39 protein-coding genes are annotated in these 45,814 nt (G+C 69.3%); 12 read left to right on the top strand and 27 right to left on the bottom strand.

The window, feature by feature from the left end; all coding sequences use genetic code 11:
• Positions 1–410: 410 nt before the first annotated feature.
• The 12 genes from K2Z83_RS15350 to K2Z83_RS15405 form a co-directional block, all read right to left on the bottom strand.
• Positions 411–1,709, bottom strand: a complete 1,299-nt coding sequence (locus K2Z83_RS15350) for a TIGR03111 family XrtG-associated glycosyltransferase (protein WP_220596072.1) — start codon at positions 1,707–1,709, stop codon at positions 411–413.
• Between the two features lie 21 nt (positions 1,710–1,730).
• Positions 1,731–2,330, bottom strand: a complete 600-nt coding sequence (locus tag K2Z83_RS15355) for an exosortase/archaeosortase family protein (protein ID WP_220596073.1) — start codon at positions 2,328–2,330, stop codon at positions 1,731–1,733.
• Positions 2,327–3,052 (bottom strand): hypothetical protein, encoded by a 726-nt coding sequence (locus K2Z83_RS15360; protein WP_220596074.1) that lies wholly within the window; start codon positions 3,050–3,052, stop codon positions 2,327–2,329. The genes K2Z83_RS15355 and K2Z83_RS15360 overlap by 4 nt, the downstream gene beginning before the upstream one ends.
• On the bottom strand, positions 3,049–5,565 hold the full coding sequence (locus K2Z83_RS15365) for a 6-pyruvoyl-tetrahydropterin synthase-related protein (protein ID WP_220596075.1): 2,517 nt from the start codon (positions 5,563–5,565) through the stop codon (positions 3,049–3,051). Before K2Z83_RS15365 ends, K2Z83_RS15360 begins: the two co-directional genes overlap by 4 nt.
• Positions 5,566–5,615: 50 nt before the next feature.
• A complete protein-coding gene (locus K2Z83_RS15370; protein ID WP_220596076.1) occupies positions 5,616–5,984 on the bottom strand; it encodes a 6-carboxytetrahydropterin synthase in 369 nt (122 codons plus the stop codon).
• Positions 5,985–6,474: 490 nt separating this feature from the next.
• Positions 6,475–7,716, bottom strand: a complete 1,242-nt coding sequence (locus K2Z83_RS15375; RefSeq protein WP_220596077.1) for an aminopeptidase — start codon at positions 7,714–7,716, stop codon at positions 6,475–6,477.
• A gap of 181 nt (positions 7,717–7,897) precedes the next feature.
• Positions 7,898–9,088: an OpgC domain-containing protein gene (gene opgC, locus K2Z83_RS15380; protein ID WP_255604036.1), complete on the bottom strand. Its 1,191-nt coding sequence runs from the start codon at positions 9,086–9,088 to the stop codon at positions 7,898–7,900.
• Positions 9,089–9,769: 681 nt separating this feature from the next.
• Positions 9,770–10,942, bottom strand: coding sequence for a MalY/PatB family protein (locus K2Z83_RS15385; RefSeq protein WP_220596079.1), 1,173 nt, complete (start codon positions 10,940–10,942; stop codon positions 9,770–9,772).
• A gap of 68 nt (positions 10,943–11,010) precedes the next feature.
• Positions 11,011–13,725 carry a hypothetical protein gene (locus tag K2Z83_RS15390; RefSeq protein ID WP_220596080.1) on the bottom strand — a complete coding sequence of 905 codons (2,715 nt, stop codon included), beginning with the start codon at positions 13,723–13,725 and terminating at the stop codon, positions 11,011–11,013.
• 76 nt (positions 13,726–13,801) lie between these two features.
• A complete protein-coding gene (locus K2Z83_RS15395; protein WP_255604038.1) occupies positions 13,802–15,064 on the bottom strand; it encodes a sugar ABC transporter substrate-binding protein in 1,263 nt (420 codons plus the stop codon).
• Positions 15,065–15,066: 2 nt separating this feature from the next.
• A complete protein-coding gene (locus tag K2Z83_RS15400) occupies positions 15,067–15,897 on the bottom strand; it encodes a carbohydrate ABC transporter permease (protein ID WP_220596082.1) in 831 nt (276 codons plus the stop codon).
• Positions 15,887–16,819, bottom strand: a complete 933-nt coding sequence (locus tag K2Z83_RS15405; protein WP_220596083.1) for a carbohydrate ABC transporter permease — start codon at positions 16,817–16,819, stop codon at positions 15,887–15,889. Before K2Z83_RS15405 ends, K2Z83_RS15400 begins: the two co-directional genes overlap by 11 nt.
• 225 nt (positions 16,820–17,044) lie before the next feature.
• Here K2Z83_RS15405 and K2Z83_RS15410 point away from each other — a divergent pair, with 225 nt between their 5' ends.
• The 6 genes from K2Z83_RS15410 (at position 17,045) to K2Z83_RS15435 (ending at position 23,440) form a co-directional block, all read left to right on the top strand.
• Positions 17,045–17,914, top strand: a complete 870-nt coding sequence (locus tag K2Z83_RS15410) for a hypothetical protein (protein ID WP_220596084.1) — start codon at positions 17,045–17,047, stop codon at positions 17,912–17,914.
• A gap of 84 nt (positions 17,915–17,998) precedes the next feature.
• Positions 17,999–20,161 carry a hypothetical protein gene (locus K2Z83_RS15415; protein WP_220596085.1) on the top strand — a complete coding sequence of 721 codons (2,163 nt, stop codon included), beginning with the start codon at positions 17,999–18,001 and terminating at the stop codon, positions 20,159–20,161.
• 56 nt (positions 20,162–20,217) lie between these two features.
• Complete coding sequence (locus K2Z83_RS15420) at positions 20,218–20,997, top strand: hypothetical protein (protein WP_220596086.1); 780 nt, start codon at positions 20,218–20,220, stop codon at positions 20,995–20,997.
• 73 nt (positions 20,998–21,070) lie between these two features.
• The gene (locus K2Z83_RS15425) at positions 21,071–21,553 is read left to right on the top strand and encodes a PD-(D/E)XK nuclease superfamily protein (RefSeq protein WP_220596087.1); all 483 of its coding nucleotides are present in this window, start codon (positions 21,071–21,073) and stop codon (positions 21,551–21,553) included.
• A gap of 4 nt (positions 21,554–21,557) precedes the next feature.
• Positions 21,558–22,529 carry an alpha/beta hydrolase gene (locus tag K2Z83_RS15430; RefSeq protein WP_220596088.1) on the top strand — a complete coding sequence of 324 codons (972 nt, stop codon included), beginning with the start codon at positions 21,558–21,560 and terminating at the stop codon, positions 22,527–22,529.
• Positions 22,526–23,440 (top strand): DMT family transporter, encoded by a 915-nt coding sequence (locus K2Z83_RS15435; protein ID WP_220596089.1) that lies wholly within the window; start codon positions 22,526–22,528, stop codon positions 23,438–23,440. Before K2Z83_RS15430 ends, K2Z83_RS15435 begins: the two co-directional genes overlap by 4 nt.
• A 54-nt stretch (positions 23,441–23,494) precedes the next feature.
• On the opposite strand, the gene K2Z83_RS15440 is transcribed toward K2Z83_RS15435, so the two are convergent.
• From K2Z83_RS15440 to K2Z83_RS15475, 8 genes are all read right to left on the bottom strand, one after another.
• A complete protein-coding gene (locus K2Z83_RS15440) occupies positions 23,495–24,268 on the bottom strand; it encodes a ribokinase (protein WP_255604039.1) in 774 nt (257 codons plus the stop codon).
• 101 nt (positions 24,269–24,369) lie between these two features.
• The gene (locus K2Z83_RS15445; protein ID WP_220596090.1) at positions 24,370–25,011 is read right to left on the bottom strand and encodes a PAP2 family protein; all 642 of its coding nucleotides are present in this window, start codon (positions 25,009–25,011) and stop codon (positions 24,370–24,372) included.
• A gap of 10 nt (positions 25,012–25,021) precedes the next feature.
• Positions 25,022–26,176, bottom strand: coding sequence for a glycosyltransferase family 1 protein (locus K2Z83_RS15450; RefSeq protein WP_220596091.1), 1,155 nt, complete (start codon positions 26,174–26,176; stop codon positions 25,022–25,024).
• 73 nt (positions 26,177–26,249) lie between these two features.
• Entirely contained in the window at positions 26,250–27,323 is a 1,074-nt protein-coding gene (locus tag K2Z83_RS15455) for a lysylphosphatidylglycerol synthase transmembrane domain-containing protein (protein WP_220596092.1), read from the bottom strand.
• 142 nt (positions 27,324–27,465) lie between these two features.
• On the bottom strand, positions 27,466–28,425 hold the full coding sequence (locus tag K2Z83_RS15460) for an NAD-dependent epimerase/dehydratase family protein (protein ID WP_220596093.1): 960 nt from the start codon (positions 28,423–28,425) through the stop codon (positions 27,466–27,468).
• 13 nt (positions 28,426–28,438) lie between these two features.
• Positions 28,439–29,998: an O-antigen ligase family protein gene (locus K2Z83_RS15465; RefSeq protein ID WP_220596094.1), complete on the bottom strand. Its 1,560-nt coding sequence runs from the start codon at positions 29,996–29,998 to the stop codon at positions 28,439–28,441.
• Positions 29,985–31,496 (bottom strand): sugar transferase, encoded by a 1,512-nt coding sequence (locus K2Z83_RS15470; RefSeq protein WP_220596095.1) that lies wholly within the window; start codon positions 31,494–31,496, stop codon positions 29,985–29,987. The genes K2Z83_RS15465 and K2Z83_RS15470 overlap by 14 nt, the downstream gene beginning before the upstream one ends.
• 126 nt (positions 31,497–31,622) lie before the next feature.
• Positions 31,623–31,769 carry a hypothetical protein gene (locus tag K2Z83_RS15475; RefSeq protein WP_220596096.1) on the bottom strand — a complete coding sequence of 49 codons (147 nt, stop codon included), beginning with the start codon at positions 31,767–31,769 and terminating at the stop codon, positions 31,623–31,625.
• A gap of 335 nt (positions 31,770–32,104) precedes the next feature.
• On the opposite strand from K2Z83_RS15475, the gene K2Z83_RS15480 reads away from it, so the two are divergent.
• The 3 genes from K2Z83_RS15480 to K2Z83_RS15490 all read left to right on the top strand — a co-directional run bounded on the left by K2Z83_RS15480 (position 32,105) and on the right by K2Z83_RS15490 (position 35,165).
• Positions 32,105–32,596, top strand: coding sequence for a DUF1992 domain-containing protein (locus tag K2Z83_RS15480; protein WP_220596097.1), 492 nt, complete (start codon positions 32,105–32,107; stop codon positions 32,594–32,596).
• A gap of 81 nt (positions 32,597–32,677) precedes the next feature.
• Positions 32,678–34,762 carry an NAD(+) synthase gene (locus tag K2Z83_RS15485; protein ID WP_220596098.1) on the top strand — a complete coding sequence of 695 codons (2,085 nt, stop codon included), beginning with the start codon at positions 32,678–32,680 and terminating at the stop codon, positions 34,760–34,762.
• A gap of 49 nt (positions 34,763–34,811) precedes the next feature.
• Positions 34,812–35,165: a cytochrome c family protein gene (locus K2Z83_RS15490; RefSeq protein ID WP_220596099.1), complete on the top strand. Its 354-nt coding sequence runs from the start codon at positions 34,812–34,814 to the stop codon at positions 35,163–35,165.
• Positions 35,166–35,174: 9 nt separating this feature from the next.
• Here K2Z83_RS15490 and K2Z83_RS15495 read toward each other — a convergent pair whose 3' ends face one another.
• Together K2Z83_RS15495 and K2Z83_RS15500 are read right to left on the bottom strand one after the other, a co-directional pair.
• Complete coding sequence (locus K2Z83_RS15495) at positions 35,175–35,447, bottom strand: hypothetical protein (RefSeq protein WP_220596100.1); 273 nt, start codon at positions 35,445–35,447, stop codon at positions 35,175–35,177.
• A gap of 196 nt (positions 35,448–35,643) precedes the next feature.
• Complete coding sequence (locus tag K2Z83_RS15500; protein WP_220596101.1) at positions 35,644–36,603, bottom strand: ABC transporter permease; 960 nt, start codon at positions 36,601–36,603, stop codon at positions 35,644–35,646.
• 403 nt (positions 36,604–37,006) lie between these two features.
• Here K2Z83_RS15500 and K2Z83_RS15505 point away from each other — a divergent pair, with 403 nt between their 5' ends.
• Entirely contained in the window at positions 37,007–38,527 is a 1,521-nt protein-coding gene (locus K2Z83_RS15505; protein ID WP_220596102.1) for a YifB family Mg chelatase-like AAA ATPase, read from the top strand.
• Positions 38,528–38,626: 99 nt separating this feature from the next.
• On the opposite strand, the gene K2Z83_RS15510 is transcribed toward K2Z83_RS15505, so the two are convergent.
• The 5 genes from K2Z83_RS15510 to K2Z83_RS15530 all read right to left on the bottom strand — a co-directional run bounded on the left by K2Z83_RS15510 (position 38,627) and on the right by K2Z83_RS15530 (position 43,793).
• Entirely contained in the window at positions 38,627–39,325 is a 699-nt protein-coding gene (locus tag K2Z83_RS15510) for a hypothetical protein (protein ID WP_220596103.1), read from the bottom strand.
• 317 nt (positions 39,326–39,642) lie between these two features.
• Complete coding sequence (locus tag K2Z83_RS15515; RefSeq protein ID WP_255604040.1) at positions 39,643–41,124, bottom strand: peptidase; 1,482 nt, start codon at positions 41,122–41,124, stop codon at positions 39,643–39,645.
• Between the two features lie 160 nt (positions 41,125–41,284).
• A complete protein-coding gene (gene aroF, locus K2Z83_RS15520) occupies positions 41,285–42,301 on the bottom strand; it encodes a 3-deoxy-7-phosphoheptulonate synthase (protein WP_220596104.1) in 1,017 nt (338 codons plus the stop codon).
• 170 nt (positions 42,302–42,471) lie between these two features.
• Positions 42,472–42,885 carry a chorismate mutase gene (gene aroH, locus K2Z83_RS15525; protein ID WP_220596105.1) on the bottom strand — a complete coding sequence of 138 codons (414 nt, stop codon included), beginning with the start codon at positions 42,883–42,885 and terminating at the stop codon, positions 42,472–42,474.
• 323 nt (positions 42,886–43,208) lie between these two features.
• The gene (locus tag K2Z83_RS15530) at positions 43,209–43,793 is read right to left on the bottom strand and encodes a response regulator (protein ID WP_220596106.1); all 585 of its coding nucleotides are present in this window, start codon (positions 43,791–43,793) and stop codon (positions 43,209–43,211) included.
• A gap of 218 nt (positions 43,794–44,011) precedes the next feature.
• On the opposite strand from K2Z83_RS15530, the gene K2Z83_RS15535 reads away from it, so the two are divergent.
• On the top strand, positions 44,012–44,662 hold the full coding sequence (locus K2Z83_RS15535; protein ID WP_220596107.1) for an O-methyltransferase: 651 nt from the start codon (positions 44,012–44,014) through the stop codon (positions 44,660–44,662).
• An 88-nt stretch (positions 44,663–44,750) separates the two neighbouring features.
• Positions 44,751–45,814, top strand: a 1,064-nt coding sequence (locus K2Z83_RS15540; RefSeq protein ID WP_220596108.1) for a GAF domain-containing protein, incomplete at its 3' end; no start/stop codon positions are given.

Consider the following 45,814-nt stretch of genomic DNA (forward strand, 5'->3'; position numbering starts at 1 on the left):
TCATGCGCCAGGGCCAGGTGATCGAGCAGGGCGACCACGACGCCCTGCTGGCGGCGGGCGGCCACTACGCCGAGCTCTACTCGGCCTACTTCCGCCACCAGGATGCCGGCTACCGGCCGTGGTAATGCCGGCGGCGGGGGTTTGGGGGTGGCACTGCCACCCCCAAGAGATCTTTGTTAGCGCGAATAAGCCTTGGGTCAAGCCCCCGGCTGGCGACTGAAGTCGCGCCGGAGCGGCGCTGCGCGCCGGGCGTCGGCCTGCGCCGACGCCGGAACCGCCCGCGGAGGCGGGCGGTTGGCCGCAGGCCCCCGCGCTGCGACTTCAGTCGCCAGCGGGGGGCACGCCCAGCGTGGCACCGCTTGACCCAGCGCTTATTCGCGCCAACAGAAAGCTAGGTCTGGGCGGCAGCCCTAGCGTAGCCGCCGGCGCAGATCGGCGATCCCGTCGCGCACTTGGCTCAGCGGGTCGGTGACGCTCCAGGTGCCGGGCTCGGCCGTGGCGTGGATGAAGCCGCTCAGGCGGAACCAGAAGATGCCCATGCGGTAGAGCGGCATGATCGGCAGCAGCCACAGCGTGCGCAGCAGCCGCCGCTGGCTGGCGGCGTCAACCCCGATCAGCGCGACGGCGACCCAGCCGACCTCGACCAGCAGGTAGAACCCGTAGAGCACCAGCAGCGCGCTGACGATCAGCGCGGACGAGTAGCCGAAGCCGATCAGCACCGGCAGCAGCATCGTCCAGATCAGGCGCGGGAAGGCCAGGGTGTGGTCGACCAGCAGCACCCGGCTGGGCACGAAGCCGAACGGCTGCCAGAATGGCCGGCGCATCAGGCGCGTGTAGCGCGCGCTGACCTCGAGCTGGCCGCGCTGCCAGCGCACCCGCTGCGCGTAGAGCCGCGCGAGCGACTCGATCGGGTGGACGTAGGCGATCGCCTCGGTGATGCAGCTGATCCGCTCGTCGGTCAGCACCTCGTAGAGCTGGAAGGTCAGGTCGGTGTCCTCCGTCACCGTCTCCTGGCTGTAGAGCAGCGTGCGCAGCAGCACGCTGCGCCGAAAGAACGAGAAGGCCCCCGAGAGCGTGTAGAGGTTCTGCTGGAGGGTCTGGTAGGTGCGCCCGACGTTGAAGGCGGTCAGGTACTCCAGAAACTCGCACTCGCCGAGCAGGCGCGGGATGGGCGGCGCGCCCGGCTCCGGCTCCAGCACCTGGATGGCGCCCGTCCCCGCCGCCAGCTGCGGGTCGGCCTCCATCACCGTGACGATCTGCGCGATCGCGTCGGGCGCGAGGGCGGCGTCGCTGTCGAGGTTGCAGATATACTGCCCGCGCGCCATGTGGATGCCGGCGTTGAGCGCGCGCGACTTGCCGCGCCCGATCAGGGTGTGCCAGTGCATCGCCAGCCGCAGCTCGCCGTGTACGCGGGAGAAGATCGCAAACGAGTCGTCGCTGGTCCCGTTGTCGATCAGCAGCACATCGATCTGGCCGGTCGGGTAGGTCTGCGCCGCGATCGAGCGCAGGCATGTCTCAAGCGTGTCGGCGCTGTTGTAGACCGGCACGATGATCGTGACCAGCGGGAAGTGAGCGAGCGCAGGGTAGCGGCGGCGGCGCCGCTGCGCGAGCGTGCCGACCAGGCTGGCCAGGGTGGTCAGCCCATCGACCAGCATCGGCGCCAGCAGCCAGACGCCCCAGAAGATCAGGTTGGTGATGAGATCGCTCATATATCGGCTATCGGCTATCGGCTATTGGCTATTCTCCCGCCCCAGCATCCGCACGGTCGGGGCGGTGAGCAGGTACCAGTAGATGCTGATCGTGAGGATGAAGAAGACGCCCTTGCCGACCAGCGAGTGCGCAATCACCAGCGCCTCCTTGCCGAACAGCTGGAGCATGGCGATGATCAGCAGCACCCGCAGCACGTTGGCGATCCAGGTGAGGCCGCAGCCGATCAGGATCGCGCGGGCGCGCTGCGCGCGACTCTGCCCGGGGTAGAACAGCAGCAGGCTGATGAAGACGATCATCTCCAGCAGGCCCGATGACTCAACCCCGACCTTGAGCAGCGTCCAGCCCACATCCTGGCTCACGACCATCACCAGCAGAGATGTCGGCGCACCGGCGAAGATGCGGGTCGGCAGGTTGAGCGGCACAGAGAGCTGATGCACGCTCCATGCGATCGACTGGCCGAGCAGCAGGTCCAGGTTCAGCGGGTCGCGGGCCAGCATGGTCAGCCCATAGGCGCAGCCGATCGTCGCCACCACGTAGAAGAGGATCCATACGCGGTACACGCGCAGGAAGAGGACCACGCCGCCCCAGATCAGGGCGGTCGGGATGAGCCACAGGCTCACGCCTGCCTCGCCCGCATGCGCGCCGCCAGCCCGGCGACGCCCAGCACGATCACCAGCAGCAGCCCCAGCCCGAGCGCGTCGGCGGGGCTCCACTGCACCTCCTGGCTGCTGTCGCACCAGCCGCTGCCGCCGCCGTTGCCCTGCTTCGAGTCCAGAGTCATCCGCATGGTCTGCCCGGCCTGGATGCCGAGCTGCGCGAAGCTGACGCCCCACTCGACACGGTGGCCGCCATCCGCCTGCGACTCGCCCCAGTCTACGTCGCGGGAGATCTCCGCCACCTTCTCGCCCCGCCCGTCCAGCACATCGATGTCAACCTTCGAGCTGTTCTTGCCCGGCTTATAGCTCACCACCACGATCCGGTCGGCGGCCGAGCTGTAGCTCCCATCGTTGTTGGTGTCGATGCGCAGCTGCAGGCTCAGCGTCTGATTGCTGCCGCCGAAGGTCTCCGCCATAAAGTAGGCCGTCGGGTCATCTGCCACCGTCGCAAAGAAGAAGCCGGCCAGGTCGGCCCGGCTGCTGCTACAGTCGTCAGCGGGGTCGGGGATGCAGGACTGACCGCCCCAGTCGCCGAACTGCCCGTCGAGCACGATTGCGCCGCCCGAGGTGCCGGTGGCCCCGCACGAGCCAGCGCCCTGGGCGCGCGCCGGGGCCGGCGAGAGCAGCAGGGCCGCGCCGAGCGCGATCAGGAGGACGGCAGATGTCCAGGGCTGGGCATGGGTCATGGCGTGCTCCCTCCTGCGGCGGGGTATGGGTGCCTGATCGGGGCGGCGGCGTGCGCCATACCCCACCGGTCGAGCATGATTATTAGCGCAAGGGTCGCGGCGCTCAGCAGCCAGCCCGCTGCCTCGATCGGCGTGCGCCCGACGGTCATCGTCACCGTGTGGGTGCCGGCCGGCGCGTCGAAGGCCAGCAGCCGATCATACGAGGTGTTCGGCACGTTGGTGTCATCGACTCGCACCCGCGCGCCATCAAAGGCGGCGACCGGCACCAGCAGCCGCTGGGGGGCGTCGAGCGTGTAGGTAAAGATGTAGCCCTGGTCGTCGGCCCGATAGTCGGCGAGCGGGATGGCGCGGCGGGGCGGCGCGGCGTCCGGCGTCAGGCCCAGCAGCTCGGACAGCAGCTGCGCGGCGGCCGGGTCGCGGGTCAGGCTGGCGTGGTAGGGCAGGTTCATCCCGACAAACCAGACCTGCGCCGGCCCGATCTGGCGGTAGCCGACGGCGGCGGCCCGCTCGCCGAGGTAGTCGAAGCTCAGGGTGGCTTCGTCCAGCCCCTGCGGCACGCTGGCGTACCAGCGCTCGCCCGCGCTGCCGAGCGGGAGCAGCCGGTAGCTGGCCCCCGCGCCCTCCACCAGCGGCGGCTCAGCGCCAAGCTCAACCGGCTCGCCCCAGACCCCGAGGAAGCGCGGGATGTGGGCCAGCGGGTCGGGCGCCACCCCGGTCAGATCGACCACGACGCGCACGCCGGCGGCGGCGGCGGCGCGGGCCAGCTCCTCGGCGGCGGCCCGGTCGTGCCAGCGGAAGCCGGCGAGCACCACGCACTGGTAGCGCTCCAGCTCATCGAGCGTGTAGTCGTCGAGGTAGGGCGAGTCGCCGTGCATCAGGCCGGGGAATAGCAGCGACAGCCCCTGCGTGCCGCGGCCGATCCCGAGCGCCGGCCAGTCGGCCAGCGTCGCCCGCGGCCCGCCCCCCCGCGTGTAGAGTGTCGCCTCGGGGCCAGGGGTGTCGGCGCGGAAGCCGCGCTGCGCCAGCGCCGCCGCGATCTGCTGGCGGCGCGGCTGGCGGTTCAGCAGCACCACCGCATCGACGCCATAGAGGTCGAGCCGGTCGGCCAGGTAGCTGGGCGCGCCCGTGACGAGCGCCTCATTGAGCATGGCGACCGTGCTGGCGGTGTGGGCGCCCTGGTAGGCCCAGCCAAAGATCTGCTCGCGCCCGGCGTCGGCGCTGAAGGCGTAGGAGGCGCTGGAGCCGAGCCGGCTCTCGTCGAGGGTGGCCACCCGCCAGCCGTCCGTCGTCGCCAGGCGCTGGGCGATGCCGGCCACGTCGGGGGCGAGCGGGCGGGTGTGGATGAGCGGCAGCGAGCCGACGCCCTCGGCGGCGATCAGCAGGCCGATCACCACCCGGAAGCCGAGGGCCAGGGCGGGCAGTCGCCAGATGATCGCCAGCAGCAGCATGAAGCTGGCCGCGCCGAGGAAGCGCAGCGGCCAGAAGAGCTGGTGGAAGGGCAGGCTGCGCCACAGATCATTTACGCCCGGCGCGGTCATCAGGATCGCCCCGAGGCCGACGAGGCTGAGGGCGACCGGCTGGGCCCGGCGGCCGGCCCGCACGAAGAGCAGCGCCAGCGGCAGCACCACCAGGGTCAGGCCGACATAGATCGCCTCCGGGTCGCCGATCCGCCCGCGCGGGTTCAGGTACTGGAGCAGCGGGATGACCGCCAGCGCCTCGCTCATGGCGTCGGCGTTGAGCTCGGTGATCCCGCCGGTCAGGCTGGGCAGCAGCCACCAGCCGCAGAGCATAATGCCGAAGGCCGCCGCGGCCAGCGCGCGCGCCGCCCTGGCCGGCGTGCTCAGGCCGGAGGCCGCCCAGAGCGCGGCCAGGGCAAAGGCGCAGACGCCATAGATCGCGGCCATCATCGCGTGGCTCAGCACCAGCGCGGCGAAGATCGCCGTCAGCGCCAGCAGGTGTCGCCGGCGGCCGCCCGGCTCAAGCGCGCGGAGCAGCGCGTAGACGGCGGCCGGCAGCAGCGCCGTGGCCAGGGCGCGCGGCAGGTTGCCCTCGGCCAGCCCGACCCGCAGGTTGTCCGGCAGGATCATGAACAGCGCCCCGCCCAGCGTGGTCGCCCACAGCCCGACCCAGCGCCGGTAGAGCAGCCAGCTGAGGCCGCCGAGCAGCGCGCAGAGCATGACCATCCAGCCCGCCGCGGCCACGCTGTCGCCGAGGGGCAGCGTGATCGCGACGAGCAGGTAGTAGGGAAGGGGCGGGTAGTAGCGCAGCATCTGGGTGCCCATATACCAGCTGGGCAGCAGCGCGGGGTAGAGCGAGCCTGAGCGGATGCGCTCGCCAAGGTACTTGGCCTTCAGGACGTGGCCCAGGGTGTCGGAGCCCCAGGGGAAACGCGCAGCGCCGCCGGGCGCGAGCAGGGGGAGAAAGATCGCTAGGGCGAGGGCGGTAAGAATGGCCGACGCCACCAAGAGGCGTCGGCCATCGTCGCTGTGGGCTGATTGTTGATTGCTTTGCATGGGTACACAACATACGTGGTTGCGAATCAGGTTGTCACTGCGAGAAGGGGCTATCCTGCCTCCTCCGCCTCGCTATATGAGATAGAGACTGTCGGCGACTCCCAGAGGGTGATCTTGGTAAGCTTCACGCCCGCCGGCCGCAAGATGGCGCGCATCTGCAAGTAGAGCAGGTGGCTCAGCACCTCAGCCGTCGGCTGGATGCGCTGGAAGGGCGGGAGCTCGTTGAGCAGGCAGCCATCGTAGGCGCGCACCGTCTGGATCATCGCGGCGCGCACCTCGCGGTAGCCGATGGTCACATGCTCATCGGCGCTCAGGCTGCTGTGCGAGCAGTTGATCTGGAGCCGAAAGGTATGCTCGTGGATGGGGCCGTTCGACCCGGCGATGCGCACGTAGTGGCGGGCCTGAAAGTAGGTGTCCATCACCAGATCGTAGCGCGCGCCGGCGGGGGGGGCGATCAGCTCTTCTTCAAATTGCCAGAATACCTCTGGTAGCGGCGCTGGGCTGCGGGGGCTTTGGGGCGCAGGCGGCGACGCAGGCGCGGGGCGGTACTCAGTCGGGGATCGGAAGCCAAATATCTGTCCAAACGTCTTGATCATCGCCTTGCGCCTACTCGTCGCTGGTTCACCGACGGCCTCTATTGAGACCGGGGTATTAGCATACTGCGCGGCACACTACTCCACAATAGCTCTGATGGCAGGCATTGGTATGGGTGACAGGGGGATGATCATGCGTTACCTACGGGCCATGTAGTAGGTTGTGGCGAATGGCCATAGATCGCTCGTATCGCGCAGACGTGCCAGCAAAGCTGGCACGTCTGCGCGATACGAGCGATCATGAAATAGCGGTGGGCCGAACAGCTGAGCCCGCGTTGGTGCGCCTGATCGCGTTCTGATGCGATCTGGTTCTTCGCTATGCGGAGAACGCCCACTCGCCGGCGCGCATCAGCGGCTCGGCGTTGCCGTCGGCGTCGAGGCCGTCGATGTCGATCTCCGCCGAGCCGATCATGAAGTCCACGTGGATGGCGCTCTCGTTGCCGCCGGCGGCCGCGAACTGCGCGTTGTCCATGGCCACGCCGCCGTCGATGTTGAAGCGGTAGGCCCGGCCGAGGGCGATGTGGCTGGCCGCGTTCTCGTCGAACAGCGTGTTGTAGAAGATCCGGTTGGCGCGGGCGATCGGCGAGCTCTCGGGCACTAGGGCCACCTCACCCAGGCGGGCCGCGCTCTCGTCGGTGGCGATCAGGCGGCGCAGCACATCCTCGCCCGTGTCGGCGCGCACATCCACCACCCGGCCCTCGCGGAAGGCCAGGCTGAAGTCGTCGATCAAGCTGCCGCCCAGGTTCAGCGGCTTCGAGGCCCGCACGACCCCATCGACCCGGGCGCGGTGCGGCGCGGTGAAGACCTCTTCGGTGGGCAGGTTTGCCACGAACTCCACCCCGTTCTCGGCCCGCATCTTGCCGCTCACCCAGCGGTGGCCGTCGGCCAGGCCGAGGGTGAGGTCGGTGCCGGGGCCGCGGTAGCGCAGGGCGGCGTAGCGCTTGGCGTTGAGGTAGCCGCTGCGGGCGGCCAGGTCGGCGGTGTGCTGGAGCCAGGCGTCCACCGGGTCGGCCTCGCCGGTGCGGCAGGCCGCGAGGATGGCCTCCCAGAGCTTCGCCACCGCCTCGTCGGCCGGCAGGCCGGGGAAGACCTTGACGGCCCATCCCGGCGAGGGCGCGGCGATCACCAGCCAGTTCACGGCGGGGCGCGAGACGCGCTGGCCGATCGGCTGGCTCTTGTGGGCCGCCGTCTGCTGGACCATGCTGATCAGCTCCTGGTCCTGGCCGACCAGCAGGTCGGGGTCGCCCGAGGCGACGCTGATCAGGGCCGCGCCGGCGTCGATCAGCTCGACCTGGGCGCGCACCCGCCAGTCGGGGAACTCGCCGAACGAGTCGCGCGGGGCGTGCTGGAAGCGGGCCAGGGTCAGCGACTCATCATCGTAGAAGACGTGGACGTAGCGCGCGCCGGCCTGGTAGGCGCTGCGGGTGATCTCGCGCACCAGCGGGGCGACCCGCACATCGGCGCGCAGCAGCAGGTGCTGGCCGGGCTGGAGGTTCACGCCGACCTGCACGGCGATGTCGGCGTAGGCGGCCAGGGCAGAGTCTGCCGGGTTGCTCATCGAGGGGCTCCTTCGGATCCGTGCGAGTTCATTGTGACTATTGTAGCACCGGTGATCGGTGTGAGCGATCATGCTACGTCAGGTCTCAATCCCGCCTTATAGCTTCCCCGACAGCCCGACAGCCCGACCGATCCCTCATTGAGGATCGGTCGGGCTGTCGGGGGAGCCGTAAGGTCGGTCATTACGTCTGCTTTTGACGCACGCCAGCTACCTCACCGCTTGACACCTTGCCGGTTGAGCCGCTTGTGAGTAGGCTGCTTGTTAACATAATGATCAGCCAGGCCAGCAGCGGTGGGACAATCGGGAAGAATCGGTTGACCCAGACCTGGCCGAAGAATCCTGGCAGCATATTCACCAGGGCCTGGAAGACGACGATCAGCGGCAGATGGGCGATATAGGCGATCAGCGCGTGCTGGCCCAGGGGGAGGAAGAGCCATCCCGTCGCCCGGTACAGTGGCTGCCAGTAGCGCGTGGTGATCACCCAGGCGCCCGGGAAGGTGATGAGCGCCAGGAGCAGGCGCCCGGGCCGCACATCGAACTTGGAGAAGAAATCCCCGGAGTTTTCAATGGCGGGCGGGACGAAGTAGAGCAGGTTGGCCACGAACAGCACGCCGACAAGCATCACCCCAACCACGGCCATGCTGCCAATCATCGAGATACGCCGCCAGTTGAGCCAGTCGCGAATCCGCATCAGATAGTAGCCCAGCACGATCCCGTGGACATAGTAGATCTGCCAGCACGACGGGTGAAACTCGACATAGACCATCGAGCCGTCGAAGATCTGGGGGGCAAGCTGGTGGCCGAGCCATAGCCCCCATGATCCCGCCAGCAGCACCCACCACAGGTTACGTTTAAGGAGCCACAAAAATACGGGCGTGGCCAGCGTCAGGATGGTGTAGAGCAGCAGCACATCAGTCATGTAGTAGTGCGGAGAGTCGATCATGAGCACCTGCCAGATGAGCACAGCGGGCTGGATCTGGTCAATCGGCGGAGCCCACGCTAGCCCAGCCAGCCCGCCCAGCACCGCGACCATCCCGGTGAGCACAACCAGCAGCACATACATCTTGAATGCCCGCAGCAGATTCCGGCGTACCGCCAACCCAAAGTGCCCCTGCTCGATGTGGGCTAGCCCGCTCAGGCCGCTGAGCATGCCGGCAAGCAAAATGAATGCCTCGGCCCCAAGGATGTATTCTGATGCGATCCAGACAATCCGTAGCGGATAGAGCCCAGGGATATGCACCATAATCATCGCGAACACACAAAAACCGCGCAGCAGATCGATCCTGAGATCGCGCGGCCCTTCATTCTGATAGCGCCAGCTATGAAACAGCTCTCCCCAATGGATCGCGTCGCGTTGCTTGCTCGGGTTCATGCGCAGCCCCTCGCTGGATCATTGCTCACCCGGTACAGGTATTTGAGTCGTGAGCAACACCGGGGGAGGCAAAATAAGTACAAAATGATGTTGCCGCACCCCAAGCTTAGGGCGGGAGCGCATAGTTGAGATTAACACAGGCGGGGTTTGAGATGATTATTATGACATCTTACGCCCCGCCTAACCTCGACGGTATCCATTTTACACAGTAGCGTAGGAGGAACACTGTCACCCTGAGCGAGGCGAAGGGCACCGACCGGAATTCCTCGCTTCGACAAGGTTCAAACCAGCTTGACCGTCTGCCGCCGGACGGCCCTCACCCCTAGCCCATCTCCCTTTACGCATACCTTTACCACATCTTTCTTTACCGTATCACTGTATTACAATGCGATAAACGGAGCAGTGGGCCAGACCTGCGGAGCGCGGCTGGGGCGGCTCCGCCGATGAAAATCTGCCAATTATGTTGCCAGCAACAACACTGCGCATGGTGAGGGTGTGGGAGAGCGAAGCTCTCCCATAAAAAAACTAATGGTGCTGCGGCGCGACGTAGCCGCGCCGCAGCACCATCAGTGCAGCATGTCCCTGCTGGGCACAAAAATTCGCCAATGCGTATTCATGTTGGCGACGAAGTCGCCAACATGAATACGCAAACAGGTGGTCTTTATCTGAGAGGTCGTGCTGCTAGCTCGCCAGCCCCTCCAGGGCGGCGCGCATGCGGCCGAGTCCGTCGAGCAGCATAGGGCGCGGGCAGGCGAAGTTCAGTCGCACAAAGCCATTCCCATTCTCGCCGAAGGCCGCGCCGTCGGAGAGTGCCACCTTGGCCTGGTCTAGGAAGAACGTGCCGGGGGCACCCTCGATCCCGGCCTCGCGGCAGTCGATCCAGGCCAGATAGGTGGCGTTGGGCACCGTGGTGTGCAGCTGCGGCATATGCTCGGCGATATAGCGCACCAGCGTGTCGCGGTTCTCGGTCAGGTAGGCCAGCACGGCCTCCAGCCAGGGGCCGCCCTCGCTGTAGGCGGCGTAGGCGCCGATGTAGCCGAAGGCGTTCACGTGGGGCACGATCCCAGCCTCGGTCTGGGCGATCTTCTTGCGCAGCTCCTCGTTCTGCACGATCGCGATACCGCAGCCCAGCCCGGGCAGGTTGAAGGTCTTGCTGGGGGCCAGCAGCGTGACGGTGTTGGCGGCGATCTCCGGCGAGAGGGTGGCCGTCGGGGTATGGCGCGTGCCGCCGAGCATCAGGTCGCAGTGGATCTCGTCCGAGCAGATCACGATCCCGCGCTCGGTGCAGACCTCGGCCAGGCGGGCCAGGGTCTCGCGGTCGTACTCGATGCCGACCGGGTTGTGGGGCTGGCTGAGCAGGATGAGCCGCGTCTGCGGGTGCAGGCTGGCCGCGAAGGCGTCCACGTCCAGGCTGTAGCTGATCGTGCCGTCATCGCGGCGCTCGTAGGTCATATCGAAGGTGTCGCAGACCCGGCCCTGGTTTGCGGGGGCGCTGAGGAAGGGCATGTAGGCCGGGGTCATGGTGACGACGTGGTCGCCCGGCTCGCCGGTGGCCCGGCAGAGCACGTTGATCGCCGAGACCAGGCCGGGCAGGAACATGACCTGCTCGGGCGTCACCTGCCAGCCGTACAGGTCGGCCATGCGCCGGCAGATCAGCGGCACCAGGTCGGCGGGGGGCATGGCATAGCCGAAGAGGCCGTGCTCGGCGCGCTCGCGCAGGGCGCGGATCACCGGCTCGGGCGAGGCGAAGTCCATGTCGGCGACCCACATGGGTAGGACGCCATCGGGGTGAAGCTCCCACTTGGCGCTTCCGGTGCCGCGGCGGGGCGTGATCTGGTCGAAGTCGAAGGACATGGTGAGTCTCTACTCTCTCTGCTGGTGGGCGACGTGGCCCTATGTCGAATATCCAGGGGTATTGTATGTTATCCGTCCGCCGGGGTGGTTCTGTCAAGCTTGGCGAGCAGCGCCTCGGTGATCGCGATCTCGCTGGGGATCTCCATGCGTCGGAAGGCGGCGAGGGCGCTGAGGATATGCTCGCGGCCGGCCTCGGCGTCGGCGCCGGCGATCAGCGCCTCGCCGAGGGCGCGCTGGGCGTAGGCGGCCATATAGGCGTCGTCATTCTGCGCGGAGCTCTGCATCGAGGCCGAGAAGTGGGCCGCCGCCGCGATCAGGTTGTGGCGATCCATCTCGACCTGCCCGAGGGTGAAGCGGGCGTAGGGGATGCTGAAGGGCTGCGCGTAGGCCAGCACCTCGTTGGCGTAGCGGCTGGCCGCCTCAAGGTCGCCCAGATCGCGCGAGGCCACGGCCAGGTTGGCCGCCGTCGCCGAGGCGTAGTAGGGGTCGCGCACCACCTGGAAGAAGGCGTATGCCGGGACCCCGGCCTCCAGGGCGGCCTCGTTCTGGCGGTTCTGCACATAGATCGACGCCAGGTTGCTGCGCATCTTCTCCAGGTTCAGCCGGTCGCCCATGCGCTCGTAGATGCTGATCGAGTTGCTGGCGTGGGTTATCGCCGCGTCAAGCTGCTCAAGGCGGCCGTAGACCGTGGCCAGCCAGCGCTCGGCCTGGGCGCGCAGGCTGTCGTCCTCAAGCTGGTCGGCCAGGCTGCGGGCGCGCTGGAAGGCCTCCAGGGCGTCGCTGTAGAGCCCCTCCTCGTCGCGCAGCAGGCCGCGCAGCACCTCAAGCTCAAACTCGGCCCGCTCGACCTCGCGCCAGCTCAGCTTGAGGTCGCGCCGGCGGTTGAAGAGCATGCCGCTGCGCTGGTGCAGCGCGGTCAGCTGGCCGAGCAGCCGCGCCGTCACCCGCATGCCCTCGGTATAGCTGGCCACGGCCCGGTCGGGGTAGCCCAGGGCGTCCTCCAGCTCGCCGCGCAGCATCCACAGGCGGGCGGTGGCCTCGCTCTGCTCGCCCCAGTCGGCCTGCTCCAGATCGCGCAGGCCGACCTCGTGCTCGCCGGCGTACTGGCGCAGGGTGGCGCCGATCAGATCGAGGGCCTTGCGCTCGGCCTTGTCGAGCCCCTGGCGGGGCATGCCCAGGAAGATCGGGCCGGCCACATCGGCCTCGCCACGGGCCAGAGCCTGGGCCATCTGCGGGAACCAGACCTGCACCGCCCGGCCGCCCTGCCCGGCCTGGGCGAAGTGGTAGGCGGCGGCGGTGTGCTCGCCGCGCTCCAGGCGCACGATCGCCGCCTCGCCGTGCAGGGCCTGGCGCAGCTCGGGCGTGAGGTCATCGTGGACGACCGGGGCCAGGGCGGGCAGCAGGGCCGCGCCGCCCGCGCCGTCGACCTCGATCAGGCGCATCTGGGCCAGCGACGTGAGCACTGCCGCGGGCAGGATGTCCTCGGGGGCGTAGCCCCGGTAGACCGCCAGCCGCTGGAGCGCCCGCCGCTCCTCCGGGGTCAGCCGCCGCCACAGCCGCTGGAAGGCCGGCAGCAGCGAGCGGGCCGCCTCGCCGGTGTCGAGGTCGCCGGTCAGCTCCTCGCCCGAGCGCTGGAGGGCCAGCAGCAGCAGCAGCAGGCGCGGGTTGCCGCCGGTGTAGGTGTGGAGGCGCTGCGCCTCGCCGGGCGTGATCGGCAGCCCCGCATCGCCCCAGAGCATGGCCACCCCTGCCGCGTCCAGGCCGCCCAGCTCCAGGCGCAGGTCGGCGGCCGGCAGCGGGCGCTGGCTGATCAGCAGCATCACCGCGCTGCCGCGCAGCCCCTCGATCAGATCCGTCAGCTGGGTGTGGGCCGGCGGGGCTGGCTCCAGGCCGACGGGCGACAGGTGCTCCATGTCGTCGACGCAGAGGATCGGCGGGCGCGCGCCGAGGCCGGCCAGATCCTGGCGCAGCAGCCCGGCCGCCAGGTTCAGGTCGGCCACCATGCCGTTGGCGGCGGCCAGGTACTGCCAGAGGTTCGTCGCGCCCTGCTCGTGCAGGAAGGCGCCCAGGGCGAAGAGCAGGCTGCCCACGCTGTCGTTGAAGCCCGGGCGCAGGGTGTGCCAGAAGGCCGGCCGGTCGCCCAGCCGGCCCAGGGCCGTGGCCGCGAGGCTCGTCTTGCCCACGCCGCCGGGGCCAACCAGGGCCACGCTCTGGCCGCGCCCGAGCGCCTCGACCAGCTGGCCCAGGGCGCGCTCGTAGCCGTAGAGCGCCTCCGGCGGCTGCGGGCGCTCCGGGCGGATCGCCGGGCGCAGCTCGTCGAGCAGCACCCCCGCCACCCGCCTGACCGTCGCGTCGAAGTCGCGGTAGTGCTGCGACTTCGAGCCCGGCAGCAGGTGCGGCTGCTCCCAGATGTCGGAGGTGCGGTTCGGCGCGATATAGTCGTTAAAGCAGCGCAGCTCCAGCACCACATAGGCGAAGCGCGGGTCGTCGGGGTTGCGCCGGGCCTCGGTGATCGCGTCGAGCATCTCCTGGCGCGAGGCGGGCGGCGGGCCGCCCCAGAGCCGGCCGGCGGCCGTGCGGATGCGCGCGCAGAGCAGCTCGCCGCGGGCCTGCGGCGTGACGGGGCCGGACAGGTCGCGCAGCGCCCGGCCGAGCACGTAGGGGCTGGCCAGGGGCGACTCTAGCCCCAGCCGCTCGGGCTGGCCGAAGAGCCGCAGCGCCTGCTTGACGTGGCGATCAAAGAGCGAGAGGGCGAGGCTGTCGCTCGCCGGTGCGATGGTCATAGGCACCTCCTGCACCGGTTCTGCCGCGCTGCAGCAGAACCGGTTTTTTGTGCGAGCGCGAAGCGCTCCCGCACCCTCACCGTGCAAAGAACGGCGCGGTGCGCCGGGCCGCCTCGGCGATCACCTCGTCCACGCTGGCGTTCCCGTAGAAGGCCCGCTCGATCTCCTCGCCCACGGCGTCCTCAATATCGGCCCAGGACTCCATCACCGGCACGGCGCGGATCACCGGGATGGTGTCGATGAAGACGCGGCTGCGGCTCGGGGCGACCTGCGGGTCGAGGAAGGCCGGCGACTCGGCCACGGCCCGGATCGAGGGCACCGTGCGCCCGCTCCGCGCGATGATCGCCTGGCCCTCGCTGGCGTTGGCGAACTCGATCAGCGCCCATGCCAGCCCCTTCTGCCGGCTCGCCGAGGGCAGGCAGTAGGCGTCGGCGTGCAGGATGCCGGCCGCCTGGCGGCCCCTCGGCAGCGGGGCCACGTCCCACCCGAAGCCCGTGATCGTCCGGTAGGTCGGCACGCCGCGCCGGCTGTTCAGGTACATGCCCAGCCGGCCGCTCAGGAATCGGCTCTCGCTCGACTCGGCCTGCTCCTGCACGGCGTCGGGGGCCACGTGGTGCCGCACCTGAAGATCCACAAACCACTGCAGCGCCTCGCGGGCCTGCGGGCTATCGAGGGCGAGGCGCGTCGGCGCGGCCGGGTTGTCCACCAGGTCGCCGCCGTTCTGCCAGATGAAGGGCGCGACCCGGAACAGCGAGGCGTCGGTGCCGACGCCGTACTGGTCGACGCGCCCGTCGCCGTCGGTGTCGCGGGTGAGGGCCTGGGCCGCCCGCAGGAAGTCGTCCCAGGTCCAGTCATCGGCCGGCTCGGCCAGGCCGGCCTCGGCGAAGAGCGCCTGGTTATAGTAGACCACCAGGCTCGACAGGTTCTGCGGGATGCACATCAGCTCGCCGCCCCAGCGGAACGGCCCCAGCGCCTGCGGGTAGAAGTCGTCCTCCTGGATCAGCTCGCTGCGGGCCAGGTAGGGGCCGAGCGGCTCCAGGGCGCCGCCGGCCGCGAACCCCGCGTAGCGCCGGTAGTTGATCAGCACCACGTCGGCGGGCTTGCCGGCGGCCAGGTCCACCCCCAGCCGCTTGCGGTAGTCGCTCTGGCTGGGCACGTAGATCAGCTCGACGGCGATATCCGGGCGGCGCTCGCGGAACGCCGCGACGAGATCCGCGTAGGCCGCCCGCTCGGCCGGGTCGCCAAAGATCATAAACGAGACCGGCGCGGCCGGGGCGGCGCAGGCCCCCGCGAGCAGCGCGGCGGCGAGCAGGGCCAGCAAGAGACAGATCCGACGCATCATCATCCTCCCTGGGCGCGCGCGGGCGCCTCGGCGAGCCAGAACAGCCGCTGCAGCGACAGAAAGAGCGCGACCACCGGCAGCAGCATCACCACCGCGCCCGCCAGCAGCAGCGGCATGCCGGTCGGGTCGAGCTGCTGGAGCGCGCGCAGGCCGACCGCCAGCGTGTAGGTGCGGTCGGAGCGCAGGTAGAGCAGCGGGTTGATAAAGTCGCTCCAGTAGTGGACGAAGGAGAGAGCCGACACCGCCGCCGCCGTGGGCGCGGCCAGGGGCAGGGCCACCCTGGCCCAGGTCGCGAGCGCCCCGGCGCCATCCAGCCGCGCCGCGTCGAAGACCTCGGACGGGAGCCGCCGGAAGGACCAGTAGAACAGCAGCACATAGAACGGGCTGGTGCCCATCCAGGCCGGGGCCACCAGCGCCCAGAGCGTGTCGGTCAGCCCGACCTTGGCGAAGATCAGGAAGCGCGGCAGCCAGAGCGTCGTCAGCGGGACGAGGCGCAGGCCGACCGCCAGCAGCACCAGCCAGCCGCGCAGCGGGCTGGGCAGGAGCGCCATCGCGAAGCCGGCCCACGAGGCCACCACCACGGTGATCGGCACCGCCACCGCCGCCACCAGCAGCGAGTTGAGCAGGTAGCGCGCCATCGGCAGCAGCGTGAAGATGTCGCGGTAGTTCGACAGCGCGACGGCATCGGGCAGCCAGGCCACCGTGCGCGGCGGCGGCAGGCCCGCCGGGCGCAGCGACGCGACGACGGCCCAGAGCAGCGGCAGGGTGAAGATCGCCGCCGCCCCGCCCGCCAGGGCGTGGAAGCTCAGCCGACGGAGCTTAGACCTCATCGTCGTAGCCCCAGCCGCCGACGAGCCCATAGAGCAGCGCCAGGGTCGCGGCGAGCCCCAGCAGGCCCACCAGAGTCATCGCGGCGCCCTGGCCGAAGCGCAGCCGGTCGAAGCTCACCTCATAGATAAGCTGCGGCAGAAAGAGCGTCGCGTAGTACGGGCCGCCCCCGGTCATCAGCATGGCGGGCGTAAAGTTGCTCTGGGCGCTCGCGATCAGCTCGCGCATCGTCGTGAGCAGCAGCCAGGGGGCGAGCAGCGGCAGGGTGATCGCGGTGAGCCGCTGCCAGCGCCCCGCGCCGTCGATCTCCGCCGCCTGATCGTACTCCGCCGGGATGGCGTCGAGGCCGGCCAGCAGCACGACGAAGCTCTCGCCGAGCTGGAAGAGGCCGGCGAGCACCAGGGCCGGCAGCGCCGTCGCCGGGTCGGTGAGCCAGGCCGGCGCCGGCAGGCCGATGGCGGCCAGCAGCGCGTTGAGCGGCCCGTAGATCGGGTTGAGCACCCACAGCCAGATCAGGGCGTAGGCGACGCCGGGGATGATCGTCGGCACATAGATCGCCGTGCGGTAGAGGGCGACGCCGCGCCGCGCCCGGCGCAGCAGCAGCGCCAGGGCCAGGGCCGCCGTCACCCGCAGCGGCACCAGCAGGGCCGTGAAGAGCAGCGAGTTGCGCAGGGCCGTGGTGAAGAGCGGGTTCCCCGGCAGCGCGCGCAGGTTGCCCAGCCCCACCCAGCGCGGCGGCGAGAGCCCGTCGTACGATGTCAGCGCCAGCGGCGCGGTCAGCAGCAGCGGCAGGATGATCAGCACCACGCTCCCGATCAGATAGGGCGCGAGCAGCGCGCACAGGGCCAGCTGGTGGCGCAGCGAGATGCCGGGCACCAGCCGGCGGCGCGGGCGCAGGGCCGGGTGGTGTTGGGTGCGCGTCATAGGTGCCACATCCCCGCGCGGGTCGTCGTCAGGCCACTTCGCCGCACGCGGGATCCCAATCGAGAGGCGCGGTGCCTCATCTCCAATCGACAACCAGCTATCCTCCTGGGAACTTTGCCCCCGATCCTGGGAACTTCTCGCCCGCGCCGGAGGCTATAATCGATAGAGAAACTGTATGGATGTCATTCGTTTTAGGTAGACCCTATTATACCCGAGGAGGTCCCGGTGGACGTATCATCATACCATCGCTCCAAGCTGCTCGCTCTGATCGCAGCGATTATCGCCCTTACGCTCTGCGCCGCGCCCGCCCCGCAGGCCCAGGCCCAGCCGGCCCCGCCCGACTGGTACGCCTGGCACCTGAAGGTCGACTTCCCCGGCCCGAGCCCGCGGGTGATCATGACCAGCTACTGGGGCCTGAGCGCCCCCACGCTGAACCAGCCGGTGTCCGTCACCGGCTCGTCCCAGCTCGATATCTCGACCCGCTGCACGGTTGTCGGCAGCCTGCCGGTTGTCGCCGGGACGGCCACCTTCGACGGCAGCAGCTACATCCGCTGCAGGATACCGAGCAGCGCGGTCAGCGCGATGGACGAGCAGTGCGCTGGCTCCTCCGCGCCGTTCTTCTGGGGCGCGCTGCGCGGCACGATCGCGCCCGGCTCGATCAGCAACCCGATCTTCACCCTGAGCAACTCCGTAACCCACACCCCGGTGAGCGCGTTCAGCCTGCCGAGCAACGGCGTGACCGCACAGTCGAGCCTCAGGCTTCCGTCTACGACCTACACCTCGGCGGCGTGGAACCTGAACGCCGCCGAGAACCGCGTCCTGATGAGCAGCGACGGCGTCTCGATCGCCGAGATCACCAGCTACTTCGCCGCCGACAGCTGGCTGAGCTTCATGAACACGATCAGCAGCCCGAACCGCACCAAGGTGGGGAACTGGGCCGAGCCCTCGCTGATGTACTGGCAGACATCCCGCAAGCCTGAGGGATATCGGCTCAGCGACACCTTCGACATCGGCTACAACCCCGCCACCGGCAGCTACTTCGCCGGCACCATGTCGGACGGCGAGTTCGACCCGCCCGGCTGCACCGCCAAGTAGCTTCTTCTGATATGCCGAAGGGCGCCGGCCAAGCCGGCGCCCTTCGGCATGTCCTTCGCCCCCAACCCCTGCTATAATGCCCGAATGCCCCGCCGACTCACATACCTGGCCATGCTGGCCGCCATCCTGCTCGCCGGCTGCGCGCAGGATGCCCCCACCGCGCCCGCCGTCGGCCCCCACGGGATCGTCGAGCCCTTCCTGCGGGCCTGGCGCGACGCCGGGGGCGACTCGGCCCTGGGCGCGCCCCTCGGCCCGCCGCGCTGGGTCGATGACTACCAGGTGCAGTTCTTCCCCGCCGCCAGCGTCACCGCCGTGGACACGGCCCGCGCCGTGGTGCAGCCGCTCGACGCCGGCTGGCGGGCCGGCTACCCCGCCGACCTGCTTGACCTGCCGGCCGCGCCCCTGCGGGCATCGATCTCCCTTGCCGACGGCCACGACTCTGTGGCCCAGCCCCTCGCCCCGCTCACCGCCACCCTGCGCCTGGAGGGCTACAGCGGCCCGGCCGAGCTGCGCCTCTACGACGCCCAGCTGCGCCCCGCCGGCTCCGTCGCGCTGGAGGTGGCGGATGGCCGGGGCGAGGCGGCCGTCCTACCCAGGGGCCGGCTCGGCCCCCAGTGGGCGATCGCCCTGGTCGACGGGCAGGTCGCCGGCGCCCGCAGCCGGCTCTTCACCCTCGACGCGACAACCTCGATCACGACCGGCGACGCCGAGCTCGACGCGCTCTACCCGCGCATCCTCGGATTCATGCAGCAGGATGTGGTCAGCTACGAGCTGAACGGCCGCGCCGTGCGCGGCTACCGCTCGCCCGACAACCCGCTGCTCTGGCTGCGCGACCACGTCTACCAGGGGCGGGCCTTCCGCTACTTCGAGCCGGATATGACCAGCCTGCTCGACGCCTTCCGCGACGCCCAGCGCCCCGACGGCAGCTTCCCCGATGTGATCGACTACCCCGAGCGCTTCGTGACGGCCACCCGCAAGGAGGTCGAGTCCGACCTGGAGTTCCTCTTCGTCCAGGGCGTCTACGAGGCCTGGCAGGCCACCGGCGATGACGCCTGGCTGTCCCAGAATATGGCGGCGATGCGCAGGGCGCTGCGTTACATAACGAGCGACCCGCTGCGCTGGGACGCGGCGCGCGGCCTGGTGCGCCGCCCCTACACGATCGACATGTGGGACTTCGCCTACGGGCCGACGACGCTCAGCCCCGACGGCAAGCCCGCCCCGCGCCACTGGATCGCGCCCGACACGATCTGGGGCACCTTCCACGGCGATAACACCGGGCTGGCCCAGGCGCTGCGCCTGATGGGCGAGATGGAGCGCCGGGTCGGCGACCCGGCCCTGGCCGACGGCGACGACCAGCAGGCCGACGGGATCATGGCGCGGCTGAACGCCCTGAGCTGGAACGGGCGCTTCTTCACCCACTTTGTGCCCGAGGACCCGAGCTTCCAGCCGGCGGGGGTCGACGCCGGCAACCAGCTGAGCCTCTCCAACGCCTACGCGCTCAACCGGGGCGTGCTGAGCAAGCAGCAGGGCGAGCTGATCGTCAAGCGCTACTTCCAGCGGCGCGACTTTAGCAGAGCCTTCGCCGAGTGGTACAGCATCGACCCGCCCTTCCCGGCGGGCAGCTACGGCATGGCCGGCGGCAAGGGCGAGCTCCCCGGCGAGTACGTCAACGGCGGGATCATGCCCCTGGTGGGCGGCGAGCTGTCCCGCGGGTCCTTCCGCTACGGCGCCGAGGCCTACGGCTTCGACATCCTGCGCCGCTACGCCGACCTGACGCGGCTCACCGGGGCCAGCTACCTCTGGTACTACCCCGATGGCCGCCCCGGCATCTCCGGCCCCGACACCATCGGCACCGATGGCTGGGGCGCGGGCTCCATGCTTGCCGCCCTGATCGAGGGCGCCGCCGGGGTGAGCGACAAAGACCGTGGCCTCCGCGACCTTATCCTCAGCCCGCGCTGGGCCGCCGACCCGGCCTTCACCCAGGTGCGTGCCGTGGCCCGCTACGCCGCCTCCGACGGCTACGTGGCCTACACCTGGCGGCGCGATGGGCGCGCGATCAGGATCAGCCTGAGCAGCAGCTCCGACGTGGCCTTTGTGCGCGTCCTGCTGCCCGACGACGCCCCCCAGGACGTGCGCATCGCCCTCGATGGCGTCGAGCAGCCGGCGGCCTTTAGCACGAGCCAGCGGAGCCGCTATGCCACCATCTCGCTCTCCGGCGGCAGCGCCGAGATCGTCGTGAGCTGGTGAGCGCGCGGCGCCGCCGTGCTATACTTGAGCGAACAAGTGGAAAAGGAGCACCGCCCATGCCCCGCACAGGCTTTCAGGCCGAGGTGAACGGCTTCGCCTTCGTCAACTCGTGGCAGCTCGATAAGGGCGAGAGCGACCATATGCGCCAGACCCTCACCGGCTCAGCGGGCCAGGCCAGCAACTCGGCGGCCGGCGGGCTCGGCGGGCTCCTGAGCAACCGCATCGCCCCGCAGCTTGAGGAGTGGATCGACGCCGCCCTGCCCGACTACTACGGCATGTGCGGCGGCATGGCCTTCGCCGCCGCCGACCACTTCGCCGCAGGCGTGCCGCTGCCCCGCGGGCGCGGCTACGACGACATCCCCCAGGACAGCACGCCCCACGGGCGCGCCCTGCGCGACTACCTCTGGGAGCGGCAGATCCAGAGCCTCCAGCTGAATGCGCCGCAGCTGCTGCACTGGATGCTGATGCTCCACCTGCCCCTGCCCTTCGCCGGGCCGGGCTGGCTGCTCGACCGCGCCCGCGAGGAGTGGGCCGAGCTGAAGCGCCACATCGACACCGGCCACCCCTGGCCGCTCTGCCTGATCGGCAGCTCGATCTCGCCCTTCGACAACCACCAGGTGCTCGCCACCGGCTACGACGACCACGGCGACGGCACCGGCGTGATCTATGTCTACGACATGAATAGCCCCGGCAAGGAGCAGACGATCACCATCGACACCCGCTTCGGCCAGCTCGCCGCCGTCGAGAGCGTGCCCAACGCCGAGCGCGGCCCCCTGCGGGCCTTCTTCTGCGAGCGCTACGAGCCGGCCCCGCCACCCACGCTGCCTGACGCGTAGAGGCTGATTCTGTAAGGGCGCAGCAGCGCCGCGCTGCTGCGCCCTTACGCTACGCTATAGAGAAGAGCTACCTGTGACCCTGACAAGCAGCGCCTACGCGACCCTGATCGCGCGCTACATCCTCAACACCTACCAGAGCCGCGGCGTCGCGATCTACCGCGAGGTCTTCGCCGGCAAGTCGATCATCGGCAAGAACCGCCGCGTCGATATCATGCTCGTCTGCGAGGAGACGCGGCTGGCCTACGCTGTCGAGTGTAAGTTCCAGGCCACCCAGGGCACCGCCGACGAGAAGATACCCTACGCCCTGGACGATATCCAGGCCATGCGCATGCCCGGCTGCATCGTCTACGCCGGCGAGGGCTGGTCGGAGGGGGTGCTGCACATGCTGCGCGCCTCGGCCTTCGCCGCCTACTGCCTGCCCGGCGAGGCCCTGCGGCCATCCGAGGCCACCCGCGAGCTCGACCACCTGCTGGCCATGAACTTCGGCTGGTGGGACGTGCTCGTCGGCGGCAAGCAGCCCTTTGTGGACGCCACCCCTCATAAGCTCTCCTGGTGAGGCAATGACAGCGACGACACGCACCCCGCCCGCGGCGACATGGGCGCCCGACGCGCTCCTGCCCGGCTTCGAGGCCCTGACCCTGGCCTTCCCCGACGACTACGACGGCCCGGTGACGGCCACCCTGGTGCGCCGGCCCGCCCCCGCGCCGGCGGGCCGCGCCGTGCTCTACATCCACGGCTTCATCGACTACTTCTACCAGGCCCACATGGCCGACGCCTACAGCGCCCACGGCTTCAGCTTCTACGCCCTCGACCTGCGCAAGTCCGGGCGCTCGATGCTGCCCCACCAGCGCCCCTACTTCTGCCGCGACCTGCGCGAGCACTTCGCCGAGATCGACGCCGCGATCGACCTGATCCTCGCCGACGAGGGCGACGTCCGGCTGCTGCTGAACGGCCACTCGGCGGGCGGCCTGCTGGCGGCGCTCTACGCCAGCGAGGGCGCGCGGCGCGGCCAGATCGACGCGATCTTCCTGAACAGCCCCTTCTTCGACTTCAAGGTCGACCCGCTGACGAAGGCGATCAGCCCGCTGCTGGCCGCCCTCGGCGGGATGCTGCCCAACCTCAACGTGGGCGGGCTCTCGCCGCTCTACGGCCAGAGCATCCACCGCTCCGGGCGCGGCGCGTGGGACTTCGACCTGCGCCTCAAGCCGATCATGGGGCCGCGCCCGCGCCTGGGCTGGGTGCGCGCCACCTACCAGGCCCAGCGCACGGTGCGGGCCGGCCTGCGCATCCCGCAGCCCATCCTGCTCATGCACGCGGCCCGCTCGGGCGGCGGCGCCCAGTGGAACGAGAGCTTCACCAACAGCGACTGTGTGCTGGATGTGGACGACATGCGGCGCTACGGCCCCGGCCTGGGCGACAGAGTCACCATGATCAGCGTCGAGGGCGCCATGCACGACCTGGTGCTCTCGGCGCCCCCGGTGCGCGCGCGGGTGTTTGATGCGCTCTTCGCCTGGGCTGAGGCCACCCTATGATCGGCGGACAGGCCCGCCCGGCGGCCCGGCACATCTACGACCGGCCCTACGTCCTGCTGACGATCGCCGTGCTCTGCTGGGCCGGCAACTTCGTGCTGGGCCGCGCGGTGAGCGGCGCGGTGCCGCCGGTGGGCCTGGCCTTCTGGCGCTGGCTGGGCGGTGCCCTGGTGATCGCCGGCTTCGCCGCGCCCCACCTGCGCCGCGACTGGCCCGTGGTGCGCGCCCAGATCGGCGTCGTCCTGCTGCTCTCGCTGCTCGGCATCGCCATCTTCAACACCCTGATCTACACCGGGCTGCACTTCACCACCGCGATCAACGCCCTGCTCATGCAGTCGGCCCAGCCGGTGGTGATCATCATCTTCTCGTTCCTGCTCTTCCGCGACACGGTGACGCCCCGCCAGCTGCTGGCGGTGGCGATCTCGCTCTGCGGCGTGGTGACGATCATCGCCCGGGGCGACCCGGCGGTGCTGCGGGCGCTCTCGCTGAACGTGGGCGACATGATCGTGCTGGCGGCGGTGTTCGCCTACGCGGCCTACACCACCCTGCTGCGCCGCCGCCCGCGCATCCACCCGCTGAGCTTCCTCTTCGTCACCTTCAGCATCGGCGCGGCCATGCTGCTGCCGCTCTCCCTCTGGGAGGGACTCGCGGGCCAGCCCATGCGGCTGAACCCGGTGACGCTGGGCGCGGTGGGCTACGTGGTGCTCTTCCCGGCCATCCTGGCCTACCTCTGCTACAACCGGGGCGTCGAGCTGATCGGGGCCAACCGGGCCGGCCACTTCTTCCACCTGCAGCCGGTCTTCGGCACCGCCCTGGCCATGGCCTTTCTCGGCGAGCAGTTCCAGGCCTTCCACGCCGTCGGCATCGCGCTCATCCTGGGCGGGATCGCCCTGGCGACCTTGCGGCGGGCGTAGGGGCGGCGCGCGCGCCGCCCCTACGCCGAGTGCTCGGCGAGCAGCGCCAGCACCTCATCGCGGCGGGGCAGCGACGACTCCGGCGGCGGTCGAGTCCACGGCGCTCACCCGGAAGGCCGGGTGGTAGGCGGAGCCATCGACCCCGGACAGGACGGCGCCGAACTCGCCGAGGGTGATGATCGCGTTCGGCACGCCCGTCACGGCGGAGAGTGCGCGGGCCAGGATCTTCGGCGGCGCGCCGCTCGGCTCATCGAGGAAGGCCGCCGCCTCGCTCTCGTTTGGCACCAGGTAGTCCACATTCGCCAGGAGCTCGGCGGGGAGGCGTGTGACCGGGGCGGGGGCCGGGTTCAGGATGACGATCGCCCCGGCGGCGCGGGCGATGGCGGCGGCGCGGGTCACCACGGGCAGCGGCACCTCCAGCTGGAGCAGCAGCACGCGGGCCGAGGTGATCAGCGGCGCGGCCGCCTCCACATCCTCGGGCGTCAGGGCCGCGTTGGCCCCGTGGGCGATCACGATCGTGTTCTGTCCGCCATCCTCCACCGTGATCAGGGCCACCCCGGTGGACAGGCCCGGCGTGTCGATGACCCGCGCGATATTGACCCCATCGACCTCGGCGGCGATCCGCAGCATCTGGCCGAATCCGTCGGACCCCACCCGCCCGACCATCGCCGTGGGCGCGCCGAGGCGGGCGGCGGCCACCGCCTGGTTCGCGCCCTTGCCGCCGGGGTAGGTGGCGAACGGCCCGCCGCTCAGCGTCTCCCCCGGCTTCGGCAGCCTCGGCGAGCGCACCACCAGATCCATGTTCAGCGAGCCGACCACGACAATCATAGGTCTCCTCAGGCTAAGCCCGTCATTGGGCGCTGACGTAGCGCTTTGACAAAGGCTGCCAGCATCGCTGGCAGCCTTTGTCAAAGCGCTAAGATCTGATTCTACAGTAGTCCAAAGGCCATATACGACCCGACCACGCAGGCGCAGGCGAGGGCCAGGCCGGCCGCCACCTGCATCGGCGTGTGGTTGCGCGTGCGCACCCGCGCCCAGCCGAGGCTCAGGGCGCAGACCCAGAGCAGCAGGCCGAGCGGCTTGGAGTAGAGCGCGGCGATGGTGGCGCAGGAGCCAATCCCGGCCGAGTGGATGCTGATCTTCCAGAACAGGTTGATCAGCCAGGATGTGCCGTTGAGCAGGGCCGCGCTGGCGAGCAGGGCCACCAGCGGCGTCGGCGCGCCCAGGAAGCTCAGCAGGCCCACGCCCGCCAGCACCGTGGCCATGCCGAACAGGTAGAGCTCGTTGCGCTGCGAGCGCACCGAGACATCGTCGTCGGTGTAGGCTCCCTGGCGCAGCCGGATGCTGAAGAAGATCGTCGGCGGGAGCACCTGGATCAGCGTGCAGAGCGCGGCCCACCCCAGCCCGTGCATTGTCGGCGCGACGCCCATAAGCCCGACGATGAAGATGCTGATGATGCTCAGGATGACGGGGTGGAAGATCTGCGAGATCGTGCGGGCGATGGCGTAGCCCCTGCCGGGGACGGCGCCGCGCCGCAGCGCCTCGGCGGTCAGGTCGTTCTGCTGTGTCATGTCGTGTCCGTCAGTAGCGCGGGCCGGCCAGCGCGCGGTAGGTGTCGATCAGGTCGGCGGCGGCGGTCCCCCAGCTGAAGCGCCGGGCCTGTGCGGGGCCGGCGGCGCGCAGCCGCACGGCGTCGTCAAGCGCGCGCAGGATGCCGCCCGCGATTGCGCCGGGGTCGAGCGGGTCGACCAGCACGGCCGCGTCGCCGACCACCTCCGGCAGGCTCGACACGTCCGCCGTGACCACCGGGGTGCCGCAGGCCATCGCCTCCAGGGCCGGCAGGCCGAAGCCCTCGTAGAGCGATGGGTAGACGAAGGCCCTGGCCAGATTATACACCCCCGGCAGATGTGCATCGTCGATAAAGTCGACGAAACGCACGCGCTCGGTCAGCCCCAGGCGGCCCACGGCGGCGAAGATCTCCTCGTAGAGCCAGCCGCGCCGCCCGGCGATCACCAGGCTCAGCTCGGGCGGCCCGCCCATAGCGCTTAGACGATCGAATGCCTCGATCAGGCGCACCAGATTCTTGCGCGGCTCCAGGGTGCTCACGAAGAGCAGGAAGGAGTCGGGCAGGCCCAGCTGCGCCCGCAGCGGCTCGCACGCGGCGGCGGGCAGCGGGCGGAAGCGCGGGCTGACGCCGGGGTAGAGCACGCGCACGCGGCCCGCGCCCACGCCCAGCAGCCGGCCCAGGTCGGCGCGGGTGGCCTGCGAGTCGGCCAGCACCATGTCGGCGCGGCGCAGCGAGCGCGGCACGGCCGCCATCAGGTAGCGGCGCAGCCTGGCGTCGGCCGTCTCCGGCCGCACCATGAAGGTCAGGTCGTGGACGGTGAGCAGGGTGCGGGCGCGGGTGGGCGGCAGCACGAAGTCGGGGGCGTGCAGGATGTCGATCCTGCCGATCATGGCCTCGACGGGGATGGGCATGCGCAGGCGCTGCCAGATGATCGTCAGCAGGCGCGGGCTGATCGGGATGGGCCTGGCCCGCACGTTGGGGTTGGCCGCGCAGAGGGCGGCCAGATCGCGCAGGTAGGGGCTCTCGGGCGGCAGGCCGCCCGCCGCGTAGAACAGCACATAGCGCAGCGCCCGGTCGCGCGGGATGGCCGCCGCCAGCAGCTCGCGGGTGTAGCGGCCGATCCCGGCGCCCTGCCAGGCCGCCGCCGTGTAGTCGACTCCGATGATCATCAGGCTACAGGCGGCAGGCGGCAGGTGGCAGATGGCGCTCCTGCCGCCTGCCACCTGCCGCCTGCCACCCTACTCACTTTCGCTTACTGATCAAATACACCACAAACCCGCCGATCACGATGCTCCAGAAGTTGATCAGCCTATCCAGCAGGGTGACGGCGATGCCCAGGTGCTTATCGACGCCGAAGAAGGTCAGCACCACGGTGATCGTGCCCTCGACGACGCCGAGGCCGGCGGGGGTGATCGGCAGGGCGGTGAGCAGCGAGGAGGACAGGGCCACGAAGATCACCGCCGGCAGGTCGAGCGAGAGCCCCTCGTGGCCGAGGGCCAGGATCACGAAGTAGAGCCGGGCGCCCTCCAGCAGCCAGACGGCGCCGGTGAGCAGGACGAGGCGCGGCAGGATGGCCGGGCTGAACGAGCTCAGGGCGGCGTGCTCGAAGCGGCCGTAGAAGTCGTGCAGGCGGGCCGGCATAAACCGGCGGATCAGCGGGCTCAGCCAGCGCATGCCGGCCAGCCCGGCCAGGATGGCCACCACCAGCGCCGCCCCGAAGCCGAAGACGATCTGCGTGCCCTCGGGCATGTGCGCGCCGAAGGTGACCCAGCCCGAGATCAGCAGCATCGCGAACAGGCCGATCATGTCGAGCAGCCGCTCGGCGAAGATCGTCCCGAAGGCCGACGAGAACGACACCCTGCCGTTGTGCTTGAGCAGGTAGGCCCGGTAGGCGTCGCCCAGCTTGGCCGGCACGATGCAGTTGGCGAACCAGGAGAGGTAGAGGTACTCCATCAGCGCGGGCAGCGCGGCCCAGCTGCCGGGGCGCTCATCCAGCGGCACGTCGGCGTTGCGCAGCAGCATGCGCCAGCGCAGCGCCCGTAGCGGGAAGGTGGTGTAGAACACCGCCAGCCCCATCAGCATCAGCCAGGGGTTGGCCGCCCGCATGTACTCCCAGGTCTGCGCCACGTCGATGTTCAGCCCGCGGAAGGCGAAGACGACGAGGGCGAAGGCCAGCCCGAACGAGATCAGGGTGCGTGGGCTGCGCAGCCGCTGCCAGAGCGAGAAGCCCCCGCGCTCGACCTCGATGTCACTTGGCGAGCCCGCCGGGGCGTCCGACTCGCCCAATATCTGGCCCTCGGTCTCATCTAGCATCATCCTTGTGGTTCCCTCCATACGAAATTGCAGATTGCAGATTGCAGATTGCAGATTGCCTTTCATCGAGAGAAGAGATTGCTGCTGCCCTATCAGGTAAGAGCTTGCCAATCTGCAATCTGCAATCTGCAATCTACAATTGCTGCTACGCCGGCAGCACCTCGGCCTGGTACCACTCCCAGAAGCGGGCCAGCCCCGCCTCGACGCTGGTCGTCGGCGCGAAGCCGAGCAGGCGCTGGGCCTTCTCGGTGCTGGCGAAGGTGATCGGCGGCTCGGTGGCCGGCAGCGGCCGGCTCTCGATGGTCGCCGCGCGGCCGGTGATCTGCTCGAGTAGCCCCACGAAGTGTCGCATCTCCACCGGCTGGGCGTTGCCCAGGTTGAAGATCTCGTAGCCCAGCGGCCGGTCGACGGCGGCCATCACCCCGGCCACAATATCGTCCACGTAGGTGTAGTCGCGGAAGAGCTCCACGCCGCCGTTGAACAGGACGAACGGCTCGCCGCGCACCATTTTATCCACAAAGAGGTACGGTGTCATATCGGGGCGGCCCCGCGGCCCGTACACGGTGAAGAAGCGCACCACGTTCACCGGCATCCCGTACAGGCTGTGGAAGGTGTAGGCCAGCACCTCGGCGGCCTTCTTGGTGGCCGCGTAGGGCGAGAGCGGCCGGTCGGTGCGGTCCACCTCCTCAAACGGCAGACGCTCGGCCTTTCCGTATACCGACGAGGTCGATGCGAGGACGAAGCTCTCCACCTCGTAGCGCCGGGCCAGGTCGAGCATGCGCACGCTGCCGCCCACATTCACCGCCTCGTAGAGCGCCGGGTCGGCGATCGACGGGCGCGGCCCCGGCATGGCCGCCAGGTGGACCACCCGGCTCGGCCGGTGCGTGGCGAAGACATCCTCAAGCGCCTCGGCGTCGCGCAGGTCGGCCTCGGCCAGGGTGTAGCCCGGCTGCGCCGCGGCCCAGGCGATGTTGCGCCGCTTGCGCGCCGGGGTATAGTAGCTCGTGAAGTTGTCCAGGCAGACGACCCGCTCGCCTCTGCGGAGCAGGGCGTCGACGAGAGTGCTGCCGATAAAGCCGGCCCCGCCAGTGACGAGGTAGGTCATAGGGGTACGCTCCTTATGCAGACGATGACGTCTCGGCGACAACCAGCAGCGCCCAGGTTGTGCCGAGCTGCAGCCCCATATTTAGCACGTGCAGGTTCTCGAAGAGATTGTGGACGGCCAGGGCCGCCGTCACGCCGGCGCAGCCGACGGCCACGCCGCGCCAGAGCAGGCCGCGCGCGTGGCGGATGGCCCTGGCCGCCTGGAGGCCGACGGCGCCCAGCAGCAGCAGGTAGGCTGCCGCGCCCAGGGCGCCGGCCTCGGCGGCCATGTTCAGGTAGTAGTTGTGGGCGTGCCCGCGCGACGCGTACCAGGGCCGCACCGTGGTCGGCGGCTCGAAGGCGGCCGGCGTCCGCTCGAAGGCGATGCTGTAGTTTCCCGGCCCCACCCCGGTGATCGGGTGGCGCACGAACATGTTCCAGCCGGCCTGGATGTGGGCCATGCGCTCGACGACGGCGAAGTTCTCGGGGGTGATCAGCACCCCGCGCACGTCGAAGATGCGCAGGTTGCTGGTGATGCTCCCCAGCCGCCCGGCCAGCGCGCCCGGCAGCAGGCCTCCGCCGCCGAGGGCCAGGGTGAGCGCCAGCCCGCCCGCCGCCAGGGCCACGCCCCGCCAGGCGACTCGGCGCAGGCGCGGGGCGAGCAGCGGGATGCTCGCCAGGGCCATGGCCGCCGCGCCGCCCAGCGCGCCCACCCAGCCGCCCCGCGAGAAGCTGGTCAGCAGCGCGGCCAGCAGCAGCCCGGCCGCGCCTCCCGCGGCGGCCAGCGCGATCAGCCCCCGCCGCCGCGGTGCGCCCCGCCAGAGCCAGATCAGCGCGCACAGCGTCAGGCTGACCGCCAGGGGCCAGGCCTGGTTCATATAGCCGGCGAACGAGTTGGGCTGCCCGATCGTCCCGTAGGCCCGCACGTGCCCGCCGCCGACCCCGAAGCTCGCCGGGCCGATGCCGTACCAGAACTGGACGAGCCCCACCGCTGCGTCGATCGCCGGGGCCAGCAGCAGGCAGGCCAGCAGGCCGATGAGCCGCCACAAGGGGATAGGGGACAGGGGACAGGGGACAGATTCAGAACCTGTCCCCTGTCCCCTGTCCCCTGTCCCCTGGAGCGACCGCAGCGTCAGCACATAGATCAGCGGCACCGTGGCCCAGCGCAGCGTCTCGCGCAGGGCCTCGGCGCGGCTGTAGGGGGTGAAGACCGTGGCCGCAGCGAGGGCCAGCAGCAGCAGGGCCATGGGCGGGAAGAGCCGGCCGAGCGGCAGGGGGCGCTCCGGTTCGGCCAGCGTGTGCATCGCCAGGGCGGCCGCCGCCACGAGCAGCGCCGCCTGGGTCACGGTGAGGCCGCCGGGCAGCGCGACCAGATCCTGCACCGGCACCGACAGGATGGCCGCGTAGACCGCCCAGATCGGGTGGATCAGGGCCAGCAGTGCCACCGCCGCCGCCAGCGCGGCCCCGGCCGCGTAGGGCAGCGGCAGCAGCGCCAGGGGGATGGCCAGAGCAGGGGCGCAGCAGAGGAGCAGGAGCAGCGGCGTAGCGCCGCTGCTCCTGCTCCTCTGCTGCGCCCTTACGTCAGTACGCCCCATGGCCGCCAAGCACCGCCGGGATGATCATAATCAGGATGCGCAGATCCATGCCCACCGACCAGTTCTCGGCGTAGTAGAGGTCGAGTCGCACCTGCTCGTCGAAGGAGACATCGCTGCGGCCGAGGGCCTGGCTGAGGCCGGCGCAGCCGGGGACGACCTCAAGGCGGCGGTGCTGCCAGTGCTCGTAGCGCTCCACCTCCTCGGGCAGGGCCGGCCGCGGCCCGATCAGGCTCATCTCGCCGCGCAGCACATTCCAGAGCTGCGGCAGCTCGTCGAGGCTGCGGCGGCGCAGGAATCCGCCGATCCGAGTGACCCGCGGGTCGTCGCGCATCTTAAAGAGCGGGCCGTCGGCCTCATTCAGCGCGTGCAGGTCGGCCTTACGCGCCTCGGCGTCGGGCACCATCGTGCGGAACTTATAGCAGGCGAAGAGCTGCCCGTCCTTGCCCACCCTGGTCTGGCGGAAGAGCGCCGGCCCGCGCGAGTCGAGCTTGATCGCGATGGCGATCAGCAGGGCCACGGGCAGGATGAACGGCGCGCTGAGCAGCACCAGCCCCACATCGATCAGCCGCTTGAGCGCCAGGTTCGCGCCCTTCAGTGAGATCTCCTTAGGGCGCAGCAGGGGCACGCCGCTCAGCTGGAGCATATCGACGCGGTCGAAGCTGAGCTGGTAGAAGTCGGGGGCCACCTGGTAGCCCACCCCGAGGTCGCGGCATGTCTGCACCAGATCGGGCATGCGCCCATGCTCCCAGAAGGGCAGCGCGATGATCACCTGCTGCACCTGGTGCTTGGCGATCACGATCTCCAGATCCTCAACCTGGCCGATGTGGCGGTAGATCCGCGGGGCGCGCCCGTTCGCCACGATCGGCCGGTCGTTCAGGTAGCCCACCAGGGCGTAGCCGAGGCCGGGCGAGGCGGCCAGGCCGTTCATCACCTGCTGGCCAAGCCCGGTGCCGCCCACCACCAGCACCCGCTCCTGCGCCACCCCGCGCGACCAGCGCCAGTGGCGGTAGCCGGAGAGCAGGATGCGCCAGATGCTCAGCAGCAGCGTGATCGCCGCGCCCACGAACACGAAGATCAGGCGCGAGTAGTAGAACGGCTTGTAGAGGAAGACGAAGACGATCAGCAGGGCGATCCCGGTCAGCGTGCTGCTCAGGATGATGCTGATCTGGTCGATCAGGCTGATCCGGCGCGAGCTGCGGTAGAGCCCGCGCGCGGCGAAGCGCAGGCTGAGCAGTACCATCAGGGGGAAGATGATCGGCAGGAAGGCCAGAAAGTCGACCTGGTTCTTGTCCTCCACCTCAACGATGATCCGGTTGAGCGGCTCGGGCCAGACGGCCAGGTAGCGCATCCAGTAGGCGATCGCAAAGCCAATCAGGATCAGCGCCTGATCCGCGAGAATCAGGCCGATGACGGCCATCCGCCGGGATCGTCGGCTTATCCAGTGCGGGGGCTCTACGGTGATCGCCGGCCCGACTGGCGGGCGCAGGCTGCTGTCCATGGCGTCTCCATGTGCCCGATAGGATGATAGGCGTGTGACGGTAGCGTCCACACGCCCGCATGCGCCATCGGCGTGGATTGTACCACACTGCACAGGGTCGGTTGCCATACGCGCTGGGCGGCTGGCCTAGCGCTTGGGGAGGGGGTCGGCACCGGTTGAGGGGCTGGCATTGACCGAGGGTCTGGCCGCGTCGCTGCGGTGCTCGACATATATCGAGATCCCGGGCGCGGCGGCGATGAGCAGCATGAGTACAAGGAGGCTGAGCCAGAGCATGAGACTCTCCGATAATCCGTATGAGGGTGCGCGCTTCCCAAGGCTATGGTACGCAGCAGATGAAGCTACTGTATCTATAGCAACTCGTGGGCCACGCCGTGATCTGCTTGCATCGTCAGGATGCGTGATATCCTACCATATGTTACCGCTCTCTGCGCGGGAGCTCATCGCTGGCGGGGTGATATGTAGCTGATACGGGTCTGATGTTGGGGGTTGGAGGGTTGGGGGTTGGGAGTTGGGATGCAGCGACACCAACTCCCAACCCCCAACTCCCAACTCCCGTCCTGTGCTATTATTCACACACTATACATCCAGATCGCGAGAGGAGGCACCTCATGAGCGAGCCGCCCCGTGACGAGCGCGACCGTGAGGAGGAGCGCGACAGCCACCCGCTGCGCCGGGTGACGCAGCGCACCTTCGAGGGCCTGATCGACCAGCACGTCCGCGCGGCCGAGGAGGCCGGCGAGTTCCGCGACCTGCCCGGCGCCGGCAAGCCGCTCAAGCTCGACGACGACGCCCACGTCCCCGAGGAGCTGCGCACCGGCTTCCGCATGCTCAAGAATGCCGGCTACGCCCCACCCTGGATCGAGCTCCAGAAGAGCATCCGCGAGGAGCAGGGGCGCCTGGCCGCCTGGCTCGCCCAGTCCAACCGCCGCTGGCCCGCCCTCGGCCCCACCGACCGAGGCCAGCTGCGCGCCGAGTATGAGCAGCGCCTGCGCGACCTCAACAAGCAGATCTCCAGCTATAATCTGACCGCGCCGCCCGTCGCCGGCCAGCTCCCGCTGCTCCAGCCCTGGCGCGAGCTGCGGAAACTGGGCGATGAGTAAGGGCGCAGCAGCCGCTGGCGCATGGGATCTGCTGTACCCTCATATCTATGGCTGCGACTGCTGCGCCCCTACAGGACGCCAATGAATTTCTACTCCATATACTCCCACGGCTTCGCCCGCGCCGCCGTCTGCGTGCCCGCCCTGCGCGTGGCCGACCCGGCCTTCAACGCCGAGGGCACCATCGCTCTCGCCCGCCGCGCCTCGGACTCTCACGCCGCCCTGGCCCTCTTCCCCGAGCTCGGGCTCTCGGCCTACAGCAACGACGACCTGTTCCACCAGGATGCGCTGCTCGACGCGACGCTGGCCGCCCTGGGCCGGGTGGTCGCCGCCAGCGCCGAGCTGACCCCGCTGCTGCTGGTGGGCGCGCCGCTGCGCTTCGAGGGCCGGCTGTTCAACTGCGCCATCGCGATCTACCGCGGCCGGATCCTCGGCGTGGCCCCCAAGAGCTACCTGCCCAACTACCGCGAGTTCTATGAGAAGCGCCAGTTCGCCGCCGCCCGCGACGCCCTGGCCCGCGAGGTGCGCCTGCTCGGCCAGAGCGTCCCCTTCGGCAACGACCTGATCTACGCGGCCGAGGGCATGCCCGGCCTGCTCGTCCACAGCGAGATCTGCGAGGATGTCTGGACGCCGCTGCCGCCCAGCACCTTCGCCGCCCTGGCCGGTGCCACCGTGCTCTGTAATCTCTCGGCCTCCAACATCACCATCGGCAAGGCCGACTACCGCCGCGACCTGTGCGCGGCCCAGTCGGGCAAGTGCGTGGCTGCCTACCTCTACTCGGCGGCCGGCCCCGGCGAGAGCACCACCGACCTGGCCTGGGACGGCCACGCCCTGATCTATGAGAATAACGAGCGCCTGGCTGAGTCGCAGCGCTTCGCCGACAGCGCGCAGGTGATCTTCGCCGACATCGACCTGGAGCGGCTGCTCCAGGACCGCATGCGCCTCGGCAGCTTCACCGACAGCGTGGCCGACCAGCGCGAGCGCCTGCGCCAGATGCGCCACATCCCCTTCGCCTTCCAGGTGCCGGCGGGCGAGATCCGCCTGCTGCGCGATGTCGAGCGCTTCCCCTATGTGCCGAACAACCCGGCCACCCGCGACGAGCGCTGCTATGAGGCCTACAACATCCAGGTTCACGGCCTGATCAAGCGGCTCAGCTCAAGCGGGATCAACAAGCTGGTGATCGGCGTCTCCGGCGGCCTCGATAGCACCCACGCCCTGATTGTGGCCGCCAGGGCGATGGATTGTCTCGGGCTGCCGCGCACAAACATCCTGGCCTACACCATGCCTGGCTTCGCCACCAGTGATCGCACCAAGACCAACGCCCACGCCCTGATGGCCGCCCTCGGCGTGAGCGCTGCCGAGATCGATATCCGCCCCTCGGCCACCCAGATGCTGCGCGACATCGGCCACCCCTTCGCCGACGGCGAGCCGCTCTATGATGTGACCTTCGAGAACGTGCAGGCCGGCGAGCGCACCTCGCACCTGTTCCGGCTGGCCAACCATCACGCCGCCCTGGTGCTCGGCACCGGCGACCTGAGCGAGCTGGCGCTGGGCTGGGCCACCTACGGCGTGGGCGACCACATGTCGCACTACAACGTCAACGCCTCAGTGCCGAAGACGCTCATCCAGCACCTCATCCGCTGGGTCATCCGCGACGGCCAGTTCGGCGACGAGACGAACGTGATCCTGCAGTCGATCCTCGACACCGAGATCTCGCCCGAGCTGGTGCCCGCCACATCGGGCGAGCAGGGCGAGCCGGCCCAGAGCACCGAGGCTAAGATTGGCCCCTACGCGCTCCAGGACTTTAACCTCTACTACATCACGCGCTACGGCTTCCGCCCGAGCAAGGTGGCCTTCCTGGCCGAGCACGCATGGGGCGACGACGCGCGCGGCAGCTGGCCCGAGGGCCTGCCCGAGGCCAAGCGCGCCCAGTACGACCTGGCGACGATCAAGGCCTGGCTGGGCACCTTCCTGTTCCGCTTCTTCCAGATCAGCCAGTTCAAGCGCTCGGCGGTGCCCAACGGCCCCAAGGTCGGCTCGGGCGGCTCGCTCTCGCCGCGCGGCGACTGGCGCGCGCCCAGCGACTCGGAGGCGACGGCCTGGCTGGAGGAGCTGCGGGCGAATGTTCCTGATAGACCAGACGTTGGGGCGCAGCAGGAGGCGCGATGAGGCGCAGCGCGCTGCGCCTCATCGCGCCTCCTGCTGCGCCCTTACACCTATGCGACAGATTATCTTCATCCTGATGCTGATCACCCTCGCCGCCTGCGGCGCCCCAGCCGCGCCGGTCGACCCGGTGGCCGCCGGCGGGCGCGCCTTCACCATCCAGTGCGGCGGCTGCCACGCCATCTCCGAGGTGGGCTCCGCCGCCCTCGGCCCGCGCCTCGACGCGATGGTCGCCCGGGCCAACGCCACCCCCGACCCGGCGGCATGGCTGCGCATGTCGATCACCAACCCGGCCGCCGAGATCGCACCCGGCTACCGGCCCGGCCTGATGCCGATCAGCTATGGCCAGAGCCTCAGCCCTGCCGAGCTTGACGCGCTGGTGGCCTATATGCTGAAGGTGGGCGGCTAAATCAGTGACTCAGTGACTCAGTGCTCGCCCCGGCCATGAGCAGCCCGATCCGCTCGGGGTCGGCCTCGGCGCGCGGCATGATCGCCGCGATCTCGCCGTGGTGAAGACCACATAGAAGCCGACGTAGGCCCCCATCAGCATCATGCCCTCGACTCCCAGGTTCAGCAGCCCCGAGCGCTGTCCGATCGTCTCGCCGATCGCCGCGTAGAGGTAGGGCGTCGCCAGGCGGATCGTCGAGTGCAGGACGCCGAGCAGGGTCCCGATTGTGAAGAGTTGTTCCATCAGCCCTTTGTCTGCCTTCTTCGTCGGTAAGCCCCCCAACCCCCAATCCCTACAAATCTGTGCCCAGCAGGCACATGCTGCACTGATTGTGCTGCGGCGCGGCATAGCCGCGCCGCAGCACAATCAGTTTTTTTGTGGGAGAGCGGAGCTCTCCCACACCCTCACCGCGCAGTGGTGTTGCTGGCAACACCAGCCCCTACAAATCCGGCGTGAGCTGCGGGTCGAGCGGGCCGCCCTCGGCCTCGCGGTCTTTCGGGCGGGCGGCCTCGCTCTGGCGGCGGGCGGCGCGGCGCTGGGTGGCGTAGGTGCTGCTCACCACCATCAGCACGACCAGCCCGTTGAGCGCGGTGATCAGGGCGGCGGGCACCTGCACCGTGCGCTGCATCTGGTCGGCGCCCACCAGCAGGCCGCCGAAGAGCACGGCCGCCGGGATGGCCCCGATCGGGTGCAGCCCGCCGAAGAGCGCCACCACGATCCCGCTGAAGCCGTAGCCGCCGGAGATGCCCTCGACCACCCGGTGGTGGACGCCCATCACCTCGACGGCCCCGGCCAGCCCGCAGAGGCAGCCGCTGAGCACCATGCTGGTGGCGGTGATCGTGGCCACCGGGATGCCGGCGTAGCGCGCCGCCGAGGGGCTGAGGCCAACGGCGCGGATGCGGTAGCCCAGGGTGGTGCGCCAGAGCAGCAGGGCCACCACGACGGCCAGCGCGAGCGCCAGGATGAACCCGGCGTGGAAGAGCGTGCGCGGCACCAGCCGCACGATCCATGCCGCCTCGGGCCGCGCCGCTGACTGCGGGATGTTCGTGCCCGCCGCGACCTGGGCCGGGTCGAGCATGGGGCCGCGCAGCAGATAGTTCATCAGCTGCACGGCGATCGCGTTCATCATCACCGTGCTGAGGATCTCGTTCACGTCGAGGCGGGCCTTGAGCAGGCCGGGCACCAGCCCCCACAGCCCGCCGGCCATCGCCCCGGTCAGCGCGGTGATCGGCAGCAGCAGCCAGCCCGGCAGATCGCGCAGGGCCAGCGAGCAGGCCGTGGCCGCCAGCGCCCCCACCACCAGCTGGCCCTCGCCGCCGATGTTGATCACCTGCGCGCGGAAGGCGATGATCACCCCCAGGCCGACCAGCAGCAGCGGCGTGGCCTTCGCCAGCGCCAAGGGGCAGGAGCGCGTCGGCGACGACGGCGCCTGTGCGGCGGATTGTGCCTCGGTTCGGGGAGGCGGGGGTTCGTGTCATGTGTCTTCTATCACAATCCTGGGATCTTCCCCCATTCTAGGGCCGGCCTGCCCGTTGTCCATCGGAAGACATGTCTAAAAAGGAGGATGGGATTTCTGGTGGTTTGTGCTAACAAGGGTACAGGGTGTAGGGCACAGGGTACAGGCCGAGCGCATCAGCAAGCGATCCGTGACGCCAGATTGTAAAGTAGCCCGAAACCTTGTCTAAATTATAGGATGCCGTATCCTCCCTCCCCCCTCCGGCGGTACACATGCGAGGCATTGGCGCATAGCCTGCGCCCAATCTGCAATCTGCAACCTGCAATCTGCAATCGGAGTGTGTCACATGCTCGCAAAAGTGTACAGCTGCGCCATCGTCGGCCTGGAGGGCGTGCTGGTCGAGGTGGAGGTCGATATCGCCGGCGGCCTGCCCGCCTTCACCGTGGTCGGCCTGGGCGACGCGGCGGTGCAGGAGAGCCGCGAGCGGGTGCGCTCGGCCATCCGCAACTCGGGCCTGAGCTTCCCGCTCAAGCGCCTGACCGTCAACCTGGCCCCGGCCGACCTGCGCAAGGTCGGGCCGGCCTACGACCTGCCGATCGCCGTGGGCCTGCTGCTGGCCGGCCAGCAGGTCGAGGGCGACGCCGGCGGCGCGGTCTTCATCGGCGAGCTCGGCCTCGACGGCGGCCTGCGCCACACCGACGGCGTGATCTCGATGGCCGCCGTGGCCCGATCCCGCCAGATCAAGACGATCTACCTGCCCGCCGAGGACGCCGCCGAGGCCGCCCTGATCGAGGGGCCGCAGATCGTACCCGTGCGCACCCTGGCCGAGCTGGTAGACCACCTGACCGGCGCGCAGCCGATCACCCCCCATCTGGTCAGCGCCCGCTTTGAGGACGCCGAGCTGACCTACCCAGTGGACTTTCAGGATGTGCGGGGGCAGGAGCACGTGAAGCGATCCCTGGAGGTGGCCGCCGCAGGTGGACATAATATTTTGATGGGCGGCACGCCCGGCTCTGGCAAGACCATGATGGCCCGCGCGCTGCTCTCCATCCTGCCGCCCCTGGCCCTAGAGGAGGCCCTGGAGGTGACGAAGATCTACAGCGTGAGCGGCCAGCTCCCCCGCGACACGCCGCTGATCCGCCGGCGGCCCTTCTGCTCGCCGCACCACACCACCTCGCAGCCGGGCCTGGTCGGCGGCGGTGCCGGCCGTGTCAAGCCGGGCATGGTCTCGATGGCCCACCGAGGCGTGCTCTTCCTCGACGAGCTTCCCGAGTTCGGCCAGAAGCTGGAGGTGCTGCGCCAGCCGATGGAGGACCGCGTGGTGACGCTGAGCCGGGCCATCGGCAGCGTGACCTTCCCGGCCAACTTTATGCTGGTCGCGGCGATGAACCCATGCCCCTGCGGCTGGCATGGCGACTCAGAGCGCCAGTGTACCTGCTCGCCGGCCCTGGTGAGCCGCTACCAGAAGAAGATCAGCGGGCCGCTGCTCGACCGGATCGACATCCACGTCGAGGTGCCGCGCGTCCAGTACGAGAAGCTCAGCGGCGACCGGCTGGGCGAGCCGAGCGCGGCCATCCGGGCGCGGGTGGTGGCCGCCCGCGAGCGCCAGGCCCGGCGATTCCAGGGGCACCCGCGCTGCCTGAGCAACGCCGACATGGGCGCCGGCGAGATCCGCGAGCACTGCCAGCTCGACGGCGCCGGCCAGAGTCTGATGAAGGCCGCCGTGCGCCAGCTCAACCTCTCGGCCCGCGGCTACCACCGGGTGCTCAAGCTCTCGCGCTCGATCGCCGACCTGGCCGGCAGCGACAGCATCGGCGCGGCGCACCTGGCCGAGGCCATCCAGTACCGGCCGAGAAGGGCGGAGTGAGGCCGCATGTGCTAGAATCGAGTCGGCCCTTCGGCATATCCGCTCCGCACCTGGAGGATCTGATGAGCATTGACTCGCAATCGAAGATTGACCCCGCCATTAGCCCGTATCCTCAAGCTGCCCCACGATCGCGACGATCAGGCTGGCGGCCGTCTCGCTCAACTGCGGGTCGGTGCGACGGAGGCCTCGCTCATCGTGGCCATACAGCGTCATGGCCCGCATCCCCCTGCGGCGGAGCGGCCCTGCGAGCGCGCCGACATCCCCTGGCCCGCCATTGCTGATGGTGAGCGCGATGGATGCCGATGCAGCTGTGACGAGCGCGTCGACCTCGCGGCGCGACTCCCCCGCGCTCACTCGATAGCGCAGCGTCCCGTCGGTGATCTGCTCCAGCGCGATCACCAGGGTATGATCGCGCTCGAAGGGGTAGGTGGTGAGCAGATCCTCCACGCCAATGCTATCGAGCGAGGTGGCGCCTACGGCCACGGCCCAGACCTCCACATGCTCCAGGTCGTGCAGTCGCTGTGCGGCGAGCAGCATGGCGGCCAGTGCGCCGACCCCGCCGTCGCGCGGGTCGGGCTGCGGGTCGCGCAGCGCGGCCACGATCTGGAGGGCGAGCAGGATGGATGCCGGCACGACCAGCAGAACCCACCCACGGTGTGGGGCGAGCTGATCGGTCAGCGCCGCGAGGGCCACCAGCGCGAGCGCGATGATGCGGGACATGGCGGCCGCAGGCCTTGGCCCGGCGAGGGCGGTGATGCCCGTCGCGACGACCGGCGATTCGAGCGGTGCGACCAGCACAACGCGCCAGCTTGGCGCGCGCGAGCCTTCGCCCGCATCCCCGGCGATCGCCTGTGTGCCGATAATCGTCTGGCTGATGCGTGTTGGCCCGAGGCTGAGCAGGGGTGCGCCAGCGGCATCGAGGATGAGGACAATGATCGCCGCGAGCGAGAGCGCAATTGCGGGTATGGGCAGAATAATCGCCGTGAGGGCGGCGAAGATACCGGCGGCGGCGGCGGCGACATAGAGGCGGCGGTGGCGCGGCGCGGCGCGTAGCGGGTGGGTGGTGACCTAATCGTCTGGGCCTCATCACGCGGGCTACTACTCAAGCTGCGCCCCTATGGTGTGGGCGTGGCCGTCGGCTGCGGCGTGTTTGTCGGGTCGAGCACAAACTCGCTGGCCGGTGTGCCCGTTGGCTGCGGCGTGATCGGCTGCACCGGCGCGGTTGTCGAGGCATCACCTCGGCCGCAGTCGGTCTGCCCAGGCAGGCAGAGCTTAAGCGTCAGATCATAGCGGATGAACTGGTTGCCGATATCGCCCACATTCTTGATCTGCACGAAGTAGAAGCCATCCACCTCGGGGGTGAACTCGATCTGTGAGTCGAGCGTCCTGCCGCCTGGGATGTCATCATTCACATCGAGCAGGCTCACCCCATCGCGGTCGGTGAGCACCATCACCGTATCGGCGCCGGCCTGGGCATCTTCATTGACCTTGGTGGTGCCGACGTAGCGCCGCGTATCGGTGAAGATGATATAGCGCTTGCCAGTCTTGCCGAAGAAGACAACCCAGTCGGCGTCGCCAGTGGGGCAGAGCCGGCGATTCTCCTGGATCTCATTCGAGGTGATCAGGCGGGCCTGCTCGGGCAGACCGTCCGGCTCGAAGAGATCCAGGCAGATCTCGCGCACCAGGGTCGGCGTCGGGCCGTAGCTCTCGTCGAGCAGGGCGATATCGTAGATGTAGTTCACCCCGCCGCGGCCGGCCGCGTCGCGCACCTTAATATAGTACGGCCCGTCGAAGGGGATGCGGATGGTGATCCGCGGCTTCGTGTCGCCTGGGTTCGGGTTGGCCGGGTCACGGTTATAGAAGTCATCGTTGAAGGCGATGCTGTTCAGATCCTTGTCGAAGATCTCCAGGGTCAGGTCGATGCCCGGGTCCTGCCGTGAGATATCGACCGTGTAGACCTTGCCGGCCACGCCGCCGAAGACCAGCCAGTCCTCGTCGCCGGCCGGGCAGATCGCGCGCTGCTGGGCCGTGTTCACATCGAGGGCGCGCGCGGCGGCCGGGCTGTTGTCGGTCTCAAAGCCATCCTGGCAGACCGGGCCGGGCGTCCGCGTGGCCGTGGCCGGCCCGGTGGTTGGGGTGAGCGTGGTGGTTGGGGTGAAGGTCGGCCCGCCGACCACCACAGTGAAGAACTCAGATATTCCCAGACTTGGAGTGGGGGTGGTTGAGTTGGCGAACATTGTCTGGGTGAGGCTGGCGCCCGGGATCGCGCTCGAAGGGGCAAGGACGGACGCTGTAAAATCGGCAGAGCTGCCATCGGCGACGGACACCTGCGTGCCGCTGGGGAAGATGACGGTCACCCCGCCAGTGGCGCTTGTCGTGAGGTTGAATATCCGGTCGCTGCCGCTGGTGTTCGTGATCCGGAAGACGAAATCGCCGGTGCCCCCTGGGAGGATCGACGCCGGGGCTGTGACGACAATGAGCGTTGCCCCCGTTCCCTGCGCCTGCACGGGCGTGCCCCGCCACTGTGCGCCAAGGAGGATGGCGAGAACGATCAGGATGGCGAAGAAAGCGTTACGTAGCTGAGAGGAGCTATTCATCGGGGCGCAGTGCTCCCGGGCATGTTATGTGGGGGGCGGAACCTGCCGCATTATAGCTTTCCAATGCGGTGAGTGTCAAGCTATGAACAGGGGACAGGGGACAGGGGACAGATGCTCTCTGTCCCCTGTCCCCTGTCCCCTGTGCCCTGTCCCCCGATAGCTAGCGACCCCGCCCGATAGCGCCGGCCACGGCGGCGATCTTCGGCATCAGGGCGGCGAAGTTCTCGGGGTTGAGCGACTGGCCGCCGTCAGACTTGGCGCGGTCGGGGTCGGGGTGTACCTCCAGGATGACCCCGTCGGCGCCGGCGGCGATGCTGGCCAGGGCCAGGGGCTCCACCAGGTACCACTTGCCGGTGCCGTGGCTGGGGTCGGCGATCACCGGGAGGTGGGTGCGCCGCTTGGCCACCGCCACCGCGTTCAGGTCCATCGTGTTGCGGGTGGCCGTCTCGAAGGTGCGGATGCCGCGCTCGCAGAGGATGACGTTCGGGTTGCCCTGGGCGATCACATACTCGGCGCTGAGCAGCCACTCCTCGATGGTGGCCGAGAGGCCGCGCTTGAGCAGGACGGGCATGCCGGTGCGGCCGACCTCCTCCAGGAGCTGGTAGTTCTGCATATTGCGCGCGCCGATCTGGAGCATGTCGGCGTAGCGCGCCACCAGATCCACATCGCCGGGGGTCATCACCTCGGTGACGATCGGCAGCCCGGTCTCCTCGCGGGCCTGGGCCAGCAGCTTGAGGCCCAGCTCGCCGAGGCCGCGGAAGGTGTAGGGCGAGGAGCGGGGCTTGAAGGCGCCGCCGCGCAGCATGGTGGCGCCGGCCTCGCGCACGACCCGCGCCGTCTCGATGATCTGCTCCTCGCTCTCGACGGAGCAGGGGCCGGCGATCACCGCCACGCTGCCGCCGCCCACCTTCACCCCGCGCACGTCGACGATCGTGTCCTCGGGGCGCACCTCGCGGGAGACGAGCTTGTAGGGCTGGGTGATCCGCACCGTCCCCTTCACCCCGCGAAAGTGCTCCATCTCCTCGCGCAGGGTGGGCGGGATCGTGGCGCCGACCACGGCCACCACTGTGCGCTCCGCGCCGACGGTCAGGTGCCCCTGCAGGTCGTACTCTTTAAGCCGCTCAAGCACGGCGTCGATATCGGCCCTGGTCGATCCGGTCTGCATGATAACGATCATAGCGCGGTCCTCCTCCTTCATAGGCGTATCACAGGCGATAGAACAGGGAACAGGGGACAGGGAACAGGGGACAGGGTGATCCGCCTCCGTCTCAGGTTGATCCCATACGATGGCGGTTGCGGCCTCGGGGATTGGTGGTGGCATCTCGTTCTCTCCCAGTGGATGGCGCGCTACGCGCCGCCGGCGGGGTCGGGCGACGTGCGGAGGGCCGCCATCCTGGCGGCGTGCTCGGGGCGCAGGTTGCTCGCGCCACGCAGGTAGACGTGGATGACCTCGCTGGCCTGGCGCTCGGTGTTCCAGTGGACGAGCACGCGGACGCAGCGCGGCAGGCTGCCGGGCACGGTCATCTCGTGGCCACACATCAGGGCGGTGTCGACCCAGCCCAGCTCGCGGGCGGCGACGGCGGGGAACTCGGCGTTCAGGTCGGGCGTGGTGGTGAAGATCGCGCTGGCGATATCCTCGGGCCGCAGGCCGTTGGCCGCGATCATGGTCTGGAGCATCTCGCGGGTGGCGGTGAGGATGGCCTCACGGCTGTTCTCGTCGCAGGTGATCGCCCCGCGGACGCCTCGGCACCAGATAGTCATAGTCCCCTCATCTCTAGTCTGCGTGTGGCCGGGAACACAGAGAGGGCGTGAGGCTCGGTTGCCTCACGCCCTCTGAACGAGTTGTCTGTTGACAGAAGTTTCTAGACAGTGCGAAGCGACCGGGCCATATGTGGGCCGGTAAAGTAATAGCCGTAGAAGCTGTTGGCCAGAGCTGGCATTGGCTCACTTTACTTCATTGCTGCGCATCGCTACGGGCTGACTATAGCATAGGGGGCGCGGGGCGTCAAGGGGATTGCAGATTGTAGATTGCAGATTGCAGATTGGCCCAATCTGCAATCTACAATCTACAATCTGCAATCACGCTAGGAGCCGAGCAGCTCCTCGGCCTCGATGATCGCCTGGGCGATATCCTTCATCTTGGCGCGCTTGTCGCGGGCGCGCTGGCGCAGGCGCTCGTAGGCGTCGCGCTCATTGAGGCCGAGGCGCTGCATGAGGATGCCCTTGGCGCGCTCGATCAGCTTGCGTGCCTCCAGCGAGTCCTCAAGCTCGTCGACGTGGGAGCGCAGGCCCTGGATCTCTCTGAAGCGGGCCAGGGCGATGTTGATCGCGGGGGGCAGCTCGTTCTCGTTCACCGGCTTGACGAGGTAGGCCAGGGCGCCGGCCGCCTCGGCCTTGCGCACCGTCTCCTTGTCCGCGTAGGCCGTCAGCATAATGATCGGCACGGGCATCTGGTCGCGGATGCGGGCGGCCGCCTCGGTGCCCTCCATCTCGGGCATGCGGATGTCCATCATGATCAGGTCCGGCTTCAGGCGGTTGGCCAGCGTGATCGCCTCGGCGCCGTTGCGCGCGATCCCGATCACATCGTAGCCGAGGCCCTTCAGCTGCTCCTCAAGGGTGAGCGAGACAAGGTCGTTGTCCTCGACGATCAGGATCCTGGTTACAGCCACGGTTCTGTACCTCGAACTAAGACGAGCGAATCGCTAAGGATGATACCATATTTCATGGGGGCTGCCTAGACTGACAGAGCGGGTGAAATGGCCCGCCGTTTATGATACAATCAGCCTGGATAATGCGGCAGGCCGGAGGCGGGCCGGGCCTAGTCCGGCGCGCCGCGCCGCCGGCTCCACTCGCCGGGCTCCCTAGAAATAGTTGAGGAGGCACAGCAGTGCGCTACGACATCACCAACATCGAGATCGAGGATTACCTGACCGCGCTGATGCCGCCCCGCGATCCGGTGCTGGCTCAGCTTGAGGAGCGGGCGCGCCAGCAGGGTCTCTCGCTGGTCGGGCCCGTCCAGGGCCAGTTCCTCTACCTGCAGGCGCTCGCGATGAACGCGCGCAAGGCGCTGGAGGTGGGGATCACCACGGGCTACGCGGCCCTCTACCTGCTCCGCGCGCTCCAGCAGACAGACGGGCACCTGACGGCGATCGAGCGCCACTCGGACCGCATCGAGATCGCCACGGGCATCATTGGCCAGGCCGGCCTGAGCGACCGGATCACGCTGCTGCACGGCGAGTGGACCCAGCTCCTGCCCACGCTGGAGCACAGCTACGACCTGATCTTCCTCGACGTGCTGCGCAGCGCGGCCAACTCCGGCCAGGCCACCGAGGCGCTGGAGCTGTGCGTCCCCCTGCTGCGCCCCGGCGGCGTGCTGATCGCCGACAATGTGCTCTGTAGCGCCCAGGTGCTTGAGGATGATGCGCCGCCCGTCGTCCGCGGCATCCAGGAGTTTAATAAGGCTCTCATGAGCCACCCGCAGCTCGAGTCGGTGATCATCCCGCTGCGCGACGGCGTGGCGATCTGCCGGAAGAAATAAGGGTGCAGGGTACAGGGTATAGGCCGCTGCGGCAACGCTGTGTGCGCCCTGGTGTACCCTGTACCCTGTACCCTGTACCCTGTACCCTATGCCGCAACCCGACTCACAGCAGCGCATCGCCGAGCTGACGACGCTGAACGCGCTGGCCCAGACGCTGAACAGGGCGCTGGATCTGCGCGACGCGCTGGACAGCGCCCTGCCGCATATTGTCGAGCTGATGGGCCTGAGCACGGGCTGGATCTTCCTGCGCGGCGAGGGCGGCAGCTTCGCCCTCGCCGCACGCCACAACCTGCCGCCGGCGATCATCTACCCCGGCCCAGCCTGGGATGACGAGTGCGATTGTCAGGAGCAGTGCTACAGCGGGCGCCTGGAGAAGGCGGTGAACATGATCCGCTGCTCGCGCCTGCGCGGCGCCGTCGGCGATAAGCGCGGCCTGGCCCAGCACGCCTCGGTGCCCCTGCGCAGTGGCGACGAGGTGCTCGGCATCCTGAACGTGGCCACCACGCAGTGGGGCCGGATCTCGGCGCCGGAGCTGCAGCTGCTCTCGGCGGCGGGCTTCCTGCTCGGCACGGCGATCGCCCGCGCCCAGCTCTACGAGCATGTGAAGGTGCGCCGGGTGCAGGAGCAGCGCGCCCTGCTCTCGCTCTCGCAGGAGCTCATGGTCAGCGAGGAGCTTGAGCCGGCCCTCCAGCGCCTGGCCCGCGTCGGCGCGCGCCTGCTGGAGGCCGACGCCTGCGCCTTCGTCGAGGCCGATGAGCTCGGCGGGCGGGCGGTGCTGCGCGCCGCCTTCGGCTGGAGCCTCCCCGCCGACCTGGCCTGGCCCGCCCCGCTCGACCCGGCCAGCCCGCACCTCTGGTACCTGCCCGAGCGGGCCAGCAGCCTGGCCGACGAGTCGCTCAGCGACCTGCCGCCGCTTCTGTGCCGCCAGGGCTTCCTCGGCCACCTCGGCATCCCGGTGGAGCTGGGCGGCGCGCCGGTGGGCATCCTGATGGTGAACAGCCGCACGCCCCGCCAGTTCCTCGACGATGAGGCCCAGCTGCTCGGCCTGCTCGCCAACCAGCTCGCCCAGACCCTGGAGCGCGAGCGGCTGCACCAGGAGGCCCAGGCCCGCCAGCGCCTTGAGCAGGAGCTCGACCTGGCCCGTGAGATCCA

It is taken from the genome of Oscillochloris sp. ZM17-4 (genome assembly GCF_019599295.1).
Taxonomy (GTDB): Bacteria; Chloroflexota; Chloroflexia; order Chloroflexales; family Chloroflexaceae; genus Oscillochloris.

Bases quoted from the DNA above. Each gene is read 5' to 3' on its own strand.
- K2Z83_RS15350 (WP_220596072.1), bottom strand. From the start codon at position 1,709: ATGAGCGATCTCATCACCAACCTGATCTTCTGGGGCGTCTGGCTGCTG.
- K2Z83_RS15360 (WP_220596074.1), bottom strand. From the start codon at position 3,052: ATGACCCATGCCCAGCCCTGGACATCTGCCGTCCTCCTGATCGCGCTC.
- K2Z83_RS15365 (WP_220596075.1), bottom strand. From the start codon at position 5,565: ATGCAAAGCAATCAACAATCAGCCCACAGCGACGATGGCCGACGCCTC.
- K2Z83_RS15370 (WP_220596076.1), bottom strand. From the start codon at position 5,984: ATGGACACCTACTTTCAGGCCCGCCACTACGTGCGCATCGCCGGGTCG.
- K2Z83_RS15375 (WP_220596077.1), bottom strand. From the start codon at position 7,716: ATGAGCAACCCGGCAGACTCTGCCCTGGCCGCCTACGCCGACATCGCC.
- opgC (WP_255604036.1), bottom strand. From the start codon at position 9,088: ATGAACCCGAGCAAGCAACGCGACGCGATCCATTGGGGAGAGCTGTTT.
- K2Z83_RS15385 (WP_220596079.1), bottom strand. From the start codon at position 10,942: ATGTCCTTCGACTTCGACCAGATCACGCCCCGCCGCGGCACCGGAAGC.
- K2Z83_RS15390 (WP_220596080.1), bottom strand. From the start codon at position 13,725: ATGACCATCGCACCGGCGAGCGACAGCCTCGCCCTCTCGCTCTTTGAT.
- K2Z83_RS15395 (WP_255604038.1), bottom strand. From the start codon at position 15,064: ATGCGTCGGATCTGTCTCTTGCTGGCCCTGCTCGCCGCCGCGCTGCTC.
- K2Z83_RS15400 (WP_220596082.1), bottom strand. From the start codon at position 15,897: ATGAGGTCTAAGCTCCGTCGGCTGAGCTTCCACGCCCTGGCGGGCGGG.
- K2Z83_RS15405 (WP_220596083.1), bottom strand. From the start codon at position 16,819: ATGACGCGCACCCAACACCACCCGGCCCTGCGCCCGCGCCGCCGGCTG.
- K2Z83_RS15415 (WP_220596085.1), top strand. From the start codon at position 17,999: ATGCCCCGCCGACTCACATACCTGGCCATGCTGGCCGCCATCCTGCTC.
- K2Z83_RS15420 (WP_220596086.1), top strand. From the start codon at position 20,218: ATGCCCCGCACAGGCTTTCAGGCCGAGGTGAACGGCTTCGCCTTCGTC.
- K2Z83_RS15430 (WP_220596088.1), top strand. From the start codon at position 21,558: ATGACAGCGACGACACGCACCCCGCCCGCGGCGACATGGGCGCCCGAC.
- K2Z83_RS15435 (WP_220596089.1), top strand. From the start codon at position 22,526: ATGATCGGCGGACAGGCCCGCCCGGCGGCCCGGCACATCTACGACCGG.
- K2Z83_RS15440 (WP_255604039.1), bottom strand. From the start codon at position 24,268: ATGATTGTCGTGGTCGGCTCGCTGAACATGGATCTGGTGGTGCGCTCG.
- K2Z83_RS15445 (WP_220596090.1), bottom strand. From the start codon at position 25,011: ATGACACAGCAGAACGACCTGACCGCCGAGGCGCTGCGGCGCGGCGCC.
- K2Z83_RS15450 (WP_220596091.1), bottom strand. From the start codon at position 26,176: ATGATCATCGGAGTCGACTACACGGCGGCGGCCTGGCAGGGCGCCGGG.
- K2Z83_RS15455 (WP_220596092.1), bottom strand. From the start codon at position 27,323: ATGATGCTAGATGAGACCGAGGGCCAGATATTGGGCGAGTCGGACGCC.
- K2Z83_RS15460 (WP_220596093.1), bottom strand. From the start codon at position 28,425: ATGACCTACCTCGTCACTGGCGGGGCCGGCTTTATCGGCAGCACTCTC.
- K2Z83_RS15465 (WP_220596094.1), bottom strand. From the start codon at position 29,998: ATGGGGCGTACTGACGTAAGGGCGCAGCAGAGGAGCAGGAGCAGCGGC.
- K2Z83_RS15470 (WP_220596095.1), bottom strand. From the start codon at position 31,496: ATGGACAGCAGCCTGCGCCCGCCAGTCGGGCCGGCGATCACCGTAGAG.
- K2Z83_RS15475 (WP_220596096.1), bottom strand. From the start codon at position 31,769: ATGCTCTGGCTCAGCCTCCTTGTACTCATGCTGCTCATCGCCGCCGCG.
- K2Z83_RS15480 (WP_220596097.1), top strand. From the start codon at position 32,105: ATGAGCGAGCCGCCCCGTGACGAGCGCGACCGTGAGGAGGAGCGCGAC.
- K2Z83_RS15485 (WP_220596098.1), top strand. From the start codon at position 32,678: ATGAATTTCTACTCCATATACTCCCACGGCTTCGCCCGCGCCGCCGTC.
- K2Z83_RS15490 (WP_220596099.1), top strand. From the start codon at position 34,812: ATGCGACAGATTATCTTCATCCTGATGCTGATCACCCTCGCCGCCTGC.
- K2Z83_RS15495 (WP_220596100.1), bottom strand. From the start codon at position 35,447: ATGGAACAACTCTTCACAATCGGGACCCTGCTCGGCGTCCTGCACTCG.
- K2Z83_RS15505 (WP_220596102.1), top strand. From the start codon at position 37,007: ATGCTCGCAAAAGTGTACAGCTGCGCCATCGTCGGCCTGGAGGGCGTG.
- K2Z83_RS15515 (WP_255604040.1), bottom strand. From the start codon at position 41,124: ATGAATAGCTCCTCTCAGCTACGTAACGCTTTCTTCGCCATCCTGATC.
- aroF (WP_220596104.1), bottom strand. From the start codon at position 42,301: ATGATCGTTATCATGCAGACCGGATCGACCAGGGCCGATATCGACGCC.
- aroH (WP_220596105.1), bottom strand. From the start codon at position 42,885: ATGACTATCTGGTGCCGAGGCGTCCGCGGGGCGATCACCTGCGACGAG.